The organism is Delftia sp. S65, from assembly GCF_016516495.1.
Lineage (GTDB): Bacteria > Pseudomonadota > Gammaproteobacteria > Burkholderiales > Burkholderiaceae_C > Comamonas > Comamonas acidovorans.
This window is the reverse complement of sequence record NZ_JACVUR010000018.1, coordinates 1-57671: the sequence shown is the minus strand read 5'-3', so window position 1 is coordinate 57671 and position 57671 is coordinate 1. Positions and strand designations below refer to the sequence as shown.

General features: G+C 66.5%; 45 protein-coding genes (1 of these 45 running past the window's edge). 14 read left to right on the top strand and 31 right to left on the bottom strand.

Annotated features, from left to right (window positions below; all coding sequences use genetic code 11):
• On the bottom strand, positions 1–1625 hold the 5' portion of the coding sequence (locus IAE24_RS16110; protein ID WP_199961644.1) for a TonB-dependent siderophore receptor. Its footprint begins 544 nt before the window's first position; 1625 of the gene's 2169 nt are visible here — the first part of the coding sequence; it begins with the start codon at positions 1623–1625; its stop codon lies off the left edge, out of view.
• A gap of 172 nt (positions 1626–1797) precedes the next feature.
• A complete protein-coding gene (locus tag IAE24_RS16105) occupies positions 1798–2685 on the bottom strand; it encodes a helix-turn-helix domain-containing protein (RefSeq protein ID WP_199961643.1) in 888 nt (295 codons plus the stop codon).
• A gap of 235 nt (positions 2686–2920) precedes the next feature.
• Here IAE24_RS16105 and IAE24_RS16100 point away from each other — a divergent pair, with 235 nt between their 5' ends.
• On the top strand, positions 2921–3913 hold the full coding sequence (locus tag IAE24_RS16100; RefSeq protein ID WP_199961642.1) for a Bug family tripartite tricarboxylate transporter substrate binding protein: 993 nt from the start codon (positions 2921–2923) through the stop codon (positions 3911–3913).
• Here the strand turns inward: IAE24_RS16100 and IAE24_RS16095 are convergent.
• The 9 genes from IAE24_RS16095 to IAE24_RS16055 form a co-directional block, all read right to left on the bottom strand.
• On the bottom strand, positions 3849–5078 hold the full coding sequence (locus tag IAE24_RS16095) for an NAD(P)/FAD-dependent oxidoreductase (RefSeq protein ID WP_199961641.1): 1230 nt from the start codon (positions 5076–5078) through the stop codon (positions 3849–3851). The two genes, IAE24_RS16100 and IAE24_RS16095, sit on opposite strands and share 65 nt — an antisense overlap.
• 9 nt (positions 5079–5087) lie before the next feature.
• Positions 5088–6989 (bottom strand): LodA/GoxA family CTQ-dependent oxidase, encoded by a 1902-nt coding sequence (locus tag IAE24_RS16090; protein ID WP_199961640.1) that lies wholly within the window; start codon positions 6987–6989, stop codon positions 5088–5090.
• 179 nt (positions 6990–7168) lie between these two features.
• Positions 7169–8656: a ribonuclease G gene (gene rng / locus IAE24_RS16085; protein ID WP_013802635.1), complete on the bottom strand. Its 1488-nt coding sequence runs from the start codon at positions 8654–8656 to the stop codon at positions 7169–7171.
• 161 nt (positions 8657–8817) lie between these two features.
• Entirely contained in the window at positions 8818–9432 is a 615-nt protein-coding gene (locus IAE24_RS16080; protein ID WP_034393057.1) for a Maf family protein, read from the bottom strand.
• A 127-nt stretch (positions 9433–9559) separates the two neighbouring features.
• The gene (rlmH, locus tag IAE24_RS16075; protein WP_012205361.1) at positions 9560–10027 is read right to left on the bottom strand and encodes a 23S rRNA (pseudouridine(1915)-N(3))-methyltransferase RlmH; all 468 of its coding nucleotides are present in this window, start codon (positions 10025–10027) and stop codon (positions 9560–9562) included.
• 21 nt (positions 10028–10048) lie between these two features.
• Entirely contained in the window at positions 10049–10849 is an 801-nt protein-coding gene (gene rsfS / locus IAE24_RS16070; RefSeq protein ID WP_180317189.1) for a ribosome silencing factor, read from the bottom strand.
• A gap of 249 nt (positions 10850–11098) precedes the next feature.
• Entirely contained in the window at positions 11099–12073 is a 975-nt protein-coding gene (hemF, locus tag IAE24_RS16065) for an oxygen-dependent coproporphyrinogen oxidase (RefSeq protein ID WP_051940708.1), read from the bottom strand.
• Positions 12074–12077: 4 nt separating this feature from the next.
• Entirely contained in the window at positions 12078–13361 is a 1284-nt protein-coding gene (purD, locus tag IAE24_RS16060; RefSeq protein WP_012205358.1) for a phosphoribosylamine--glycine ligase, read from the bottom strand.
• Positions 13358–14077 (bottom strand): YebC/PmpR family DNA-binding transcriptional regulator, encoded by a 720-nt coding sequence (locus tag IAE24_RS16055; protein ID WP_012205357.1) that lies wholly within the window; start codon positions 14075–14077, stop codon positions 13358–13360. Before IAE24_RS16055 ends, purD begins: the two co-directional genes overlap by 4 nt.
• A 78-nt stretch (positions 14078–14155) precedes the next feature.
• Between IAE24_RS16055 and IAE24_RS16050 the strand changes: the two genes are divergently transcribed.
• The 3 genes from IAE24_RS16050 to upp all read left to right on the top strand — a co-directional run bounded on the left by IAE24_RS16050 (position 14156) and on the right by upp (position 17493).
• Positions 14156–15682, top strand: a complete 1527-nt coding sequence (locus IAE24_RS16050; protein ID WP_099751535.1) for a helicase HerA-like domain-containing protein — start codon at positions 14156–14158, stop codon at positions 15680–15682.
• A gap of 147 nt (positions 15683–15829) precedes the next feature.
• A complete protein-coding gene (locus IAE24_RS16045) occupies positions 15830–16807 on the top strand; it encodes a threo-3-hydroxy-L-aspartate ammonia-lyase (protein ID WP_034398468.1) in 978 nt (325 codons plus the stop codon).
• 56 nt (positions 16808–16863) lie between these two features.
• A complete protein-coding gene (upp, locus tag IAE24_RS16040) occupies positions 16864–17493 on the top strand; it encodes a uracil phosphoribosyltransferase (RefSeq protein WP_012205354.1) in 630 nt (209 codons plus the stop codon).
• A 72-nt stretch (positions 17494–17565) separates the two neighbouring features.
• Here the strand turns inward: upp and IAE24_RS16035 are convergent, their stop codons facing one another.
• The 6 genes from IAE24_RS16035 to IAE24_RS16010 all read right to left on the bottom strand — a co-directional run bounded on the left by IAE24_RS16035 (position 17566) and on the right by IAE24_RS16010 (position 23713).
• Positions 17566–18267, bottom strand: a complete 702-nt coding sequence (locus IAE24_RS16035) for a YebC/PmpR family DNA-binding transcriptional regulator (protein ID WP_012205353.1) — start codon at positions 18265–18267, stop codon at positions 17566–17568.
• Between the two features lie 359 nt (positions 18268–18626).
• Positions 18627–19619, bottom strand: a complete 993-nt coding sequence (locus IAE24_RS16030) for a tripartite tricarboxylate transporter substrate binding protein (RefSeq protein WP_199960826.1) — start codon at positions 19617–19619, stop codon at positions 18627–18629.
• Between the two features lie 62 nt (positions 19620–19681).
• Entirely contained in the window at positions 19682–20536 is an 855-nt protein-coding gene (locus IAE24_RS16025; RefSeq protein ID WP_199960824.1) for an amidohydrolase family protein, read from the bottom strand.
• The gene (locus IAE24_RS16020; protein WP_012205349.1) at positions 20536–21699 is read right to left on the bottom strand and encodes a CoA transferase; all 1164 of its coding nucleotides are present in this window, start codon (positions 21697–21699) and stop codon (positions 20536–20538) included. Before IAE24_RS16020 ends, IAE24_RS16025 begins: the two co-directional genes overlap by 1 nt.
• A 58-nt stretch (positions 21700–21757) precedes the next feature.
• A complete protein-coding gene (locus tag IAE24_RS16015) occupies positions 21758–22762 on the bottom strand; it encodes a tripartite tricarboxylate transporter substrate binding protein (RefSeq protein WP_199960823.1) in 1005 nt (334 codons plus the stop codon).
• Positions 22763–22843: 81 nt separating this feature from the next.
• Positions 22844–23713 carry an HpcH/HpaI aldolase/citrate lyase family protein gene (locus tag IAE24_RS16010; RefSeq protein WP_034393039.1) on the bottom strand — a complete coding sequence of 290 codons (870 nt, stop codon included), beginning with the start codon at positions 23711–23713 and terminating at the stop codon, positions 22844–22846.
• 75 nt (positions 23714–23788) lie between these two features.
• Here IAE24_RS16010 and IAE24_RS16005 point away from each other — a divergent pair, with 75 nt between their 5' ends.
• Positions 23789–24706 (top strand): LysR family transcriptional regulator, encoded by a 918-nt coding sequence (locus tag IAE24_RS16005; RefSeq protein WP_013802646.1) that lies wholly within the window; start codon positions 23789–23791, stop codon positions 24704–24706.
• Positions 24707–24715: 9 nt separating this feature from the next.
• On the opposite strand, the gene IAE24_RS16000 is transcribed toward IAE24_RS16005, so the two are convergent.
• A complete protein-coding gene (locus tag IAE24_RS16000; RefSeq protein ID WP_199960822.1) occupies positions 24716–25624 on the bottom strand; it encodes a LysR family transcriptional regulator in 909 nt (302 codons plus the stop codon).
• Between the two features lie 107 nt (positions 25625–25731).
• On the opposite strand from IAE24_RS16000, the gene tam reads away from it, so the two are divergent.
• Positions 25732–26505: a trans-aconitate 2-methyltransferase gene (gene tam, locus IAE24_RS15995; protein ID WP_199960821.1), complete on the top strand. Its 774-nt coding sequence runs from the start codon at positions 25732–25734 to the stop codon at positions 26503–26505.
• A gap of 19 nt (positions 26506–26524) precedes the next feature.
• Here tam and IAE24_RS15990 read toward each other — a convergent pair whose 3' ends face one another.
• Positions 26525–26920, bottom strand: coding sequence for a VOC family protein (locus IAE24_RS15990; protein WP_199960820.1), 396 nt, complete (start codon positions 26918–26920; stop codon positions 26525–26527).
• Positions 26921–27068: 148 nt separating this feature from the next.
• Between IAE24_RS15990 and IAE24_RS15985 the strand changes: the two genes are divergently transcribed.
• Positions 27069–28298: a nucleoside recognition domain-containing protein gene (locus IAE24_RS15985; RefSeq protein ID WP_063326291.1), complete on the top strand. Its 1230-nt coding sequence runs from the start codon at positions 27069–27071 to the stop codon at positions 28296–28298.
• A gap of 148 nt (positions 28299–28446) precedes the next feature.
• On the opposite strand, the gene sbcB is transcribed toward IAE24_RS15985, so the two are convergent.
• From sbcB to dnaE, 5 genes are all read right to left on the bottom strand, one after another.
• Positions 28447–29886 (bottom strand): exodeoxyribonuclease I, encoded by a 1440-nt coding sequence (gene sbcB, locus IAE24_RS15980; protein ID WP_123691143.1) that lies wholly within the window; start codon positions 29884–29886, stop codon positions 28447–28449.
• Positions 29887–29923: 37 nt separating this feature from the next.
• On the bottom strand, positions 29924–31378 hold the full coding sequence (gene cls / locus IAE24_RS15975) for a cardiolipin synthase (protein WP_012205340.1): 1455 nt from the start codon (positions 31376–31378) through the stop codon (positions 29924–29926).
• A gap of 83 nt (positions 31379–31461) precedes the next feature.
• Positions 31462–33798, bottom strand: a complete 2337-nt coding sequence (gene clpA, locus IAE24_RS15970) for an ATP-dependent Clp protease ATP-binding subunit ClpA (protein WP_012205339.1) — start codon at positions 33796–33798, stop codon at positions 31462–31464.
• 63 nt (positions 33799–33861) lie between these two features.
• A complete protein-coding gene (clpS, locus tag IAE24_RS15965; protein WP_012205338.1) occupies positions 33862–34239 on the bottom strand; it encodes an ATP-dependent Clp protease adapter ClpS in 378 nt (125 codons plus the stop codon).
• Positions 34240–34372: 133 nt separating this feature from the next.
• On the bottom strand, positions 34373–37906 hold the full coding sequence (gene dnaE, locus IAE24_RS15960; protein ID WP_043820947.1) for a DNA polymerase III subunit alpha: 3534 nt from the start codon (positions 37904–37906) through the stop codon (positions 34373–34375).
• Positions 37907–38118: 212 nt separating this feature from the next.
• On the opposite strand from dnaE, the gene IAE24_RS15955 reads away from it, so the two are divergent.
• Positions 38119–38910: an outer membrane protein assembly factor BamD gene (locus tag IAE24_RS15955; RefSeq protein ID WP_012205336.1), complete on the top strand. Its 792-nt coding sequence runs from the start codon at positions 38119–38121 to the stop codon at positions 38908–38910.
• Here the strand turns inward: IAE24_RS15955 and IAE24_RS15950 are convergent.
• Positions 38873–41071 carry an ATP-dependent DNA helicase gene (locus IAE24_RS15950; RefSeq protein ID WP_199960819.1) on the bottom strand — a complete coding sequence of 733 codons (2199 nt, stop codon included), beginning with the start codon at positions 41069–41071 and terminating at the stop codon, positions 38873–38875. The two genes, IAE24_RS15955 and IAE24_RS15950, sit on opposite strands and share 38 nt — an antisense overlap.
• Before the next feature lie 136 nt (positions 41072–41207).
• Between IAE24_RS15950 and IAE24_RS15945 the strand changes: the two genes are divergently transcribed.
• Complete coding sequence (locus IAE24_RS15945; RefSeq protein ID WP_199960818.1) at positions 41208–41978, top strand: PP2C family protein-serine/threonine phosphatase; 771 nt, start codon at positions 41208–41210, stop codon at positions 41976–41978.
• Between the two features lie 10 nt (positions 41979–41988).
• Here IAE24_RS15945 and IAE24_RS15940 read toward each other — a convergent pair whose 3' ends face one another.
• From IAE24_RS15940 to IAE24_RS15915, 6 genes are all read right to left on the bottom strand, one after another.
• On the bottom strand, positions 41989–42717 hold the full coding sequence (locus IAE24_RS15940; RefSeq protein WP_199960817.1) for a hypothetical protein: 729 nt from the start codon (positions 42715–42717) through the stop codon (positions 41989–41991).
• 40 nt (positions 42718–42757) lie between these two features.
• The gene (gene zapE, locus IAE24_RS15935; RefSeq protein WP_012205332.1) at positions 42758–43861 is read right to left on the bottom strand and encodes a cell division protein ZapE; all 1104 of its coding nucleotides are present in this window, start codon (positions 43859–43861) and stop codon (positions 42758–42760) included.
• A 97-nt stretch (positions 43862–43958) separates the two neighbouring features.
• Positions 43959–45386 (bottom strand): dihydrolipoyl dehydrogenase, encoded by a 1428-nt coding sequence (lpdA, locus tag IAE24_RS15930; protein ID WP_013802658.1) that lies wholly within the window; start codon positions 45384–45386, stop codon positions 43959–43961.
• Positions 45383–45841: a hypothetical protein gene (locus IAE24_RS15925; RefSeq protein WP_065345706.1), complete on the bottom strand. Its 459-nt coding sequence runs from the start codon at positions 45839–45841 to the stop codon at positions 45383–45385. The genes lpdA and IAE24_RS15925 overlap by 4 nt, the downstream gene beginning before the upstream one ends.
• A gap of 14 nt (positions 45842–45855) precedes the next feature.
• Complete coding sequence (gene odhB / locus IAE24_RS15920) at positions 45856–47121, bottom strand: 2-oxoglutarate dehydrogenase complex dihydrolipoyllysine-residue succinyltransferase (protein WP_013802659.1); 1266 nt, start codon at positions 47119–47121, stop codon at positions 45856–45858.
• 54 nt (positions 47122–47175) lie between these two features.
• On the bottom strand, positions 47176–50055 hold the full coding sequence (locus IAE24_RS15915; protein WP_013802660.1) for a 2-oxoglutarate dehydrogenase E1 component: 2880 nt from the start codon (positions 50053–50055) through the stop codon (positions 47176–47178).
• Between the two features lie 231 nt (positions 50056–50286).
• Here IAE24_RS15915 and IAE24_RS15910 point away from each other — a divergent pair, with 231 nt between their 5' ends.
• From IAE24_RS15910 to fdhE, 5 genes are all read left to right on the top strand, one after another.
• A complete protein-coding gene (locus IAE24_RS15910) occupies positions 50287–51450 on the top strand; it encodes an AI-2E family transporter (protein WP_034393000.1) in 1164 nt (387 codons plus the stop codon).
• Positions 51451–51808: 358 nt separating this feature from the next.
• Positions 51809–54874, top strand: a complete 3066-nt coding sequence (gene fdnG / locus IAE24_RS15905) for a formate dehydrogenase-N subunit alpha (RefSeq protein WP_080518199.1) — start codon at positions 51809–51811, stop codon at positions 54872–54874.
• A 10-nt stretch (positions 54875–54884) separates the two neighbouring features.
• Positions 54885–55814 carry a formate dehydrogenase subunit beta gene (fdxH, locus tag IAE24_RS15900; RefSeq protein WP_012205325.1) on the top strand — a complete coding sequence of 310 codons (930 nt, stop codon included), beginning with the start codon at positions 54885–54887 and terminating at the stop codon, positions 55812–55814.
• On the top strand, positions 55811–56437 hold the full coding sequence (locus IAE24_RS15895; RefSeq protein ID WP_012205324.1) for a formate dehydrogenase subunit gamma: 627 nt from the start codon (positions 55811–55813) through the stop codon (positions 56435–56437). Before fdxH ends, IAE24_RS15895 begins: the two co-directional genes overlap by 4 nt.
• 212 nt (positions 56438–56649) lie before the next feature.
• Entirely contained in the window at positions 56650–57624 is a 975-nt protein-coding gene (gene fdhE / locus IAE24_RS15890) for a formate dehydrogenase accessory protein FdhE (protein ID WP_096916118.1), read from the top strand.
• The last annotated feature ends 47 nt before the right edge of the window (positions 57625–57671 follow it).

The following is a 57671-nucleotide window of genomic DNA, read 5'->3' as shown; positions in this document are numbered from 1 at the left end:
CCCAGGTTCAGGCGGCCGCCCAGCAGTGCGCCCTTGATGCCGGCCTCCAGGTTGTTGCCCTGTACCGGGTCCAGCAGTTCACCGGCATAGGTGTAGCTGCTCTGCGGCTGGAGGATGCGCGCATGGCTGGCATAGGCGTTCCACTGCGGGCCGAGTGCGTACACCAGGCCTGCATAGGGGGTGAACTGCGTGCCCATGCGCGTGCGCACGCGGCTGGCGGCTCCGCCTGCGCCGCCCGTCTCTTGCTCCCAGCGCGTGAAGCGCCCGCCCAGCACCAGCTTCAAGGGGTCGGCCAGCTGCAGCCGCGCCATGCCGTACAGGCCGCTTTGCCGCGTCTCGGTGGGGCCGCGCGTGGCGTAGCTGCCGACCAGGGGCAGCGGCACGCCGTGCGGATTCCAGTTCCAGACATCGACCGGGCTTTGCGGCAGATTGAGGATGGAGGCGGCCCATTGCGTGCTGCGCGTGCGCTGGTGGTTGAAGCCGGCCAGCAGCTCGTGCGTGCGGCCCCACAGCTGCACCGGGCCGCTGGCAAAGGCATCCACACTGGTCTGGCTGTCGTCGAAGCGGTAGGCCGCACCCGTGAGGCGCCCGCCCAGGCCCGTGGCGGGATTGACAGCGCCGTTGGCCCCGGCATAGAGCAGCTCGGAATCGCCGGAGAGGTGATTGAGGTTGAGCCTGGCCTGCCACCCGTTGCTCCAGACATGCTCGACGCCGGCAAAGCTGCGCGTGGTGTTCCAGTCGAAGCGGTCCCAGGCCGCGTCCAGATAGGTGCTGCGCGGCAGGCCCACATCGCGGCCGTCTGCATAGAAAGGCACGCCCGCCATGTTGGTGGTGGAGCGTATGCGCTGATGGTGCGCCCCGGCGTGCACCGTGGTGCCGGGCGCCAGGTCCAGCTCGGCAATGGCGTAGAGATTGCCGGTGCGCTCGCCAGCCACGTCGTAGAAGAAGTCACGCTCCTCCTGCGTGGCCACCACGCGGGCACGCAGGCTGCCCGAGGCATTGAGCGGGCCGCCGACATCGGCCTCGGCGCGACGCCGGCCCCAGCTGCCCAGGGTCAGCCCCGCGCTGCCGGCAAACTCACGCGTGGGCCGCTTGGGCACGAGGTTGACCGTGGCGGCAGGGTTGCCCGTGCCATGCAGCAGGCCTGCGGCGCCGCGCACGATCTCCACGCGCTCGTACATGGCCATGTCCATGCGCGGGCTGGCCGTGTTGCCCATGAGAATGGGCACGCCGTCCTGCTGGAACGAATCGATCTTGAAGCCGCGCTGGTAGTAGCCCGTGGTCAGCAGCTGGAAGGGCTGCACGGTGACACCGGGGGCGTTCTGCATCACGTCGTCCAGGCTGTAGAGGTTTTGTTCGCGCATGCGCTCCTGCCCGATCACCGTGACCGACTGGGCGATTTCCTGCAGGCTCTGGCCCAGCTTGTCCACGCCCGTGCCGGTGACTGCGCTGGCGCGGACCGTGATCCCTGGCAGTGCGGCTGTTTCAGGCGCGCTGCCTGCATCAACCGCCTGCGTCTCGGCATGCAGCCGGGCCGATCCGCCCGTAGCAAAGGCCAGGCACAGGGCCAGTGGCAAGGGGCGCAACACCAGGGGCCGCGCCGCTTTCATTGACGATGAATCCATCACTCCTCCCGAATTTCAAATGAGAACCAATCTCATCCAAATTCTGAAAGACGTGGGCAGCGTCCATGCGCGATTGCGTCACGGCCTGCCGCGATCCCGGCACGATCACGGCAAAATCACGGCACGACTGCAGCGCTGCAAAGCGGCTGCGGAGCCTGACCTGGGATGGAGACTATCCGCGCCGCAAGGCGCTGGGCAGCACGCCATGATGGCGCTGGAAGACCTTGCTGAAATGCGAGGGGCTGTAGCCGCTGAGCGCGGCCGCCTGGGCCACATCCATCCGCGCAGAGGCCAGCAGCTCGTAGGCGCGCGCCATGCGCTGGGCCTGCAGCCATTCGGCCACCGTGCAGCCAAAGCACTGGCGAAAGCCCTGGGTGAGCTTGTTCACGTTAAGCCCCACATCACGCGCCAGAGCGCGCAGGCCCGGTGGATCATCCAGGCGCTCGCGCAGCAGCTGCACCGCACGCTCCAGTTGCTGGCGTCCGCGCCCGGACAGGTCTTCTTCCCCGGGCCGGGGCATGCACAGGGCCAGCAGCTCCAGCCCCTTGCCCGCCAGATAGAGCTGGCGCGCCGCGCCCTGCAGCGGACAGTGCAGGATCTGCTGCGCCACCGCGCGCTGGGCGGCACTGGCCTGGGCATCGCGGATGAGCGAGCCGCAGGCGCCGGATGCACCGGAATCTCCAGGAGCGCCTGCCTCCATCGCATCGGCCAGCCCCTGCGGAGTCAGGCCCAGGCTGGACGCCAGGCCCGACATGGGCAGGCTGGCCGACACGTACTCCAGATCCGAGCCCTGCTCCATGCCATGCAGCACGTCATGGGGTGCATCGCGCAGGCGCAGGTGTACGGAGGGACCGCACAGCCGCACGGGCGCCGAGCGTTCCAGCTGGTAGCTGATGCTGCCGGACAGCACCAGCACGAGCTTGACCCCGGCCTGCTCGCTCTCGCTGAACCACTGCGTGCGGTCAAAGCGCAGCCGGCCTGCCGACAGGCTGAGCATGGGCGTGGGCATTTGAACGGCGCCGCCGGGGGAAGAAGCAGGAAGGGTGCGGTCCTTTTTCATGGGCGGGTCCGGGCAGCTTGCGCCGTGGTGGCAGGGATCATGAGGGGCGCATGTTAATGCAATCCATTCTCATTTGCCGAGCAAGGCCGAACAGGTCATTCGCCCGCCGCATGACGTCCTGCCAAAACATTGATTGACGTCAAGACAGCCACCACCCAGCATTGGCCCGCCTGAAAAATCCGCCGCCGGCCCCAGCCGCTGCGCCACCAAAAACACCGACAAGGAGACATCCCCCATGCCCCGCACCCTTTCACGCAAGCAATTCCTGCGCGCTGCCGCGCTGCTCGGCGCCGCGCTGCTGCCCCTGCCCCAGGCCTGGGCGGATGCCTATCCCACCCGGCCCGTCAAGCTGGTCGTGCCCTTCGCCCCTGGCGGCAATACCGATGTGCTGGCGCGCATGGTGGCGCAGGGCCTGTCCGAGTCGCTGGGCCAGCCCGTGATCGTGGAAAACATCTCCGGCGCCAACGGCTCCATCGGCGCCAGCCGCGTGGCTTCGGCGGCCAATGATGGCTATACGCTGCTGTTCGGCACGGCCGGCACCCAGGCCATCAACCAGAGCCTGTACAAGAACCTGAGCGAGAAGAGCCTGGGCGATTTCGAGTACGTGGCCCTGGTGACCACCATTCCCAATGTGCTGGTCGTCAACGAGACGCGCACGCCCGCCAGGACGGTGAAGGACCTGGTGGCACGCGCCGCCGCGCAAAAGACCGGCATGAGCTATGGCTCGCCGGGCAGCGGCTCCACGATCCACCTGTCGGGCGAGCTGTTCAAGAGCGCCACCCAGCTGGACATGGTGCATGTGCCCTACAAGGGCAGCGCGCCGGCCCTGACCGACCTGCTGGGCGGCCAGATCGATTTCATCTTCGAGAACGTGACGCCCGCCCTGCCCTTCGTGCAGTCCGGCAAGCTCAAGGCCCTGGCCGTGACCTCCGAGCAGCGCCTGCCCGCCCTGCCCGATGTGCCGACCATGAAGGAAAGCGGCTACCCCACCTTCGTGACCGGCACCTGGAACGGCGTGCTGGCACCCAAGGGCACGCCGGCCGCCATCGTCAAGCGCCTGGAGGAAGCCACGCTCAAGGTGGCGGGCCATGCCGACTTCAAGTCCAAGGTGACGGCGCTGGGCGGCGAAGTGCGCCTGCTGGACTCCAAGGCCTTCCGCGAATTCACGCGGGCCGAGTACCAGCGCTGGAATGCGATCGTGCAGACGGCGAAGCTGGAGCGGCAATAACGTCGGCTCCGGCCCCCGCCTCCGGCGCCCGCTGGCGGCGGGCCCAGAACGTCTCGTTCGCCCAGCGCGGCTCCAGCGCGTAGTAGTGCTGGTGATGGGTACGGTACGCAGCGCGTATCGTGCCGATCCACGAACTCCAGGACTGCAGCGCATCGGCATCGCCCGCCAGGCTGCGGCGCACGGCCTGGGCGGCCTCGCTGCCCGTGACCAGGCTGTTGAGCAGGCCCTGCGATGCCAGGGGATCGAAGGACAGGCCTGCATCGCCCACGGCCAGCCAGTCCGGCCCGCTGGCAGCATCAAGCCATTGTTCGTGGGCGGCGGCCACGCGCAGCGGCTCCAGCAGCCGGCTGCCCCTGCTGCGCGCGCCCACCAGGGCCGTGTGATGCGCCATTTCCAACAGATCGGCCGTGCTGCGCAGGCGCCGGGCTTGAGGCAGGTCGATATCGGTCTGCCAGGCAATCACGCAACTGCCATCGGGCAGGTCGGCGCTGTACCACCAGCCTTCGGCATCCGACTCGATCATGGTGGTGCCTGCATGCTCATGCGATGGCGGCTCCACCCAGGCGTGAAAGCAGACCAGGCGGCCACCACGGTGGACCTGGGCGCCAGCCTGCCGGGCCACGCGGGCCGCGCGGCCCGTGGCATCGACCACGATGCGGCAGGACAGCTCCAACGGGCCGTGCGCCGGGTCGCCCTGCGCCCTATCGATCAGGCAGCGCCAGCGCATGGGTGCGCCCGGTGGCTGGCGCTGCAGGCTGCGCAGCGTGGCGGGCACCAGGCAGGGCACGCCACGGCTGCGCGCAGCCTCCAGCAGCATGGCGTCGAAGCGCTTGCGGTCCAGGTGCCAGCCCGCGCCATGCGGGTCGAACAGTGCGTCCTGAAAGATGACCTCCGGCCCTCCCCACAATGACCGCCGCGACCATGCCGGCCGGTGGCCCTGTGCCGCGAACGCATCCCACACGCCCAGGTCGGACAGAATCACCCGGGCCGCAGCGGGCAGGGTTTCGCCAATGGCCCGCCCAGCCTGCACGGCGCGTCCTACCAGCGCCACGCGGCAGTGCCCTGCCAGTTGCGCGGCAACGGCCGAGCCCGCCGGTCCCGCGCCCACGACGAGCACATCCAGTTCATCCGGCAGCGGCGCGGCGGCCATGGCGTGCGACGGCATGGCCGGCACTCAGCGCGGCAGCACCGGGCCGCGCTGCGTCATGGCGCGCAACTGCTGCTCGTTGTCTGCATCGAAGGGCTCGATGCGGGGAGGCGCCTCCTGCCCGTCCGGTTGCACCGCAGTCTTGAGCATGTGCGACGGCGCCGGGGCGATGCGGTTTTCCACCTGCATCACCGGCGGGAAGTCCTTGTCGCCCCGCACGCCGGGCCGACTCTCGATGACGCCCATGTCACCGAAGTGGCTGATCATGCGGTTGATCTCGCTCTCATAGCCTTCCTCACCCAGTGTGCGGAACCACGACTCGCGGCGGTTGAAGGCGGCAACGCGCTGCTCGCGCGGCAGTTCGGTGTCGATGACCCTTTCATAGGCCTCCTGCGTCAGCACCTGGTTGGGCACGCGGGCCGGCCAGAACGTGGGCAGGTAGGGGTCGTAGCGTGGGCCATAGCCGGCGTAATAGCCGCTGCGGCAGCTGGCGGTGTCGGTCTGCCATGGGACCGCCATCCAGCGCGTGAGGTCGCCGGCCACCTGCGCATACAGCGGCCCGCTCTCGGACAGGGCCACCGCAGGCGTGAGCCGGGAGCCGTAGAGTTGCAGCTCGGGCGGGTTCACTGCCGCCTCGCGGATGCGGAACGGCGCCCGGTACATGCTGGCGTGCCGCATGGGCCAGGTGATCTCGCAGCCCGGATGGAAGGCGTCGGCCAGGCAATCGTCCATGGCGGCATGGTCGAGCATGGCCGGCTGCTCCTGCAGCGGCACGTCGGCGAGCTGGGCAGGGTACTGCTGGCCGGGCTTCCAGTCGGACAGGAAATGGCCGCCGGCCCACAGGTCCAGCATTCTCAGCTGCGTGGGGGTCAGTGCCGCATGCTGGCGCGGCGTGTCGGCGGGCGGCACGGCCATGGCGTCGCCATACAGCCAGGGCCAGGGCTGGGGGGATGCGCCATCACGGTCAAAACGGCGGAAGGCATTGGCCACCTGCTGGCGCAGCTCGGCCCAGGTCGTGCCCGGGCTGTTGAGCCTGGCGATCCACGCCTCGTCATCCGCACTGGCCGCCCCGCCCCAGCCGAACTGGGATGCAAAGCCCTTGTTCGCCCACTGCAGGCTGCTCTGGCGCTGGAGTATGGGCAGGATGTGCCGGCTAAAGGAGACGTGCAGCGGGAAGGCGGCCATGCCCGAGTGGATGTACACATCCTCCATCAGGTCCTTCATGGTGCGCACCGACTTCATCTGCGGGCCGTAGTTGGGCGGCGCAACCGTGACCCATGCCGCATCCACCGGCACGGAAACGCCGGCCACGACGACCTTGGCGCGCACCGGGCCGTCGGCCACATCGTCATGCCAGCCCTCGTTGTTCGCAAACGTGGTGGCCTTGGAGCCATCCACGGAGGCAGAGACGCCACGGCCTCCCAGCACGAGAAGCTGGCCCGTCTTTTCAATGCGCAATTCGCCCAGATAAACCGGCTTGCCGCAGAAACTGCCGCTGTCGAATGCCACCGGGGCCGAGCCTTTGGCAATTCGGCGGGCTCCCGGTCGAATGGCCAGGCTTTTCCGGTCCTTCACCGTGGCATTGCGCAAAATCGTGGGATCGGCCGTTGCAGCTTCAGGCACGTCCAGCGCCAATTGGAATTGATACCAGGCGGCCTTGGTATTGGCCAGTTCGACTTCCCATTCGATCTGGTCCTGGTCGGACGTGAGTTCACGCACCACCTCGCCCGCGGCGTTGTAGCCGTAGATGCGAAAGCGCGCAGCCTGCCGCTTGAGCGCGCCCTGCGCATCACGCAGGCTGCCCGGCGCCATGGGCGGCACATGCATCAGCTCGGGGCCGACATAGCACTCATCCGGACTATTGCCAATACGCGCCACACCAATTCCCGGGTGTATGGCTGCACGCACAATGGTGGAGTCGATTCCCATTCGTCGCCCTTTCAGTTGCTGAGGCACTGATTGCAACAAACAGTATCAAAAAAGCCGAGAAAAAGTTAATTATCGGGAATCAACAATCCATAGCAACGCAAGAATGAGTTCAATTGAACCCATTCATTCTCCAATAGATGAACTGCTATTGATAATGAATTAGCAGAATAAATATCGATTCACAGCAGCACGATGTCGTATTGCTCCTGTGCCATGGCCGTCTCGGCCTGCAGCGAGATGGGCTTCTTGATGAAGTCGGACAGGCCGGCCAGGTGCTGGCTTTCCTCGTCCAGGAACATCTCGACCACCTTGGGCGAGGCCACGATGCGGAACTCGCGCGGGTTGAACTGGCGCGCCTCGCGCAGGATTTCGCGCAGCACCTCGTAGCAGACGCTGCGCACGGTCTTCACATGGCCCTTGCCCTGGCAGACCGGGCAGGATTCGCACAGCATGTGGGCCAGCGATTCGCGCGTGCGCTTGCGCGTCATCTCCACCAGGCCCAACTGCGAGAAACCGCCCGCCATGGTCTTGACGCGGTCGCGCCCGAGCTGGCGCTTGAATTCGGACAGCACCTCGGCCTGGTGGTCGTCGCGCACCATGTCGATGAAGTCCACGATGATGATGCCGCCCAGGTTGCGCAGGCGCAGCTGGCGCGCGATCTGCTGGGCCGCTTCCAGGTTGGTCTTGAAGATGGTGTCGTCGAAGTTGCGCGCCCCCACGTAGCCGCCGGTGTTGACGTCCACCGTGGTCAGCGCCTCGGTCTGGTCCACGATCAGGTAGCCGCCGGACTTGAGGTCCACGCGGCGGCCCAGCGCACGGGCGATTTCCTCGTCGATGGCGAACAGGTCGAAGATGGGCCGCTCGCCGCGGTAGTGCTGCAGCTTGGGCACGGCCGCCGGCATGTATTCCTGGCCGAAGGTCATGAGCAGGGCGAACTGCTCCTTGGAGTCGATGCGGATGCTCTGCGTGCCCTCGCCCACCAGATCGCGCAACACGCGCTGCAGCAGGTTCAGGTCCTGATGCAGCAGCGACATGGGCGGCAGGCGCACCGAGGCGTCCTTGATGCGGCTCCAGGTCTTGCGCAGGTAGCGGATGTCGTCGGCCAGCTCGGCGTCGCTGGAGTCCTCGCCATTGGTGCGCAGGATGAAGCCGCCGCCCCCGCCGGTTTCCTTGGTGCCCACCAGGCCCTGCAGGCGCGCGCGCAGCGCGTCGCGCTCGCCCTGCGGGATTTTCTGCGAGATGCCGATATGGTCATCCTGGGGCAGCAGCACCAGCAATCGCCCCGCGATGCTGATCTGCGTGGACAGGCGCGCACCCTTGGTGCCGATCGGGTCCTTGATGACCTGCACCATGATGGTCTGGCCTTCGAAAACCTGCTTTTCGATGGGCACGACAGGCATGTCCTTGCGCGCGAACATGGGGGCCTCGCCCCCTTCCTGCCGCTGCCAGACGTCGGCCACGTGCAGGAAGGCTGCTCGCTCCAGGCCGATGTCGATGAAGGCCGACTGCATGCCCGGCAGCACACGCGAGACCTTGCCCAGATAGACGTTGCCGACCAGGCCGCGCTCCAGCGGGCGCTCCATGTGCAGCTCCTGGACGGCGCCGTTCTCGATGATGGCCACGCGCGTTTCCTGTGGCGACCAATTGATCAGAATGTCTTGCTGCATGCTGTGCCTGTGGTGTGCTTTGTCGTTTGTATTTCTCGGCCATGGCGGCCCGGCAATCATTGCGCCGGTGGCCGCTTGCCACTATCTTGCCGCGCCATCCGCTGTCATCGGCGGTCTGCGCATGCCTGCACGCCCCTGCGGGCCCAGGTCGGGGAGCCGGCCTACAGTGCCCAGCCCAGCTCGCGCAGCAGCGCCGCCGTCTCGAACAGAGGCAGGCCCATGATGCCCGAGTAGCTGCCGTGCAGCCACTGCACATGGGCCGCCGCGCGGCCCTGTATGCCATAGGCGCCGGCCTTGCCCATGGGCTCGCCCGAGGCCACATACGCGTCGATCTGCTGCGCGCTCATGGCCGAAAAGCAGACCTGGGAAACCGACAGCGCAGCCAGGCGCCGCGCGCCGTGCTGTATGGCGACGGCGGTCAGCACCTCGTGCTCGCGGCCCGCAAGCGCGGTCAGCATGCGGCGGGCATCGTCGGCATCGGCAGGCTTGCCAAGAATGCGGCCATCCAGCGCCACCGTGGTGTCCGAGCACAGCACGGGCGCCACAGCCAGGGCGCGGCGCGCATGGCGGGCCACGGCGGCATCGAGCTTGAGCGCGGTGACGCGCTGCACATAGTCGCGCGCTGCCTCATCAGCCAGTTCGGCCTCTATGGCCTCGGCATCTTCGGCAATGTCGCCCTCGGCGTTGGGCAGCAAAAGCTCATGGGCCACACCCAGCTGCTCCAGCAGCTGGCGGCGGCGGGGGCTCTGGGAGGCAAGGTAGATGAATGGCGGCATGATAAGAATGAGAAATGCCTTCAGCCCTTTGTTGCAAAGCGCTGAAGGCTATCAAAATCATAGTATCACGAGATCCTCGGATCCGCGTGACAGGGCCGCTGGCAGAGCCTGGGAGCCGGGACAGGCCCTATTCCCGGTGGTAGGGATGGCCGGCGTTGACCGACCAGGCACGGTACAGCTGCTCGATGAGCAGCACCCGCACCATGGCATGCGGCAGGGTCAGGTCCGACAGGCGGATGCGCTCGTGCGCAGCCTGCCTGAAGGCGGGGTCCAGTCCGTCCGGTCCGCCGATGATCAGGGCCACGTCGTCGCCCTCCAGCTGCCAGCCCTGCAGGCGCTGGGCCAGTGCCTTGGTCGTCAGATTGGTGCCGCGCTCATCGAGCACGACGATGCGCGTGCCACGCGGAATGGCGGCCTCGATGCGCTTGCGCTCGGCCGCGTACAGGGTCTCGACCGTCTTGGAGCCGCGCGGCTCGGTCTTGACGGCCTTGAGCTCCACCTTGAGCTCCGGGGGAAAGCGCTTGGCATAGTCGTCGTAGGCCGTCTGCGCCCAGTCGGGCACATGCTGGCCCACGGCCACGATCAACAGCTTCATGCAGCGTCAGTCCCGAACCGTTCAGGCCTTGGCGCGGGGAGCGCGCTTGGCGGCCGGCTTGGCAGCGGCACCTGCCTTGGGCTTGGCGGGAGCACGGTTGACCACCACGGTCTTGATGGCCTTGGGCGCTGCCGTCTTGCGGGCCGGCGCCTTGGCGGCGGCCGACTTCACGGCGGCGGACTTGGGAGCGGCCGACTTTGCAGCAGCCGGCTTGGCGGCCGCCGTACGGGATGCTGCCGGCTTGGCAGCTGCGGAACGGGGTGCAGCGGCCTTGGCAGGAGCTGCCTTCTTGGCAGCGGGCTTCTTGCCTGCAGCAGGTGCGGCGGCAGAAGCGGCCTTCTTGGCAGCAGGCTTGGCGGCCGTTGCAGCAGCCTTCTTGGAAGCGGCCTTCTTGGCCTTTTCCTCGGCCTTGTCGGTGGCGGCCGAGCGCGTGGGCTTGGGAGCACCCAGCTTCAGGCGCACAGGCGTCTCGCCCCAGATCTCTTCCAGGCGGTAGTACTGGCGGATGGCTGGCTGCATCACATGGACCACGGCCTGGCCGCAGTCCACGATGATCCACTCGCCGTTTTCTTCGCCTTCCTGGCGTGGCACGGGAAAACCGGCCTGCTTGACGGCGTCGCGCACGCTGGAGGCCAGCGCCTTGGTCTGGCGGTTGGAGGTGCCAGCAGCCACGATCACGCGCTCGAACAGCGGCGAGAGCTTTTCGGTATTGAAGACCTGGATGTCTTGGGCCTTGACGTTTTCGAGGCCGTCAACAATGGCGCGTTGCAGCTTGGTCACGTCGCGCTTGGCTGCGGAATCCGATTTGGTGGAAGTGGTCATCAGGCGGTGATCAGTGGAATAGAAATGGGATCAATATAGCGCGAGCGCCGTGCGGCCCGTAGAGGGCTTGGCTGTAGCGGCGCTCCAAAATGCATGGAGTTCGCCCACAGATCGCCGGAAGATTTCGCGCCGAAGAAAGTGGAGAACGCAGCCAACGCTGCGCCTCAAGCTATTGAAATTATAGTTTTGCCGCCTATTCCCTTGCACGCGCGGATTTCGCCACGCGGCCGGAGATGGCGGCAATGGGACTCAAAGCCAGTCGCGGCGCACCAGGAATTGCTCCAGCAGCGCGCGCTCGGGCGTGCCGGGCGCGTCCTCGCGCTGGTAGCTCCAGCTCGCATGCGGGGGCATGGACAGCAAGATGGATTCCGTGCGCCCGCCGGACTGCAGGCCGAAGTGCGTTCCCCGGTCCCAGACCAGGTTGAACTCCACGTAGCGGCCGCGGCGGTAGCGCTGGAAATCGACCTGCTGCTGGCCGTAGTCCATGGCCTGGCGGCGCTCGACGATGGGCAGGTAGGACTCCAGAAAGGAATCTCCCACCGAACGCAGCATGTCGAAGCTGCGCGCCTGGCCCAGCTCAGAGAAGTCGTCGAAGAAGATGCCGCCGATGCCGCGCTGCTCGTTGCGGTGCTTCAGGCAGAAGTACTCGTCGCACCAGGTCTTGAAGCGCGGGTAGAGCGTGTCGCCAAAAGGCGCCAGCGCATCGCGGCAGACGCGGTGAAAGTGCTGTGCATCTTCCTCGAAGCCGTAGACCGGTGTCAGGTCCATGCCGCCGCCGAACCAGCAGGTGGGCTCGTTGCCCGGATGCCCTGCCGCACCTGAGCCGGCCGCACCTGAGCCGGCCGCAATCATTCGCACATTCATGTGTACCGTAGGCACAAAAGGATTGCGCGGATGGAAGACCAGGGACACGCCCATGGCCTCGAACGGCGCACCCGCCAGTTCAGGCCGGTGCTGCGTGGCCGAGGGCGGCAGTTGCGGCCCGCGCACATGAGAGAAGCCGCAGCCCGCGCGCTCGAACACGCGGCCACCCTCCATGATGCGGGTGATGCCATCGCCCTGCAGGCGCTCGCCGGGCCCCTTGCTCCAGGCGTCGGACAGAAAGCGTGCACCGCCCTCGCCTTCCACCTGCTCCAGCGCCTGCGTGATGCGGGCCTGCAGGCCCGTCAGGTACTCGCGCACCTGGGCCACGGGCAGCGCCTGCCCGGTCGATTGCTCTGCCATGGACTCAGTTCTTCACAGCACGGAAGCCGATGTCGCGGCGGTACTGGGCACCATCGAAATGGATGCCGCGCGCCACGTCATAGACTTTTTGCTGGGCCTGCTTGACGCTGTCGGCCAGCACGGTGACGCACAGCACGCGGCCACCGCTGGTGACGGGCACGCCGTCCTTGAGCTGGGTGCCGGCATGGAAGACCATGGCGTCGGCGGCGTCCTGCGGCAGCCCGCTGATGGCATCGCCCTTGCGCGGGTCCTCGGGGTAGCCGGCCGCAGCCATGACCACGCCCAGCGCCGTGCGGCGGTCCCATTGCAGCTCGACCTGGTCGAGCTTGGCATCGGTGGCCGCCAGCATGACGTCCACCAGATCGCTCTTGAGGCGCATCATGATGGGCTGGGTCTCGGGGTCGCCCATGCGGCAGTTGAACTCCAGCGTCTTGGGATGGCCGGACGCGTCGATCATCAGGCCCGCATAGAGGAAGCCGGTGTAGGGAATGCCGTCCTTTTCCATGCCGCGGATGGTCGGCAGGATGATCTCGCGCATGGCGCGGGCATGCACGTCGGCCGTGACCACGGGCGCGGGCGAGTAGGCGCCCATGCCGCCCGTGTTCGGGCCCTGGTCGCCGTCCTTCAGGCGCTTGTGGTCCTGGCTGGTTGCCAGGGCCAGGACGTTCTTGCCGTCGCACAGCACGATGAAGCTGGCTTCCTCGCCGGCGAGGAATTCCTCGATCACCACGCGGGCGCCGCCGTCGTTGTGGGCCACGCCGTACTTGTTGTCCACGAGCATGAAGTCCACGGCGTCGTGGGCTTCCTGCAGCGTTGTCGCAACGACCACGCCCTTGCCCGCGGCCAGGCCGTCGGCCTTGACCACGATGGGCGCACCCAGGCGGTCCACGTAGGCATGGGCCGCCACCGGGTCGGTGAAGGTTTCATAGAGCGCCGTGGGGATGCCGTGGCGCGCCATGAAGTCCTTGGAGAAGGCCTTGGAGCTTTCCAGCTGGGCGGCCGCCTTGGAGGGGCCGAAGATGCGCAGGCCGTGGGCGCGGAACTCATCGACCACGCCGGCAGCCAGCGGAGCCTCGGGGCCGACCACGGTCAGCGCGACCTTCTCGGCCTGCGCCCACTCGCGCAGCGCCTGCGGGTCGGTGATGTTGAGGTTTTCCACCTTGCCGCCGGCCAGGCCCGTGCCACCGTTGCCGGGGGCCACATAGACCTTGGTCGATTTCGGCGATTCAGCCAGTTTCCACGCCAGGGCGTGCTCGCGGCCTCCGCCACCAATCACAAGAATTTTCATAGTTCAGCGTTGTGGTAGACGTCCTGTACGTCATCCAGGTCTTCGATCATGTCCAGCAGCTTTTGCATGCGGGCTGCGTCATCGCCTTGCAGGGCGATGGTGTTTTCCGGGCGCATGGTGACTTCAGCCACCTCCGGCGTCAGGCCCTTGGCCTGCAGCGCGTCGCGCACGGTTTCGAACTCTGCGGGTGCGGTCAGCACCTCGATGGCTCCCTCGTCATCGGTGATCACGTCCTCGGCGCCGGCCTCCAGAGCCACTTCCATGATCTGGTCCTCGTCGCTTCCGGGAGCGAAGATCAGTTGTCCGACATGCTTGAACTGGAAGGACACGGAACCCTCCGTGCCCATGTTGCCACCGTACTTGCTGAAGGCGTGACGCACATCCGCCACAGTGCGCACGCGATTGTCGGTCATGGTGTCCACGATGATGGCCGCGCCGCCAATGCCGTAGCCTTCGTAGCGGATTTCCTCGTAGGTCACGCCTTCGAGGTTGCCCGTGGCCTTGTCGATGTTGCGCTTGATGTTGTCGGCCGGCATGTTGGCCGCCTTGGCCTTTTCCACCGCCAGGCGCAGGCGCGGGTTGGCGCTGAGATCGCCCCCTCCCGTGCGTGCCGCCACCATGATTTCACGGATGATGCGAGTCCAGACCTTGCCGCGCTTTTCGTCCTGGCGGCCTTTGCGGTGCTGGATATTGGCCCATTTACTGTGTCCTGCCACAGGCTGTCCTTTGATATTGATTTAACCTTGCGGCTGGGATTTTACTTTTGACCGCATGCTCCCCCGAGGAAACCCGAAATGGCCGCTCCACTTCTGATCGCCCGCCACTCTGCCACAGAATGCCTGCTGCTGCCCGCACTGGCCAATCGACATGGCCTGATCACGGGCGCCACCGGCACCGGCAAGACCGTGACGCTGCAGAAAATGGCCGAGGGATTCTCCGAGATCGGCGTGCCGGTGTTCATGGCCGACATCAAGGGAGACCTGTCCGGCATCAGCCAGGCTGGCAGCACGGGCGCCAAGATGGCGGCCTCCCTGCAGGAGCGCGGCATCGAGATTCCCCAGCCCCTGGCCTGCCCCACCACGCTGTGGGACGTGTTCGGCGAGCTGGGCCACCCGGTGCGCGCCACGGTCTCGGACATGGGTCCGCTGCTGATCGGCCGCATGCTGGCCCTGAACGACACGCAGATGGGCGTGCTCAACCTGGTCTTCAAGATTGCCGACGACAACGGCCTGCTGCTGCTGGACCTCAAGGACCTGCGCGCCATGCTCCAGCATGTGGGCGACAACGCCAAGCAGTTCACCACCGAGTACGGCAACATCAGCGCGGCCAGCGTGGGCGCCATACAGCGCGGGCTGGTCGCCATCGAGTCCCAGGGCGGTGACAAATTCTTTGGCGAGCCCATGCTCGACATCAACGACCTGATGCAGACCGATGCCGGCGGCAAAGGCGTGGTCAACATCCTGGCCGCCGAGAAGCTGATGAATTCGCCGCGCCTGTACTCCACCTTCCTGCTGTGGATGCTGTCCGAGCTGTTCGAGCGCCTGCCCGAGATCGGCGACCCCGACAAGCCCAAGCTGGTCTTCTTCTTCGACGAGGCCCACCTGCTGTTCAACGACGCGCCCAAGGTGCTGCTCGAACGCATCGAACTGGTGGTGCGCCTGGTGCGCTCCAAGGGCGTGGGCGTGTATTTCGTCACGCAAAACCCGATGGACGTGCCCGACACCGTGCTGGCCCAGTTGGGCAACCGCGTGCAGCATGCGCTGCGCGCCTTCACGCCGCGCGACCAGAAGGCCGTCAAGGCCACGGCCACCACCATGCGGCCCAAGCCCGGCCTGGATATCGAGGCCGCCATTACCGAACTGGCCGTGGGCGAGGCCCTGGTGAGCTTCCTCGACGACAAGGGACGCCCCGGCATCACCGAGCGTGCCTACGTGATCCCGCCCGGCAGCCAGATCGGCCCCATCAACGAGGAGCAGCGCAAGACCCTGCTGGCACAGTCGCTGGTGGCCGGCGTCTATGAAAAGGCGGTGGACCGCGAGTCGGCCTACGAGGTGCTGCGCGGCCGCACGGCAGCGGCCGGCGACGGCGCAGCGCCAACCGGCACGGGCCCGGCCGGTGCTGCGCCCGCGGCAAGCGAAGGTGGCGCCATGATGGACGGGCTCAAGGACCTGCTGTTCGGCACCACGGGCCCGCGCGGCGGCAAGCACGACGGCCTGGTGCAGACCATGGCCAAGTCCACCATGCGCACCATGGGCAATTCGCTGGGCAAGGAGATCCTGCGCGGCGTGCTCGGCGGCATCCTGGGCAACAAGAAGCGCTGAAGCGCTGGCGCACCGGCACTGCGCCGCATCAAACACCATAGCACCCAGCCGTTGCCATGCAACGGCTGGCGCATTTCAGGGCTCTGAAAGCCCGCGCATGCGGCTATGATCGAAAGCGCCTCCATCCACTTTGCGGAACCGCACGCCATGACGACGAACAGCCCTCCCTCGCTGCCCACCTATGACGATGTCGCCGCCGCCGCTCGCCGGCTGGAAGGCGTGGCCCACCGCACACCCATACTGCGCAGCCGCACCGCCGACGAGTTGCTGGGCGCCCAGCTGTTCTTCAAGTGCGAGAACCTGCAGCGCACGGGCGCCTTCAAGATACGCGGCGCCTACAACGCGCTGTCGCAGTTCACGCCCGAGCAGCGCAAGCGCGGCGCACTGGCCTTCTCCTCGGGCAACCATGCCCAGGCCGTGGCCCTGGCCGCGCAGATGCTGGACATGCCCGCGCTCATCGTCATGCCCGAGGATGCCCCCGCCTCCAAGATGGCAGCCACGCGCTCCTACGGCGCCCAGGTGGTGACCTATGACCGCTTCACCGAGGACCGCGAGGCCATCTCCCGCCGCCTGGCCGACGAGCGCGGCATGACGCTGATCCCGCCGTTCAACCACCGCGACGTGATCGCCGGCCAGGGCACGGCAGCCAAGGAACTGTTCGAAGAGGTGCCCGACCTGGACTACCTGTTCGTCTGCCTGGGCGGCGGCGGCCTGCTGTCGGGCAGCCTGCTGGCGGCCGGGCAACTGGCGCCGCGCTGCAAGGTCTACGGCGTCGAGCCCCAGGCCGGCGACGATGCCCGCCAGTCGCTGCGCGCAGGCCAGATCGTGCAGATCCCCACGCCCCACACCATTGCCGACGGCGCCCAGACCCAGTCCATCGGCGATATCACATTCGCCATCATCCGCGAGCATGTGGAAGATATCCTGGCCGTGGCGGACGAGCATCTGGTGCAGGCCATGCGCTTTTACGCGGAACGCAAGAAAATCGTGGTCGAACCCACGGGAGCGCTCTCGCTGGCGGGCGCCCTGCATGGCGGGGTTGCGCTGTCGGGCGCGCGCGTGGGCATTCTGATCAGCGGCGGCAATGTGGACCTGGCGCGCTACGCACGCTTTCTGCACGACTGAACCGCCCCCTGGCGCCGGCCGCAAATGCCGGCGCCCCTTTTTTCCAGAAGAAAACCATGAGTACTCTGCACCTGATCGACCACCCGCTGGTCCAACACAAGCTCACGCTGATGCGCCGCAAGGAAGCCAGCACCAACAGCTTTCGCCGCATGCTGGGCGAGCTGTCCACGCTGATGGCCTACGAGATCACGCGCGACATGCCGCTGCAGGACATCGAGATCGAAACCCCGCTGGAGACCATGACCGGCAAGGTCATCGACGGCAAGAAGCTGGTGCTGGTGTCCATCCTGCGCGCCGGCAACGGTTTCCTCGACGGCATGCTCAACGTCGTGCCCGGCGCGCGCATCGGCCACATCGGCCTGTACCGCGACCCCGAGACGCTGCAGCCCGTCGAGTACTACTTCAAGATGCCCTCCGAGATGGAAGAGCGCGACGTGCTGGTCGTCGATCCCATGCTGGCCACGGGCAATTCGGCCGCCGCCGCCGTGGCGCGCCTGAAGCAGCTGAACCCGAAGTCCATCAAGTTCATGTGCCTGCTGGCCGCGCCCGAAGGCGTGGCCACCATGCAAAAGGCCCATCCCGACGTGGACATCTACACGGCCGCCGTGGACCGCCAGCTGGACGCGCACGGCTACATCCTGCCGGGCCTGGGCGACGCGGGCGACCGCATCTTCGGCACCAAGTAGGCTTGGTGCACGCACCCACAAAAAAGCCGCACATCGTGCGGCTTTTTTGCTGGGGAGCGGGGGGCAGCGGGATCAATCCACCAGGCCCGCGTAGACGTGCTGCACGTCATCATCGTTCTCGATGCCGGCCAGGAAGTCCTGCACTTCCTCCTGCTGCTCGGCCGACAGGCTGGCCATGCTGACCGGCGTCTTGGCCTTGTAGCCCAGCTTGGCCGACAGCACCTTGAAGCCCTGGGCCGGCAGCGCCTTGCTCACGGTATCCAGGTCCGTCGGGTCGGTGATGAACAGCGTCGTGCCCTCTTCCTCGCCGGGCTCGAAGTCCTGTGCGCCGGCCTCGATGGCGGCCAGCTCGGCATCGGCACCGCCTTCGGGCTCGCCCTCGATCATGCCTACATGGTCGAAGTCCCAGGCCACGGCCGTCATCTGGCCCTTGCGGAAACACACGCGCATGTTGGGCGCCGTGCGGTTCACGTTGTCGGTCAGGCACTCGATCATCACGGGCACGCGGTTGGGGCCGTAGCCTTCATAGACCACGCGTTCGTAGTTGACGGCATCGGCACCCACGCCCGAGCCCTTCTTGATCGCACGCTCGAGCGTGTCCTTGGGCATGGAGGCCTTGCGGGCGGCTTCCACGGCCATGCGCAGGCGCGAGTTGCCTGCCGGATCGGCGCCGGCGCGCGCCGCGACGATGATTTCCTTGGCCAGCTTGCCAAACAGCTTTCCCTTGGCATCGGCGACCAGCGCCTTGCCCTTTGCTTTCCATTGCGCGCCCATGGCTGCTTTTCCCTTGCGGATTCTCTGGTGGGTAGGAGGCGCCGCCGACCGCCCCACGCAGGGACCCGGCCCGGCGCCGAAAGAGCGCTGTTTATACACCCGCGCAAGTGGCTGCGCGGGCTTTTTGCGCAGTGGTTGACAGGGCGCCGCTGGCTCTGGCCGCGTCGTGCATGATGTTTGCCAGATCAAAGTCGGCCGACTGCGATACAGCGCAGTCGGCCGGGCCGCATGCGCATCGTGCACAGTGACTAGCGCCTCGCGCCGGCACTGGCCGGCTGGCTTTACCTGCTGACGGACGCCCAGGACGGGCAGTTGCTGCGCGTCACCGCCACGCCCTGAGTCCCGTCACGCGCAGCGGCTCACTGCACGGTGATGCCGTTGGCCTTGACCACGGCATCCCAGCGCTTGCGCTCGGCCGCCACGAAGCCCGTGAAGGCGGCGGAGGAACTGCCCACGGGCGTCAGGCCCAGCTTTTCAAGGCTGGCGCGCGTGGCTGGCAAGGCCAGGGCCTTTTGCACCAGGTCCTGCAGCTTCTGCACGGTGTCGGGCGCCGTGCCCGCAGGCAGGAAAAAGCCGTTCCACTCCGTGACCTCGAAGCCCTTGATGCCGCTTTCCGCCACCGTGGGCACGTCGGGCAGGTCGGGCATGCGCTTGGCCGAGGACACGGCCAGCGCCTTGAGCTTGCCGCCCTTGACGTAATTGATGCTGGAGGCCGCGTTGGCAAAGTACACATCGACCTGGCCGCCCATGACATCGACGATGGCGGGCGCCCCGCCCTTGTAGGGAACGTGGACGGCATCGAACTTGGCGTCTGCCTTGAGCAGTTCCGTCGCCATCTGGGCCAGGCTGCCCGGACCGTAGGAGGCATAGGTGAGCCTGCCGGGCTTTTGCCGCGCGGCATTCATGAAGTCGGCCAGGCTGTTGTAGGGCGAGGACGGTGCGGCCACGAGGATGTTGGGCACACTGATGGCCTGGGACACGGCAATGAAATCCTTGGCCGGGTCATAGGGCAGCTTGCGCAACGCGGGATTGATGGCGAAGGACGATGCGTCATACAGCACCGTATAGCCATCGGCCTTGGCGCGCGCCACGAGGGCGGCACCGATGGCGCCGCTGGCGCCGGCCTTGTTGTCCACCACCACGGTCTGGCCCGAGACCTCGCCCAGCGCCTTGGCGATGATGCGCGCCGCATTGTCCGCACCGCCGCCGGCCGAGAACGGCACGACGACCGTGACGGCCTGCGCGGCCGGATAGTCGGCCGCATGCAGCGTGCCCTGGAACAGGCCCAGCCCCGCCCCAATACCCAAGGCCAGCATCGTCATGGCGGGCCGCAGTGTCTTGATCTTCTTCACGTTTCTGTCTCCTGTTGCTCAATGGTGAAAACCTGGCTGCGAGGCTTGCGTGCCCCGCGCCCTCAATCGAATCCGTACAGCTCGGCGGCGTTGTGCACCAGCACGCGCTCGCGCTGCGCCGCATCGGGAATCCAGCGCGACAGCAGCGCCAGCAGCGCCAGCAGCATGGGGGTCTGCGGCGGATGGGCAGCTTCGGTGACATGGGGCCAGTCGCTGCCCCAGACCAGGCGCTGCGGGGCCTCGGCCACCCAGGCCTGCGCCAGCGCGTCGCAGTCGGCATAGCCTGCGGCCAGGCCCGCCCGGCTGTTCAGATACGGCCCCGAGAGCTTGACCCAGGCCCTGCCCTGCTGCACCAGCCCGCGGACCACGCTGAAGGCGGGCTCGTGCACGCCAGCGCCGTCAGCACTGTCAGCGAGCCGCGCCATGTGGTCGAACACCAGGGTGCATGGCAGCCGCTGCAGCAGCGCCGCATGGGCCTCGATCTGGCTGGCCAGCCAGTGCAGCTGCACATGCCAGCCCAGCGCGGCTATGCGCTCGGCCAACGGCTCCAGCATGTCCAGCCGCACGGCTGCATCGTGCTCGGTGTGCAGCGAAAAGCGGATGCCGCGAATGCCGCCGTCATGCAGCGCCTGCAACTGTGCGTCCGTGATATCGGGGTGCACCACGGCAATGCCGCGCGTGCTTGCTGCGCCCAGCGACTGGATGGCGTTCAGCGTGGCCCGGTTGTCCGTGCCATGCGCACGCGGCTGGACGATGACGGCCCGCTCCAGCCCCATGCCGCCGCGCAGCTGCGCATAGTCGGCAGCCGTGGCATGGGCACCAAAACGCGTATCAAAGCGCGTATCAGAACGCGTACCAAAGCGCGGATCGAAGACATGCAGATGGGCGTCGCAGGCGCCTGCAGGCAGTGCGTGCATCAGCGGCTCTCTTGCGCAGCGGCCTTCAGCGCCTCGGTATGCTGGCCCAGCGTGGGCGCGGCAAAGGCCGGTGGGCCGGGCGTGCGGTCGAATTCGACGGCGCCGGCAAAGCCCCGGTAGCTGCCCAGGGTCGGGTGCTCGAAGCGGGTGACCATGCCCTCGGCCTGCACCTGCGGGTCGTCGAACATGTCTTCCACCGTGCGGGCCGCCGCGCAGGGCACTTCCTCGCCGAACAAGGCCTCCCATTCCAGCGCGCTGCGCCCCGCCAGCGCCTGGCGCAGCAGGGGCACCAGCACGTCGCGGTGCTGGGCGCGCTTGCGCACGGAGTCGTAGCGCTCGTCGCTGGCCACCTCGGGCAGATCCAGCTTGCGGCACAGCGCCGCCCAGAAATGCGCGGTGTTGGCCGAAATGTAGAGATATCCTTCGCGCGTCGGGTGGATGCCCGTGATGCCGCCCGAGCGCATGTCGCGCCCCACCTCGCGCGGCTCGCCCTCGGCCCAGACCATGCGTGCGGACTGCATGGTCAGCGCCGCGCGCAGCAGGGACACGCCCACATGCTGGCCCAGCCCGCTTTTCTCGCGCTCGTACAGCGCCGACGACACACCACCCGCCACCAGGGCCGAGGCGTAGTAGTCCACCACGGAGCCGTAGAGAATCTCGGGCGGCCCGCCTGCCTTGCCCTGCATGGCGCACATGCCGGTCATGGTCTGCAGCACCTGGTCGTAGCCCGCCTTGGCCTTGAGCGGCCCGCGGCTGCCATAGCCGGTGACGCTGCAATAGATGAGGCGTGGGTTGATGGCGGCCAGTTGCGCAAAACCGATGCCCAGCCGCTCGGGCACGCCGGGGCGGAAGTTGTGGACCAGCACATCGGCCTCGCGCACCAGGCGCAGCAGCACGGCATGGTCGGCCTCATCCTTCAGGTCCAGTACCATGCCCCACTTGCTGCGGTTCACGCCCAGGAAGGCGCGGCTTTCCGCTTCCAGCGTGGAGGGGTACTTGCGCAGGTTGTCGCCCACGGGCGGCTCGACCTTGATCACCTCGGCGCCCTGGTCCGCCAGCAGCGAGCAGCCATAAGGCCCCGCGATATAGGCGCTCAGATCCAGCACGCGCACACCGCTGAGCGGGCCTTTCGGTCCCTGGCGTTCACCGGGCACAAAACTCATTCGTTTCTCCTGATAGGGAAGCGGGAAGGCCTGGGGCGCCTCCCGCCAGCGGCCGGGTTCAATCGGCCTGGATATTGCGGTCCTTGGCGAGCTGCTTCCAGCGCGCCACGTCGCTGCGGATCACCTGTGCGAACTGCTGCGGCGTCACGGGGTTGGCAATGGCGCCTTCGCGCAGGAAGCTGGCCTGGATGGTCGGCTTGGCCAGCACCTGGTTCACGGCCTGGTTGAGGCGGTCCACGATGTCGGCGGGCGTGCCCGCAGGCGCCAGCAGCCCCCACCACAGATCGAATTCGTAGCCCGGGATGGCCGTTGCCATGGGCGTCAGGTCCGGCGCAACGGGGCTGGGCTTGAGGCTGGTGATGCCGATGGCGCGCAGCTTGCCGTTGCGCACCATGGGCAGGATGGAGGGGCCGCTGGAGACCAGCATCTGCACCTGGTTGCCGATCACGTCGGTCACGGCCGGACCCTGGCCCTTGTAGGGCACATGCATGATGTCCATGCCCGGCACCATGGAGCGCATCATCTCGGTCGCGAAGTGGTTGATGCTGCCGGTGCCCGAGGTGGCGTAGTTGAACTGGCCCGGGCTGGCCTTGATGGCGCGCACCAGATCCTGCGGCGTCCTGGCCGGGAATTCGTTGTTCACGGCCACCACCAGCGGGCCCTTGGCAAACATGGCCACGGGCGCCAGGTCCTTGACGGGGTCGAAGGGCATCTTGGCCTGTACCGCAGCATTCGTGGTCATGCTGGACGAGACCGCCACCAGCGTGTAGCCGTCCGCCGTCGCCTTGGCCACCGAGGCCGTGCCGGTGTTGCCGCTGGCGCCGGGCCGGTTGTCCACGATCACGGTCTGCTTGAGCAGATCGCCCATTTCCTTGGCCACCTGGCGTGCGAACACGTCGTTGGAGCCACCCGGCGGATAGGGAACCACCATGGTGATGGCCTTGGACGGGAAGGCGCCCTGCGCCATCAATCCCGGCGAAGCCAGCCCGGCCAGCGTGGCCACCGTTGTGGTGGCGGCCAGCGCCACCAGCCTGCGCCGCGCGCGGCAATGGGAAATGCTCATGTCTTTGTCTCCTGTACTGTTTCTTGTCATGGGGATGCCCGGCATGCGGGATGCCGGGGCACCGGATTGCCGGCCGCCCGTTCAGGCCGCCAGCAGCCCCTGTGCATGCGCCGCAGCCACGATGGCCTGGGCGCGCAGCACAAAGGGCTTGTCCACCATCTTTCCGTCCACCACATAGGCGCCCAGGGCGTTGGCATCTGCCTGGCGGGCCGCCTCCACCACCTTCAGGGCGTGCCCGATTTCCTGCTCGGTCGGCTGGTAGACCGCATTGGCCAGAGCGATCTGGCTGGGGTGTATGCAGGTCTTGCCCAGAAAGCCCAGGCCGCGCGACAGGCGTGCCTCGGCGCTGAAGCCCTCGCTGTCGCGGATGTCGGCAAAAGCGCCGTCGTAGGCGTAGACGCCGGCCTCGGCGGCGGCCATGCGCACGGCAAACAGCGCCTGGGCGATGGCGGCGGGCTCACGCCGGTTCACGCCAAAGGGCTCGAACAGATCGCCCAGACCCATCTGCAGGCCGGCCACGCTGGCATGGGCGCTAGCCAGTTCGGCAGCGCAGCGCAGGGCGCGGGGTGTTTCGATGTTGAGCAGCAGGCCAGGCGCCTGGGCCACGCCGTTGGCATCTGCCGCCTCGGCAATGCGCTGTGCGGCCTCGCGCACCTGCTGCACGGTCTCGGGCTTGGGCAGGTTGATGAGGTGCACGCCGTCGCGCACCATCTCGGCGATGTCGGCGCCGAAATGCGGCGTATCCATGGCGTTGACGCGCACGATCAGCGTCTTGCCATGGCCCCGGCTTTCAGGGCTGAGCAGGAAGCTGCGCAGCAGGCCGCGCGCCTCGTCCTTGCGGGCCTCGGCCACCGCGTCCTCCAGGTCGAAGGACAGTGCGTCGGCTTCGCCGGCCAGGGCCTTGGCGAACAGCTCGGGACGCGATGCGGGAACAAACAGTTTGCTTCTCATGCACCGCATTGTGGGCGGCAGAAAGCCAAGAGAAACACAGGTAATATTTGTTCAAACCACACAAATTCTTTGTTTATGGAAACCAGCTACCTGCACAGCTTCCTGCTCGTGGTCGAGACCGGCTCCATGGCCGAGGCCGCGCGGCGCCTGAACATCACGGCCGCCGCCGTGGCCCAGCAGATCCGCATCCTGGAGCGCGAGTTCGACGCCCCCCTGCTGGCCCGCGCAGGCCGCACCGTGCTGCCCACGCCAGCCGGCCACCGGCTGTCGCAATCGGCCCCGCTGCTGCTGCGCGAGCTGGCCAACGCCAAGACCCATGTCAACCATGAGGGCGCCGACGGCGAGCTGGTGATAGGCACCATCAACACGGCCCTGCACAGCCTGCTGCCCGACATCCTGGCGGGCTTTGTGAAGAAGTGCCCGCAGACCAAGGTGTTCCTGCGCTCGGCCACCACGCGCGAGCTGTACCAGGCCGTACAGCAAGGCGAGCTGGATGCCGCTGTCTGCCTGCACCCCTCCTTCGCCCTGGCCAAGACCTTCGACTGGACACTGCTGCGCGAGGAGCCGCTGGTGCTTCTGGTGCCGCACCAGCTGGCGCACCTGGACCCGCACACGCTGCTGCGCACCCAGCCGCTGATCCGCTATGACCGCAGCCTGGGCGGCGGGCAAATGGTGGAGCGCTACCTGCGCGCCGCGCAGATCGCGCCGCAGGAGCGCTTTGAACTGAGCTCGCTGGTGGCCATTGCCATGATGGTGGAGCGCGGCCTGGGCGTTTCGCTGGTGCCAGACACGGCACTGAACCTGCCCGATGGCCAGGGCGTGGTGCGCCTGGCCCTGCCCGAGGAATCGCAGTCGCGGCGCTTTGGCGTGATGTGGCTGCGCTCGTCGGCACGGCTGCCGCTGATCCACAGGCTGGTGGACTGCGCACGCACCGTGGTCAAGCAGCGCGGCGGCCCGCGCGCTGCCGCACGCGCAGCAACCAGGACACCGTAGCCCGCGCCGTCAGGACTCCGCCACGGCCGCCGTGGCAACCAGGTACTGGAACCTGCGCAGCACGGCCGACGCATCGCCCACGCGCGTGGCCAGATGCAGGGGAGCGGCCAGCCCGGGGCAATGGGACAGCCCACGGTAGACAATGCCGTCGCTGCGCAGGCGCTGCATGGAGGCCGGCACGATGGACAGCCCCAGCCCTGCCGAGACCAGGCTCAGCGTGGCCGTCATGCGCGGCGCCTCCTGCACCACGCGCGGACTGAAACCCGCCTCCAGGCAGGCCTTGAGAATGGCGTCGTACAGGCCCTGCCCTACCCTGCGCCGGTACAGCACGAAATCCTCCGAGGCGAGCTGCGGCAAAGGCACGGGCCGGCGCAATGGGCGTGCCAGCGCATGCCCTGCAGGCAGGGCCAGCAGCATGGGCTCCTCCAGAATCGGCACGGCCTGCAGCCCCTGGCTGCCATGCAGGGGCGAGCGCACAAAGGCCGCGTCCAGCCGCTCGTGCAGCAATGCATCCATGAGTTCACCCGTGCCCGCCTCCTCCAGCGCCACGGCCACGCCGGGCACCTGCTGGCGGAACATGCGCAGCACGCCCGGGACAAAGGGATGCAGCGCGGCAGAGCTGGTGAAGCCCACGGCCAGCCGGCCCGTTTCGCCCCGGGCGGCGCGGCGCACCACCTCGGGCAGCACGTCACAGCGCTCCAGCAGCGCCTTGGACTCTTCCAGCAGCGCCAGCCCCGCCGCCGTGGGCCGCACGCCGCGCGGCAGGCGCTGCACCAGCTCCACGCCCAATTCGTGTTCCAGGCCCTGCAGCAATCGCGTCAGCGGCGGCTGCTGCATGCCCAGGCGCTCGGCCGCACGCGTGATGTGGCCTTCCTCGGCGATGGCGACAAAGGCGCGCAGTTGGCGAAGCTCGGGCACATCAATACTTTCAAGGTATGGGAAGACTTCAATTGTGGCATTTGCAATCATGGATGGACGGATTTACGCTCGCGCCCCACAAACACACCTACATGAAAGGCAACACGATGACCTGGTCCGCAAAGCAGTACACAACGTTCGAGCAGGAGCGCACGCGCCCCGTGCGCGACCTGGTGGCCGCCATTCCCGATCTGCCTGGCCGCGCCGTGCGGCTGGCCGTGGACCTGGGCTGCGGCCCCGGCAACTCCACCGAGGTCCTGGCCCAGCGCTTCCCCGGGGCCACCGTGACGGGACTGGACAATTCCGAGGACATGCTGAATGCCGCACGCAAGCGGCTGCCGGGCACGGCCTTCTCACTGGCCGACATCGCCACCTGGCAGCCCGACCAGCCGCAGGACGTGATCCTGGCCAATGCCTCGCTGCAGTGGCTGCCCGACCACCAGCAGCTTTACCCGCGCCTCGTCAGCCACCTGGCACCCGGTGGCAGCCTGGCCGTGCAGACACCGGACAACCTGGAAGAACCTGCCCACCGGCTGGCGCGCGAAGTGGCCGCCAGCGGCCCATGGGCCGCTACGATTGGCGATGTGCGCCACCCCGCACGGCACAGCGCGGACTTCTACTACGCCCTGCTTCGCCCGCACTGCAGCAACGTCGATGTCTGGCGCACCACCTACTTCCATCCGCTGGCGGGCGGCCATGCTGCGGTGGTTGAGTGGTTCAAGGGTTCGGCGCTGCGTCCGTTCGTTGCGCCGCTGGACGAGGAGCAAAAGGCCGGCTTCTACGCAGCGTATCTGCAGGCCATCTCCCAGGCCTACCCCGCGCTGGACGATGGCACGGTGCTGCTGCCCTTCCCCAGGCTGTTCATCGTGGCCAGCCGCTGAAGCGGTGTGCCTTCAGCCCTCAGCGCCCAGGATGCGGCTCGATGAGATCCCACAGATTGCCGTAGATGTCTTCGAACACGGCCACGGTGCCGTGGGGCTTGCGCTGGGGGTCCTGCACAAAGCGCACGCCCCGCGAGCGGTAGGCCTCGAAGTCGCGCAGGCAGTCGTCGGTCTGCAGGAACAGGAACACGCGCCCGCCGGTCTGGTTACCCACGCGCGCGGCCTGTTCCTCATTCGTGGCGCGGGCCAGCAGCAGGCGCACACCGCCGCCACCCGGGGCCACGGCGACCCAGCGCTTGCCCTCGGACAGGGCGATGTCCTCGATCAGCACGAAGCCCAGCGCGCCCACATAAAAGCGCAGCGCCTCGTCATAGTCGCGCACGGCGACGCTCACCTGTCCTATCACCTGGGGCATGGAATCCTTTGCAGCAATGGTGCGGTCCTCGGACCGCGGGGCAGCGAGGATAACGGAGCCCTGTCAATGCCCTGCCGCCCTGGCCCGTAAGCCCTGCGGCTGGCCCCACAATGGCGGCTTGCAATTGCCTCGTGAGGGACGGGAATCCATGCTGAATGCCTTGTGGCTGGGCTTTTTTCTGGTGGCGGCCGTGGCTGCGCTGGCCCAATGGCTGGTCGGCGGCCAGGCCGGGATTTTCTCGGCCATGGTGCAGGCGCTGTTTGCCATGGCCAGGCTGTCGGTCGAGGTCATGGTGCTGCTGTTCGGCACGCTGACGCTGTGGCTGGGCTTTCTGCGCATCGCAGAGAAGGCCGGCGTGGTGGAGTGGCTGGCGCGCGTGCTGGGCCCGTTGTTCGCCAGGCTCATGCCCGAGGTGCCGCGCGGCCATCCGGCCCTGGGCCTGATCACGCTGAACTTCGCGGCCAACGGGCTGGGACTGGACAACGCGGCCACGCCCATGGGCCTGAAGGCCATGCGCTCGCTGCAGGAGCTCAATCCGCGGCCCGACACCGCCACCAATGCGCAGATCCTGTTCCTGGTGCTCAATGCGTCGTCGCTGACCTTGCTGCCCGTGACCATCTTCATGTACCGCATGCAGCAGGGTGCGCCCGATCCCACCCTGGTCTTTCTGCCGATCTTGCTGGCCACCTCGGCCTCGACCCTGGTCGGCCTGCTGGCCGTGGCCGCCGTGCAGCGGCTGCCGCTGTGGAGCCCCGTGGTGCTGGGCTACCTGCTGCCGCTGGGCCTGGCGCTGGCGGGCTTCATGGCCTTTCTGGCCACGCTGTCGGCGGCTGCACTGGCCCAGCTGTCATCGCTGCTGGGCAACCTGACGCTGTTTGCCCTGATCGTGCTGTTCGTCACCCTGGGCGCCTGGCGCAAGGTCGCGGTCTACGACAGCTTCATCGAAGGCGCCAAGGAAGGCTTTGACGTGGCCAAGGGCCTGCTGCCCTACCTGGTGGCCATGCTCTGCGCCGTGGGCGTGTTCCGCGCATCGGGTGCGCTGGAGTATGCGCTGTCGGGCATACGCTGGGTGGTCGATGCCCTGGGCATGGACGCCCGCTTCGTGGACGCCCTGCCCACGGCCCTGGTCAAACCCTTCTCGGGCAGCGCGGCGCGCGCCATGCTGATCGAGACCATGCAGACGCAGGGCGTGGACAGCTTCGCCGCCCTGGTGGCCGCCACCATCCAGGGCAGCACCGAAACCACCTTCTACGTCCTGGCCGTCTACTTCGGCGCCGTGGGCATACAGCGCGCCCGCCATGCCGTGCCCTGCGCCCTCATCGCCGAACTGGCCGGCGTGGTGGCGGCCATCGTGGTCTGCTACAAATTTTTCGGATGAAGGCACAAATGGGCGCTGCGCCTGAAGCCGACGCGGCCCAAGGCGAGGAAGACCGAGCAAGGGCCTACGCCGGCCGCCCCGGCTAGCCTCGCCCCGCCGCGAGGGTGTCGCACCTCTCGGGAGAAGCCGCGCAGCGGCTCAGAGGGGACTAAAGTTCCGGCATGATCGCCTCGGCATAGTCATACAGCGCCCCCAGGATCTCCTCGCCGCGCTCGTCGGCAGTTTCCGATAGCTGATCGACCATGGCAAACATCTGCTCGGCCGTGCGTGCGCCGCCCTTGCCTTCGATCAGGCAGGCCGCGCAGTGCTGCAGCCAGCGCTGGCGCTCGGCAGGGTTCAGGCTGGCGGGGAAGTTGCGGGCGCGGTAGCGGAACAGCAGTTCGGTCAGGCGGGCATCGTCGAAGCCCGTGCGGTCCAGCGCCAGCTCCTGCGCGGACAGGCTGCGCAGGTGGTTCAGGCGTCGCCGGTCTTCATTGCCCACAAAGCCGCCGTACAGGTCCTGGTCGGCATCCAGCCCTTCCTGCGCAGGGCGCTGGTGAACGGCACGCCACAGCGCGCTCATGTCGGGCAGGTCACGTGCAATGGCCGCATGGCCCATGCACTGCTCCACATCGATGCCCCATTGCGCGGCCATGGCCGGGCTCAGCGTCTTGAGGCTGCCGACCACCATGGGCGACTTGTTGACGTGGATGCTCTTGATGGGCAGGCGCTGCACGCCCTCGGGCAGGTCGGCCGCGCGCGAGAACAGGCGCAGGCGCAGCGTGTCCACGTCGATGGAGGCCAGCTCGGACGGGTCCTGCGCCAGATCCCAGCAGATGATCTCGTTCTTGTTGGTGGGGTGCGTGGCCAGCGGCCACATGACGGCGATGCAGCCGCGCTCGGGCCGGATCATGCCGCTGACGTGCAGGAAGGGCCGTGCATGCGCCGGCTCGGCCGGCAGGCCCATTTCCTGCAGCACGCGGTCCTTCTTGTGCAGCGAGAAGGCGAAGTCGAACAATCTGGGCTGGACCTTGCGGATCAGCCGCGCCAGCCCGATGGTGGCGCGCACGTCGGACAGCGCGTCGTGCGCCTTCTCGTGCAGGAGGCCGTTGGCGCGGGCCAGGTCCTCGAGCTTGAAGCTTGGAGATCCATCCTCCTTTTTCGGCCAGACAATGCCTTCGGGGCGCAGCGCATAGACCATGCGCACCACGTCGAGCAGGTCCCAGCGCCCGCAGCCGTTTTGCCATTCGCGCGCATAGGGGTCGATGAGGTTGCGCCAGAACATGAAGCGCGTGATCTCGTCGTCAAAACGGATGGTGTTGTAGCCCACGCCCACGGTGCCTGCCTGGGCCAGTTCTGCCTCGATGCGGGCGGCGAACTGGGCCTCGGGCATGCCCTGCTCCAGGCATTGCTGGGGGGTGATGCCGGTGATCAGGCAGGACTGCGGATCGGGCAGGTAGTCGCCTGCCGGCTGGCAGTACCACATGACGGGTTCGCCGATTTCATTGAGTTCCGCATCGGTGCGGATGCCCGCGAATTGCGCGGGCCGGTCATAGCGCGGCTGGGCGCCGAAGGTCTCGTAGTCGTGCCAGAAGAAGGTATGGGCCATCGGGCGAGTATGCCTGCGAAAAACGGGCTACCAGCCCTCACAACAGGGGCGAACACAGCCGCGCGCCCGAGTCGAACAGGCGCAGCGCAAAGCCCAGGTCACGCTTGAAATGCACGCGCTGGGCCTGCTCCAGATCGGCCTCGAACTGCTTGGCCAGATCGCCGTTGAGCGCAGGCCCGTAGGCGATGGCGCAGACCTCGTAGTTCAGGAAGAAGCTGCGGTAGTCGAAGTTGGCCGTGCCGATGATGGCGATGTTGTCATCCACCACCAGGGTCTTGGAGTGCAGCATGCGTGCCTTGTACTCGTAGACGCGCACGCCGCAGCGGATCAGCTCGTCGTAGTAGGAGCGCGCGGCCGCCGTGACCAGGGCCGAGTCCGAACGGCGCGGCACCAGCAGCTGCACATCGACACCACGCAGCGAGGCATTGGTGAGCGCTGCCAGCGCGGCCTCCGTCGGCACGAAGTACGGTGTGGTCAGCCACACACGCTCCTCGGCCGCGTTGATGGCCGCCAGATGGGCGCGGTAGATGGCCTGCAGGCCGTTGTCGGGGCCCGAGGTGATGATCTGCACGGGCAGCGGGCCCTCGGGCGCGTCCGGCAGCAGCAGGTCGATGTCGGCGGGCTCGTTCTTGGGGTCCTTTTCCAGCGCATAGGCCCAGTCTTCGAGGAACACGGTCTGCAGCCAGTTGACGATGGCGCCCTCCAGGCGCAGGTGCACGTCGTGGTAGGCATCGGGCATGACACGCGCGTTCTCTTCATCGGTCACGTTGACGCCGCCCGTGAAGCCCACCTTGCCGTCGCACACCAGGATCTTGCGGTGGGTACGGAAGTTGATGACCGGGCGCAGCCGCCGGCCGATCTTGGTGCCATGGAACAGCGCGACCTCGGCGCCCGCATCCTCCAGCGGCTGCAGAAAGCGCCGTCCCAGCTTCTTGGAACCCAGGGCATCCACCAGCAGGCGCACCTGTATGCCTGCGCGGGCCCGCTGTATCAGCAGGTCGCGCAGGGCCGTGCCGGTCTGGTCCGGCTCGAAGATGTAGTACTCCAGGTGGATGTGGTGGCGCGCCGCATTCACCGCCTCGATGATGGCGTCGAAGGTGGCAGCACCGCCCACCAGCAGCCGCAGGTCGGCGGCCGTGCTCACGGGAAAGTCGCTGGTGGCCGCCACCAGCCGCGCAACCTGGTGCAGGCGCTCCGAGCTGCCCGGCATGCGCTCGCGCAGGCGCTGCACGCCTGTTCGCACACGCGATGTCTTTCGCGCACGCAGCCGCTTGATGCGCTGGCGCTTGAGCCGCTGCGGGCCGAAGAAGTAGTAAATGGCCAACCCGCCCACGGGAATCGCCGCCATGGACAGAAGCCAGCTCAGCGTGGCCACGGGCGCGCTGCGCTGCAGAAGGATCCACACCGCGACGATCACCACATAGACCGACCAGGTCACCGACAGCAGCAGCAGCGCATTCTCATGGGTCAGGTACTGACGAAGCCACTCCACAAAGACTCCTTCGGGCGGATCAAAGAAAAAGCCGGCAGCCCGGGGGGCTGTCGGCTTGCGCGATGGGCATCAGGCGATGCACATCAGTCGGCGGTGGCCTCTTTGGGCTCGGCCGGCTCGGAAGCCGGGTCCTGCTTGGGCTGGGGCGTGATGTCGAGCTTGACTTCGCCCTTGTCGGCATCGTCGGCGTCGGCCACCCAGTCCACTTCCAGGCGGCCACCGTCGACCAGCTGCCCGAACAGCAGCTCGTCGGCCAGCGAACGCCGGATGGTGTCCTGGATCAGGCGCTGCATGGGGCGGGCGCCCATGAGCGGATCGAAGCCCTTCTTGGCCAGGTGCTTGCGCAGCGCATCGGTGAAGGTGACCTCCACGCGCTTTTCGGCCAGTTGCTGCTCCAATTGCAGCAGGAACTTGTCGACCACGCGCAGGATGACCTGCTCGTCCAGCGGCTTGAAGCTGACGATGGCGTCCAGACGGTTGCGGAACTCCGGAGTGAACAGGCGCTTGATGTCGCCCATTTCGTCGCCGGCCTGGCGCGGGTTGGTGAAGCCGATCGAGGCCTTGTTGATGGTCTCGGCGCCCGCATTCGTGGTCATGATGAGGATCACGTTGCGGAAATCGGCCTTGCGCCCGTTGTTGTCCGTCAGCGTGCCGTGGTCCATGACCTGCAGCAGCACGTTGAAGATGTCCGGATGCGCCTTCTCGATTTCGTCGAGCAGCAGCACCGAATGCGGCTTCTTGGTCACGGCCTCGGTCAGCAGACCGCCCTGGTCAAAGCCCACATAGCCCGGAGGCGCGCCGATCAGGCGGCTGACGGCGTGACGCTCCATGTACTCCGACATGTCGAAGCGGATCAGGTCCACGCCCAGGATGTAGGCCAGCTGCTTGGCCGCTTCCGTCTTGCCCACGCCCGTGGGGCCCGAGAACAGGAAGGAGCCGATCGGCTTGTCCGGCTTGCCCAGGCCCGAGCGCGCCATCTTGACCGAGGAGGCCAGCGCTTCCAGCGCCTTGTCCTGGCCGAAGACCACGCTCTTGAGGTCGCGCTCCAGCGTCTGCAGCTTGCTGCGGTCGTCGTTGGACACGTTGGCAGGCGGAATGCGCGCGATCTTGGCCACGATGGCCTCGATCTCGGCCTTGTCGATGGTCTGCTTGCGCTGCTCCACCGGGATGATGCGCTGCGCGGCACCGGCCTCATCGATCACGTCGATGGCCTTGTCGGGCAGGTGGCGGTCATTGATGTACTTGGCCGACAGCTCGGCCGCAGCCTGCAGGGCGGCGGCGGCGTACTGCACGCTGTGGTGTTCCTCGAAGCGCGACTTCAGGCCCTTGAGGATGTCCACGGTCTCGGCCACGGTGGGCTCGACCACGTCGACCTTCTGGAAACGCCGCGACAGCGCCGCATCCTTTTCGAAGATGCCGCGGTACTCGGTGAAGGTGGTCGCGCCGATGCACTTGAGCTGGCCGCTGGACAGCGCCGGCTTGAGCAGGTTGGACGCGTCCAGCGTGCCGCCCGAAGCGGCGCCCGCGCCGATCAGCGTGTGGATTTCGTCGATGAACAGGATGGCGTTTGGCCGGTCCTTGAGCGACTTGAGCACGCCCTTGAGGCGCTGCTCGAAATCACCACGGTACTTGGTGCCCGCCAGCAGCGCGCCCATGTCCAGCGAATAGACCACGGCTTCGGTCAGCACCTCGGGCACCTTGCCCTCGGTGATGCGCCAGGCCAGGCCTTCGGCGATCGCCGTCTTGCCCACGCCGGCCTCGCCGACCAGCAGAGGGTTGTTCTTGCGGCGGCGGCACAGGATCTGGATGGTGCGTTCGACCTCGTAGTCGCGCCCGATCAGCGGATCGATCTTGCCGTCCTTGGCCGCCTGGTTGAGGTTCAGCGTGAACTGCTCCAGGGGCGAAGCCTTTTCGTTGCGCTCGCCGCCGGCGCCCTCTTCGGACTCGGCAGGGTTTTCGGCCTTGGCGGGCTCGGGCGGTTCGCCCTTCTTGATGCCGTGGGCAATGAAATTGACCACGTCCAGACGCGTCACGCCCTGCTGGTGCAGGTAGTAGACGGCGTGCGAATCCTTCTCGCCGAAGATGGCCACGAGCACGTTGGCGCCCGTGACTTCCTTCTTGCCGTTGCCGGTGGATTGCACATGCATGATGGCGCGCTGAATCACACGCTGGAAACCCAGCGTGGGCTGTGTGTCCACCTCATCGGAGCCTGCCACCTGGGGCGTGTTGTCCTTGATGAAGTTGGACAGGGCCGAGCGCAGGTCATCGATGTTGGCTGAGCAGGCGCGCAGCACTTCCGCTGCACTGGGGTTGTCCAGCAGGGCCAGCAGCAGGTGTTCCACGGTGATGAACTCGTGGCGCTGCTGGCGCGCTTCGACAAAGGCCATGTGCAAGCTGACTTCCAGTTCCTGGGCGATCATTGATGACTCCTTTTCGCTTGCTGGGGATTATTGACTGCAACCATAAATCAGGGCGGCCCGGGTTTATTCAACAGGCTCGAACATCGCCTGCAACGGATGGCCTGCCTTCTGGGCCGCCTGCAGCACCTGTTCGACCTTGGTGGCCGCCACGTCGCGCGAGTACACGCCGCAGACGCCGCGGCCATCCAGATGGATCTTGAGCATGATCTGGGTGGCCGTTTCGCGGTCCTTACCGAAGAGTTCCTGCAGGACGATGATGACGAATTCCATGGGCGTGAAGTCATCGTTGAGCATCACGACCTGGTACATCTGCGGCGGCTGGACGCGCTGGCGTCGCCGCTCCAGCACCACGGCGCCGTCATCGTCGGACACGGGCCGCACTGTAGGGATGGCAGGAGGGATCGAAGGGGGTTGGGTTGCCATGAAAATCATTCTAGCCATCGGAGCCACTGTTTTCCGGAAGGGATATGCGAGGCATGCCTGAAGAATTCAAGCGCGGTGCCCGCCCGGGCCGGCAAGCACGCACCAAAGCAGTGCCTGCTCGCCGCCATCGGGCGCTGCGCCACCTTGCGGGTTATTCGTAGACCACCTTGACCTGGGCACTGCCGGCCTGGGCGTACCAGGCCGCCAGGGCCGCATCGCTGGGATAGAAGCGGCTGGCATCGCCCAGCGCCAGCTCGCAGCTGGCCGAGCCGCGCTCGTCCTCGCAGACAAGCCCCAGGCGCACTTTCATGCCGCGTTGCAGCTCGCCGTGCTCGCCCTGCTCCACCACGGCGGGGAACTGGCGCAGCAGGCCAAGCACGTCAGGCATCTTCTCGCCCACGCTGACCTGCAGGTAGCGCGCAAAACGGCAGCGCGCGTCTGCCAGATTCCACAGCTGCTGGGCCTTCATGCGCAGGCCGCCGCTGAAATGGTCGAGCTGCAGGCGCCCGGTGATGACGACGAATTCATCGTCCTTGAGCAGTTCGCGGTAGGTGTTGAGCGTGTTCTCGTCGACCGAGGCCTCGATCACGCCCGAGCCGTCATCGATCTTGAACAGGCCCAGCCGCCCACGCTGGCCGTTGATGGCGCGGAAGTCGCTGATGATCCCGGCCAGCGTCTGGGGCTCGCGGCTGTCGCGCAGCTCGGCCAGGGGCGTGCGCACGAAGCGGCGCACCTCTTTCTCGACCTCGTCGAACAGGTGGCCCGAGAGGTAGAAGCCCACCGCCGTCTTTTCCTGGGTCAGCCGCTCCTTCACGCCCCAGGGCAGTGCCTCGACCAGCGGCGGCTCCTGGGTGCTGGAGCCCACGGCGTCATCGCCCATCATGTCGAACAGGCCGCCCTGGTTGGCATTGGCCAGCGTCTTGTTGCCGAACTCGAAGGCATGGTCGATGGAGGCCACCAGCGACGCCCGGTTGAGCTCGATGGCGTCGAAGGCGCCGCCCTTGATCAGGGCTTCCAGCGTGCGCTTGTTCAGGCGCGTGCGGTCCACGCGCACGCAGAAGTCGGCCAGGCTCTTGAAAGGTCCCTTGTCGGCGCCGCGCGGCCCCACGCCGCGGCCTTCACGCGCCGCAACGATGGCCTCGATGGCCTGCTGGCCCGTGCCCTTGATGGCGCCCAGGCCGTAGCGGATGACCTTGTCGGTGACGGGCTCGAAACGGTACATGCCGCGGTTGACGTCCGGCGGCTCGAAGCTGATGCCCATCTTGAGCGCGTCCTCGTACAACACCTTGAGCTTGTCGGTGTTGTCCATTTCCACGGTCATGTTCCCGCAGTAGAACTCGGCCGTGTAGTGCACCTTGAGCCAGGCCGTGTGGTAGGCCAGCAGCGAGTAGGCGGCGGCGTGCGACTTGTTGAAGCCGTAGCCCGCGAACTTCTCCATCAGGTCGAAGACCTCGTCGGCCTTTTCCTCGCTGATGCCCTGCTTGGCCGCGCCCTCGCGGAAGATCCCGCGGTGCATGACCATTTCCTCGACCTTCTTCTTGCCCATGGCTCGGCGCAAGAGGTCGGCGCCGCCCAGCGAGTAGCCGCCCAGCACCTGGGCGGTCTGCATCACCTGCTCCTGGTAGACCATGATGCCGTAGGTCTCGGCCAGCACCTGCTCGACCAGCGGGTGCGGGTACTCCACCACTTCCTTGCCGTGCTTGCGCGCAACGAAGCTGGGGATCAGGTCCATGGGGCCCGGACGGTACAGCGCGTTCAGTGCGATCAGGTCTTCCAGGCGGCTGGGCTTGGCGTCGCGCAGCATGCCCTGCATGCCGCGCGATTCAAACTGGAACACGGCTTCGGTCTTGCCCTCGGAGAACAGGTGGTAGGTGCGCGCATCGTCCAGCGGGATGTTCTCGAAGGCGAAGTTCTCCTGGCCCTTGTGGCGCTTGATGATGAACTCGCGCGCGATCTCCAGGATGGTCAGCGTGGCCAGGCCCAGAAAGTCGAACTTCACCAGGCCCACGGCCTCCACATCGTCCTTGTCGTACATGGCCACGGCCGAGTCGCTGCCCGGCTGCTGGTACAGCGGGCAGAAGTCGGCCAGCTTGCCCGGAGCGATCACCACGCCGCCCGCGTGCATGCCGATGTTGCGAGTCATGCCTTCGAGCTTCTGGGCCATTTCGATCAGGGTCTTGACGTCTTCTTCTTTTTCGATGCGCTCGGCCAGCATGGGCTCGGCCTCGATGGCGTAGGTGTACTTGTCGCCCTCCTTCTTCGGGTTGGGCGGGTATTTGAGCGTGACGTGCAGGCCCGGCTTGTTGGGAATGAGCTTGGAGATGCCGTCGCAGAAGGTGTAGCTCATGTCCAGCACGCGGCCCACATCGCGGATGGCCGCGCGCGCGGCCATGGTGCCGAAGGTGGCGATCTGGCTGACGGCGTCGCGGCCGTAGAGCTGCTTCACATAGTCGATGACGCGGTCGCGGTTGGCCTGGCAGAAGTCCACGTCGAAGTCGGGCATGGACACGCGCTCGGGGTTCAGGAAGCGCTCGAACAGCAGGTTGTATTCCAGCGGATCCAGGTCGGTGATCTTGAGCACGTAGGCCACCAGCGAGCCCGCGCCCGATCCGCGGCCCGGCCCCACGGGGCAGCCGTTGAGCTTGGCCCACTTGATGAAGTCGCCCACGATGAGGAAGTAGCCCGGAAAGCCCATCTTGAGGATGGTGCCGATCTCGAATTCCAGCCGTTCCACGTAGCGCGGGCGCTGCGCCTCGCGCTTGGCGGGATCGGGATACAGATGGGTCAGGCGGTCTTCCAGGCCGTTGAAGGATTCGCTACGGAAGAACTCGTCCATGGTCATGCCGTCAGGCACGGGGAAATTGGGCAGCTGCGGCTTGCCCAGCACCAGGGTCAGGCTGCAGCGGCGCGCGATTTCCACGGTGTTGGCAATCGCGCTGGGAATGTCGGCGAACAGCGCCTGCATCTGCGCTGCGGTCTTGAAATGCTGGTCGCGCGTGAAGCGGCGCACGCGCTTGGGGTTGGCCAGGATCTCACCCTCGGCGATGCACACGCGCGCTTCGTGGGACTCGTAGTCGTCGGGGCCGAAGAACTGGATGGGGTGCGTGGCCACCACAGGCAGGTTCAGCCGCTCGGCCAGTTGCACGGCAGCCAGCACGTGCGCCTCATCGTCCTGGCGGCCGGCGCGCTGCAGTTCGATGAAGAAGCGGTGCGGGAACATGCCTGCCAGCCGCTGGGCCACGGCGGCTGCGCCGGCCTCGTCGCCGCGCATCAGCGCCTGGCCCACGGGGCCGGCCTGGGCACCGGCCAGCACGATCAGCCCCTCGCCCAGCTCCTGCAGCCAGGCCCAGGTGTGCACGGCCTGGCCCTTGACCACGTTGCGGGTCCAGCCACGGGCCAGCAGTTCGGACAGGTTGTGGTAGCCCAGCGGGCTTTGCACCAGCACGATGATGCGCGAGACGGCGGCGCCGTTCTCGCCTTCGATCTGAATTTCCGCGCCCAGCACGGGCTTGACGCCCTTGGCCCGCCCTTCGCGGTAGAACTTGACGCCGCCAAACAGGTTGTTGAAGTCTGTGACGGCCAGTGCGACCTGCCCATCCTCGGCGGCGGCCTTGACGATGGCATTGATGCGGTTGGTTCCGTCCACGACGGAGAATTCGGTGTGCAGGCGCAAATGGACAAACATATGGGCGCCATTGTAGAAAGCTCCGCAAGGCCGGGACCCGTTCACGGCCATGCCTTTGCCGCCGCCCCCGCCTGCGGGGCGGGCATCGCAGGCCGTTACAATGCTTCGGCCCGGTTGCGGGAAAATCAGGCTTTGTGCGGCCCCTCAGCGCGGCCCGCGTCCCTGCCCGCCAACCCTCTCACTGCCCTTCGATTGCCCGAGAAACGTCCACCATGCAGCGTATTCCCCTGTCCATCGTTCCCGCCATGCTGGTTGCAGGCGTTCTGACAGCCTGCTCCAGTACGCAGCAAGACCCTACTGCCAAGTGGACCCCGGACCGCATCTATACCGAGGCCCGCGACGAAGCCGCCTCCGGCGCGTTCGACAAGGCCGTTCCGCTGTTCGAGAAGCTCGAAGGCCGTGCCGCCGGCACGCCCTTGGCCCAGCAGGCCCAGCTCGACAAGGCTTATGCCCAGTACAAGAGCGGCGACAAGATCCAGGCCACCGCCACGCTGGACCGCTTCCTGAAGCTGCATCCGGCCAGCCCCGCCACCGACTACGCCCTCTACCTGAAGGGCCTGGTCAACTTCAATGACAACCTGGGCATGTTCTCCTGGCTGTCGCGCCAGGATCTGTCCGAGCGTGACCAAAAGGCCGCCAAGGACTCGTTCGAGTCCTTCCGCGAGCTGGTGACGCGCTTTCCCGAGTCGCGCTACGCCGAGGATTCGCGGCTGCGCATGCAGTACATCGTCAATTCGCTGGCGCAGTACGAAGTGCATGTCGCCCGCTACTACTACGGACGCGGCGCCTACGTGGCCGCCATCGCGCGCGCGCAGACGGCCGTCAAGGACTACCAGGGCGTGCCCGCCGTGCGCGAGGCCATGCAGATCCTGGTGAATTCATACGACGCCCTGGGCATGACGCAGTTGCGCGACGACGCGCAACGCGTGCTGACCGCCTCCTACGGCCAGGAGTCCGACCAGGACCTCACGGCAAAGCAGAAGTCGTGGTGGAAGCTGTGGTGATCTGCGGCGCAGGCTGCGCCAGCGCCTGCAGGGCCTGAACAAAGGCCGCCTCGTCCACGAGGGTCCGCATGGGCGGCAGCGCGGCACGCAGCCGCCGCCCGTAACCCATGGTGGCCAACCGGGAATCACAGACCACGAGCACGCCGCGATCCGTCTCACGCCGGATCAGGCGGCCAGCGCCCTGCTTGAGCGCCATGGCGGCCTCGGGCAGCATGTAGTCGGCAAAGGCCTGACGCCCCACGGATTCCAGACTGCGCGAACGCGCCTCGACCAGCGGATCGTCGGGCGGCGGAAACGGCAGCTTGTCGATGACCACCAGCTGCAGCGCATCGCCCGGCAGGTCCACCCCCTCCCAGAAAGTGGCAGAGGCCACGAGAATGCAGCCCCGCCCCGGGCTTGCGCCCGCGCCTTGCGCGCCGTCCCTGCCCTCCTTGCCTTCTCCGGCCGCGATAAAGCGCTCGATCAAGGCCAGCTTGGGCGCCTGCCCCTGGACCAGCACATCCAGTTCACCAAACAGCCCCAGCGACTGCTGCAGCGCATCGCCTATGGCGTGCAGCGCCCGCAGCGTGGTCGTCAGCACCAGCGTACGCCCGCCCAGGCGCTGGGCGGCATCCAGCGCCAGGCGCGCCACCTCGGTGCTGTGCGTGGCACTGCCGGCCTGGGCGAAGGGCCGGGGCACGTAGAGCGCTGCCTGCCTCGCATAGTCAAAGGGACTGTCCACGCGCAGCACCTGGGCCTCGCGCAGGCCGCAGGGCTCGGTGAACCAGCTCAGGCGCTCGTCGTCACCCAGCGTGGCCGAGGTGAAGATCCACGCGGTGCCAGATGGCTGCCGAGGCAGGCCTGCAGCTTCGTGAACGGGCGCGGGCGCGCCTTCTTCCTGTTCTTGTGGCTCTGGCTCTGGCTCGGGCTGTGCATCCTCTCGCTCCTGGTCTTCCAATCCCTCCTGCTCCTGCGTCAACCCCAGCAGCCGCGTGCGCATGATGTGCGCAATGGTCAGCGGAGACTCCAGCATGCGCATCTGCTGGCTGCCCAGCTCCAGCCAGCGCACCGTGTCCTGCACGGCGGCTGCGGCAAAGGTGGCCAGGCGCCGCAGCAGCGCGTTGCCGCGCTCGAACAGCCTGCGCAGTTCGGGGTCGCTGACCTGCAGTTGCACCAGCGGCTCCAGCAGTGCCCGCAGGCTGCGCCCCAGTGTGACCAGGGCGGTGCGCCAGCGCTGCGCGTCCAGTCCCTGCGGCGTCACGCCCTGCCAGGGCAGGCGCCCGCCCACCGGGGGCTTGCCTGCCGCCAGGCGCAGCTCGCGCAAGGCCTGCTCCACACGTGCCGAAAGCTGCATCCAGTCGGCCATGCCGCGCGCCAGTTCCTGGCCGGCGCGCAGCACATCGCGGGCATAGCCCGTCAGTTGCTGGCCCGACAGGCTCTGGCCCGCGAACTGCACGCCGGTGTCGTTGAGCTGGTGGGCCTCGTCCACAACGACCACGCCCACGCTGGGCAGCAACTGGGCCACGCCCGACTCGCGCACATCCAGGTCGGCAAACATCAGGTGGTGGTTGATGACCACCACGTCGGCCTCCAGCGCAGCGCGGCGGGCCAGGTTGACATGGCAGTCCTGCCAATGCGGGCAGTCGGAACCCAGGCAGTTGTCGCGTGTGGAAGTGACCAGGGGCAGCGCGGGCGAGCGCTCGTCCAGCGCGGGCAACTCGCCCAGGTCGCCCGTACGCGTGGTGCGTGCCCATCGCTCGACCAGGGCCACGCTGCGCAGCACCTGCGGGTCCTGCGGCGCCGTGCGGCCCTGGCGCACACGCTCCAGCCGCTCCATGCACAGGTAGGCGCTGCGGCCCTTGAGGCGCGCCATGCGCAGCGGCATGCCCAACGCGGCAACGAGGCGCGGCAGATCGCGGGCATACAGCTGATCCTGCAGCGCGCGCGTGGCCGTGGACACCAGCACGCGCTGGCCGCTGAGCAGGGCCGGCACCAGGTAGGCATAGGTCTTGCCCACGCCCGTGCCGGCCTCGACCACCAGGGTCTGGCGCTGCTCGATGGCCTGGGCCACGGCCAGGGCCATGCGGGTCTGCCCCTCACGCGGCAGGAACAGCGCCTCGGCGCGCGACAGCAGGCCTTGCGGCGCGAAGGCCGCCTGCACGGCGGCGGTCAGGGAATGCAAAGGGCGGGTCCGTTTGTTGAAAAAGAGAGCGCCGCCGGGGTGCGGCGGGCCAGCGCCGGGGACGGTGCTCCGATAATATGCGCCATGACATTGGTGTGCCCATCCACCGCCCCAAGAGCCCACCAAACCAGAGACCATGCAGCCAGCGTACCGACTCCAAGCCGCCACAGGCATCCATCGCGGTGACAGGCAATACCAGCAAGACCAGGTGATGCTCATGGCCCACCCCTATGTACACGGCTGCCTGCTGGGCGTGCTGGCCGACGGCATGGGCGGGCGCAGTGGCGGGCGCAAGGCCTCCGACCAGGTCATGCTCACGGCGCGCCAGCTGTTCGAGCGCTTCGAACCAGGCAAGGAGGACTGCACGGCGCTGCTGGAGAGCATCGTCCACGAGTCGCACATGGTGATCCGGCTGACGGCCATCTCGGCCGAGCAGGAGCCGCACAGCACCATTGCCGCCTTCGTGCTGCTGCCCCAGGGCCGCTGCCACTGGGTGCATTCGGGCGATTCGCGCATCTACCACTACCAGGGCGCGACCATGGTCCACCGCACCAAGGACCACTCCTACGTCCAGTCCCTGGTGGACAGGGGAGAACTCACCGAATTCGAGGCCCATGTGCACCCCAAGTCCAACATCCTGCTGGGCTGCCTGGGCACCGAGGCCGAGCCGCCCATGAGCCACCACGTGATCGAGCATGTGCATCCGGGCACCACGCTCATGGCCTGCAGCGACGGCGTCTGGCACTACTACACGGCGGAGGAACTGGGCACCGTGCTCAACGCGCTCACGCCGCGCGAGGCCACGGAATTCCTGATCGACAAGGCACGCGTGCGCGCCCAGGGCGGGGGTGACAACCTGTCGCTGGTGGTGCTCAAGCTCGAGACACTGGAGCCGGTGACGGCCTGACCACCCGGACTCAGGGCGCCGCAGGCGCGGGAGGCGCAGGCAGTGGCGCTGCCTGCGGGCCGCGATCACGGGCGGCATCGGCGGCGCGGGCCTTGCGCTCGGCAGCCTCTTTTTGCTTGGCCTCGAACTGGGCGCGGGCGGCAGCTCGCCGCTCCTGCTCCTGTGCAGACTGGCGCTGCTCGATCTGCGCCTGGCGATCACGCTGGTGGCTGGCCTGCTGGGCTGCGCGCTGCTGTGCGTCCTGGGCACGCTGGGCCCTGATGGCCTGGGTGTCGCGCTGGGCGGCCGGTGGCCGCTCCTTGGCTTGCATGGACGAGGCGGCCTTCTGCGCCTTCTTGGCCTCGATATCCTCAAGGCGCTGGGCGGCGCGCTCTTTGCGCTCCTCGTCGTTGATCTGCAGCTCGCGTTCGCGCAGCGGCTTGTCCTGCTCGCGGGCCTCCTCGCGCGCCTGCCTGAGGCAGTCTTCCACGGCAAAGCGCTGGTAGCACTCGGACTCCAGGGCCGTGCGCCGCCTGTCGATGACGGCACGCTGGGCCGCGATCTCGGCGCGTGCGGCCTTGCGCTCGGCCTGGACCTGCTTTGCAGCCTGGGCGCGCTCCTGCCGCGCATCGGCATCGCTATCCGCGCCAGCCTCCGCAGCCATGGCCGGGCCGGCCAGCACAAGGCAGGCCAGCGCAGCGCCCAAGGGCGCGGGCAGTTTCTTCAAAAGGGCGAAAGCAGAGGTAGGCAGTTTCAGCATGTACAGGTCCGGCAAACGACGCCAGCGGCCGGGACCGGCCTCAGGTCAGGCTGGTATCCACCACACGGCGCTCCAGCGCCAGGAATTCCTTGGACTGCATCTCGTTCAGGCGCGAGACGGTACGGGGGAACTCATGGGCCAGCGGGCCCTCAGTGTAAAGCTGCTCGGGCGGCACGGCGGCCGAGATGACCAGCTTGACCCTGCGGTCGTACAACACGTCCACCAGCCAGGTGAATCGCCGCGCGGGCGATGCCATGTTGACCGGCATATAGGGCACGTCGGACAGCAGCACGGTGTGGAACTGGCTCGCGATCTCCAGGTAGTCGTTCTGCGAGCGCGGGCCGCCGCACAGCTCGCGGAAGTCGAACCAGACCACGCCACCGGCGCGGCGGCGCGCACGGATCTCGCGCGCCTCGATGTGCAGCACGGGGTCTTCGTCCTTGACTTCGGCCAGCTTGTCGAAGGTTTCGGTCATGGCCGCATCGGCCTCGGCACCCAGGGGCGTGTGATAGAGCCGGGCGTTTTCCAGCGTGCGGCGGCGGTAGTCCGTGCCGTTGTCCACGTTGACGACTTCCATGCGCTCGTTGAGCAGATCGATGGCCGGCAGGATGCGGTCGCGGTGCAGGCCGCCCGGATACAGCTCGTCGGGCTTGAAGTTGGAGGTGGTGACAAAGCCCACGCCGTTGGCGAACAGCGAGACCAGCAGCCGGTGCAGGATCATCGCGTCCGTGATGTCGGCCACGTGGAATTCGTCGAAGCAGATCAGCTTGTACTTCTTGGAGATGCGGGCACCCAGCACGTCCAGCGGGTTCTGCGTTCCCTGCAGCACGGCGAGCTCGCGGTGGACCTCGCGCATGAATTCGTGGAAATGCAGGCGCACCTTGCGCCTGAGCGGCACGGCGTTGAAGAAGCAGTCCATGAGAAAGCTCTTGCCGCGCCCCACCCCGCCGTACATGTAGACGCCGCGGGGAATCTCGGGATGGTTGATGAGCTTCTTGAAGGCGTTGGAGCGGCGCTGGCGGTAGACCGCCCAGTCGTCGGCACAGCGCTGCAGCGCCTCGACAGCGCGCAACTGCGCAGGATCACTGTGAAAGCCCTTGGCTACCAGTTCGGCCTCGTAGGCCTCTCGCACTGAAACGCTCATGCAGCATCAACCATTCGCTATGTATTCAGAAGCTGAAAACGCTTGCAGGGCAAGCGCTTTCAGGTCTTTGGCTTGGGCTAGATGGCTAGCCTGGCACTCAGAAATTCAGAGTGCGCTTGTCGACGGCCAGTGCCGCTTCCTTGGTGGCCTCGGACAGCGAGGGGTGGGCATGGCAGATGCGGGCGATGTCTTCGCTCGATGCCTTGAACTCCATGGCGACCACGGCTTCGGAGATCAGCTCCGAGACCATGGGGCCGACCATATGCACGCCCAGGATTTCGTCGGTCTCGGCATCGGCCAGGAACTTGACCATGCCCGTGGTATCACCCAGGGCGCGCGCGCGGCCGTTGGCCAGGAAGGGGAAGGTGCCAGCCTTGTACTTGACGCCCTGCTCCTTCAGTTGCTGCTCTGTGCGGCCCACCCATGCGATTTCGGGGCTGGTGTAGATCACCCAGGGAATGGTGCCGAAGTTCACATGGCCATGCTGGCCGGCAATGCGCTCGGCCACGGCCACGGCCTCTTCCTCGGCCTTGTGCGCCAGCATCGGGCCGCGCACCACGTCGCCCACGGCCCAGACGCCGGGCAGGCTGGTCTTGCAGTCGTCATCGACCACGACGCAGCCGCGCTCGTCCAGAGCCAGGCCCACGGCCTCGGCATTGAGGCCGGCCGTGTTGGCGGTGCGGCCGATGGAGATGATCAGCTTGTCGGCCTCCAGCGCCTGGGCTTCACCCTTGGCGTTGGTGTAGGCGATGGACACGCCCTTCTTGCCGCTCTTGATTTCGCCGATCTTCACGCCCAGCTCGATCTTCAGGCCCTGCTTGTCAAACGCCTTCTTGGCTTCCTTGGCGATCTGCTCGTCCACGGCGGACAGGAACTTGTCCATGCCTTCGAGCACGACCACTTCCGTGCCCAGGCGGCGCCAGACCGAGCCCATTTCCAGGCCGATCACGCCAGCGCCGATCAGGGCCAGCTTCTTGGGGGCCTTGCCCAGGCGCAGAGCGCCGTCGTTGGACAGGATGTTCTCTTCATCGAAGGGCACGCCGGGCAGCGCGCGGGCGCTGGAGCCCGTGGCGACCACGATCTGCTTGCCCGTCAGCACTTCCTCTTCCTTGCCGGCAACCTTGATCTCGTAGCCGCCCTCGACCGCCTTGACGAACGAGCCACGGCCGTGGAAGAAGGTGACCTTGTTCTTCTTGAACAGGTACAGGATGCCGTCGTTGTTCTGCTTCACGACCGCATCCTTGCGGGCGATCATCTTGGCCACGTCCATCTCGACCTTGCCGGTGGAGATGCCATGGTCGGCAAAGTGCAGATTGGCGTGCTCGAAGTGCTCGGACGACTGCAGCAGGGCCTTGGAGGGAATGCAGCCCACGTTGGTGCAGGTGCCGCCCGGAGCGGCGCCGCCCGCGGCGTTCTTCCACTCGTCGATACAGGCCACGTTGAAGCCCAGTTGTGCGGCACGGATGGCGGCGATGTAGCCGCCAGGGCCCGCGCCGATGACGATGACGTCGAATTGCTTGCTCATTTGTCTTCTACCTTTATCAAATCGGCGATCAGCCCCTGAGTCAAAAGGACGTACCCCGTGCTGGAGGAAATCGGAACACCAGCGTTCAGATTTTTGAAAACCGGGGTGTTCAAGGAAACCCTGCACACGGCAAGAAACGGTGCGTTGATGCAGGCATTGCCTTCATCGACCGTCAGTTTCCACTCTCCATGGGGCGAAAGAGGCAGACCGGCGAGGTCCAATACGCTCCAATTGCCAGAATCATCCTGCCTGATCCTGACGCTGGGTTTGCCAGCTTGATTTTCACAGGCCTGCTGCAGCGCAGACGCCATCTCGGCAGACGCACGAATGGACTGGCAGTCCATCCGGTAGTCGCCGATCAGTCGAGCCTGCGCTGGCTGCACCGTTGGACGGAACGTCCCGCACGATGCAAGCAGCAGTGCCGATGCCACAGTTGCCATGGCAGTCTGCAGCATGTCTTCTCTTCGATTTACAGGTCGAACAGCAGGCGCGAAGGATCTTCCAGCGCGTCCTTCATGGCCACCAGGCCCAGCACGGCTTCGCGGCCGTCGATGATGCGGTGGTCATAGGACATGGCCAGATAGTTCATCGGGCGCACCACGACCTGGCCGTTCTCGACCATGGCGCGGTCCTTGGTGGCGTGCACGCCCAGGATGGCCGACTGGGGCGGGTTGATGATGGGGGTGGACATCATCGAGCCGAAGGTGCCGCCGTTGGAGATGGAGAAGGTGCCGCCGGTCATGTCTTCAATGCCCAGCTTGCCGTCTGCCGCCTTCTTGCCGAATTCGGCAATCTTCTTTTCGATGTCGGCGAAGCTCATCTGGTCTGCATTGCGCAGGATGGGCACCACCAGGCCACGGGGCGAACCCACGGCGATACCGATGTCGAAGTAGCCGTGATAGACGATGTCGTTGCCGTCCACGGAAGCATTGAGCACGGGGTACTTCTTCAGGGCGTGCACTGCCGCCTTGACGAAGAAGGACATGAAGCCCAGCTTGGTGCCGTGTTCCTTGGTGAAGGCGTCCTGGAACTTCTTGCGCAGATCCATCACCGGGGCCATGTTCACTTCGTTGAACGTGGTCAGGATGGCGTTGGTGGACTGCGACTGCAGCAGGCGCTCGGCCACGCGGGCACGCAGGCGGCTCATGGGCACGCGCTGCTCGGGACGGCCGCTGAGGTCTTCCTTGGCAGCGGGAGCCGACACCTGGGGCAGCGCCTTGGTGGGCACGCCGGTGGGGATGACGGCAGCCGTGGACTGCACGCCGCCCTTGACGGCGGCCAGGGCGTCGCCCTTGGTCACGCGGCCATCCTTGCCGGAGCCAGCCACGTTGGCGGCCGACAGGTTGTTCTCGGCCAGCAGCTTGGCAGCGGCGGGCATGGCGACATCGCCCTTGCTGCCGCCAGTGGCAGCAGCAGCGGCGGGAGCAGCAGCAGGCGCTGCGGCAGCGGGAGCGGCGGCTGCGGCAGGAGCGGCAGCGGCCACGCCGGCCACGCCTTCGGTGTCGATCTTGGCGATCAGCTGCTCGGCCACCACGGTGGCGCCGTCACCTTGCACGATCTCGGCCAGCACGCCAGCGGCGGGTGCGGGCACTTCGAGCACGACCTTGTCGGTTTCGATTTCGATGAGGATCTCATCGATTGCAACCGCTTCGCCGGCCTTCTTCTTCCAGGTCAGCATGGTGGCCTCAGCGATGGACTCGGACAGCTGGGGAACTTTGACTTCAACGATAGCCATTTGTGATTCTTTCCAAAAGTGTTCTGTACTGATACGTAGCGGGTGGGGGCTGCCTTACTTGTTCAGGACAAAACCCTTGAGCTTGGAGAACGCGCCTTCCACCAGGGCCTTTTGCTGCTCCTGGTGCAGGTGTGCGTAACCCACGGCGGGCGATGCCGAGGCAGCGCGGCCGGAGTAGCCCAGCTTCTGGCCATCGAGCATGTTCTCGTGGATGTAGTGCTGCACGAAGAACCAGGCGCCCTGGTTCTGCGGCTCGTCCTGGCACCAGACGATCTCGGTGGCGTTGCCGAACTTCTTGAGTTCAGCGGCGAAGGCCTTGTGCGGGAAGGGGTACAGCTGTTCGACGCGGATGATGGCGACGTCCTTGCTTTCCTTCTCGGCGCGCTTCTTGACCAGGTCGTAGTAGACCTTGCCCGAGCATGCGATCACGCGCTTGACCTTGGCCGCGTTCTTCACGACGGCTTCGTCCTGCTCGGGGATCACGGTCTGGAAACCACCGCTGGTGAACTCGGACAGCGGCGAGGTCGCATCCTTGTTACGCAGCAGCGACTTGGGCGTCATGATGACCAGCGGCTTGCGCAGCGGGCGCACCATCTGGCGACGCAGCACGTGGAAGATCTGGCTGGCCGTGGTGGGCTGCACGATCTGCATGTTGGCGTCGGCGGCCAGCTGCATGAAGCGCTCCAGGCGTGCCGAGCTGTGCTCGGGGCCCTGGCCTTCATAGCCGTGCGGCAGCATCAGCGTCAGGCCGTTGATGCGGCCCCACTTGACTTCACCGGAGGCGATGAACTGGTCGATCACCACCTGGGCGCCGTTGGCGAAGTCGCCGAACTGGGCTTCCCAGATCACCAGGGTGTTGGGATCGTTCGACGCGTAGCCGTACTCGAAGCCGAGCACGGCCTCTTCGGACAGGATGGAGTCGATGACGGTGAACGGAGCCTGGCTGTCGGCCACGTTCTGCAGCGGGATGTAGGTGCCTTCGCTCCACTTTTCACGCTTTTGGTCATGGATGACCGAGTGGCGGTGGGTGAAGGTGCCGCGGCCGCAGTCCTCGCCCGACAGGCGCACGGGGTAGCCCGATGCGACCAGCGATGCGAAGGCCATGTGCTCGCCCATGCCCCAGTCCACGTTGACATCGCCGCGGCCCATGGCTGCGCGGTCGTCATAGACCTTCTTGACCAGCGCGTGCGGGGTCACGGTCTCGGGGATCGTGGTGATGCGTTCGGCCAGGCGCTTCCATTCGGTCAGCGGGATGGCAGTGTCGCCGGCGTCGGTCCAGGTCTTGCCCAGGAACGGGCTCCAGTCCACGGCGTACTTGCTCTTGAAGTTCGTCAGCACCGGGTCCACGGTGTGGCGGCCTTCGTCCATGGCGGCGCGGTAGGCCTTGGCCATGTCGTCGCCCAGCGATTCGCCCAGGCCTTGCGTGGCCAGCTTGTCGGCGTACAGCTTGCGGGTGCCGGGGTGGGCGCCGATCTTCTTGTACATCAGCGGCTGGGTCAGGGCAGGCGTGTCCTGCTCGTTGTGGCCCAGCTTGCGGAAGCAGACGATGTCCACGACCACGTCCTTGGAGAATTCCATGCGGAATTCCAGCGCCAGCTGCACGGCTAGTGCCACGGCTTCCGGATCATCGCCGTTCACGTGCAGCACGGGCGACTCGATCATCTTGACGATGTCGGTGCAGTACAGCGTGGAGCGTGTATCGCGCGGATCGGACGTGGTGAAGCCGATCTGGTTGTTGATGATGATGTGCACCGTACCGCCCGTGGTGTAGCCACGGGTCTGGGCCAGCGCCAGGGTTTCCTGGTTCACGCCCTGGCCGGCAAAGGCGGCATCGCCGTGCACCAGCACGGGCAGCACTTGCTTGCCGTGCGGGTCGTCGCGGCGGTCCATGCGCGAGCGCACCGAGCCTTCGACCACGGGGTTGACGATTTCCAGGTGCGAGGGATTGAAGGCCAGCGACAGGTGGACAGGGCCGCCAGCGGTGGACACATCGGAGCTGAAGCCCTGGTGGTACTTCACGTCGCCCGAGGGCAGATCTTCGGGAGCGGTGTGATCGAACTCGGCAAACAGATCCTTGGGCATCTTGCCCAGGGTGTTGACCAGCACGTTCAGGCGGCCGCGGTGGGCCATGCCGATCACGACTTCCTGCACGCCCTTCTGGCCGGCAGCGTTGATCAGCTCGTCCATGGCGACGATGAAGCTTTCGCCGCCTTCCAGCGAGAAGCGCTTTTGGCCGACGTACTTGGTGTGCAGGTAGCGTTCCAGGCCTTCGGCAGCCGTCAGGCGGTCGAGGATGCGCTTTTTCTGGCTGGCGTCAAAGCTGGGCTTGGTACGGCTGGTTTCCAGCTTTTGCTGCCACCAGCGCTTTTGCGTCTGGTCGGTGGCATACATGTACTCGGTGCCCAGGGTGCCGCAGTAGGTCTCGCGCAGCGCGTTCATCAGCTCGCGCAGCGACATGCTTTCCTTGCCGAAGAAGGTGTTGCTCGTGTTGAACACCGTTTCCTGGTCGGCATCGGTGAAGCCGTAGAACGACGGCTCCAGCTCGGGAATTTCGGGGCGCTCGGTGCGCTTGAGGGGATCGAGATCGGCCCAGCGTGCGCCGACATTGCGGTAGGCGGCGATCAGCTGCTGGACGGCGGTGCGCTTGCGGCCCAGCTCGGAGTCGGCGCCGGAGGCCACGACCACCTTGGTGCCGCCTTGCTTGGCGCGCTCGGCGAAAGCGTTGATGACGGGCTGGTGCGGGACGTCCTTGGAGTCCGTGCCGTCGACTGCGGGCACATGTTGCAGTGCATCAAAGTACTCGCGCCAGGAATCCGGCACGCTACCGGGGTTGGCCAGGTAGTTCTCGTACATTTCTTCGACGTAGGGGGCATTGCCGCCGAAGAGGTAAGTATTGCCTTGATAGGCTTGGTAGACCGACGTCTGATCGCTCATATTGCGCTGACCTCCGCCTCCCTGAAGGAGGCATTAGCTGGTTTGTAGAACCTTCCGCGACACGGCTGTACCGATTGGCGGATGCGACTGTGGCTGGGGAAGGGCCTGGTTGCGACCGCCATTGTGCCACCGTTCAAACATCGCAGCAGGGCAGTTACCAAGCGATTACCTGGACCCTCCGGGAGTTCCCGCAGTCGCGTACATTGGCGCATCTTCCGAACGGACCGACAGATGAACCTGCTGCCCTTACACAAACGCACTTTCATGCTGCTGCTGATCGCGGCGACCATAGGCTTCGGTGCCGTGCTCTGGGAATTCATGGGGGCCATCTTCTGGGGCGTCGCCCTGGCCATCCTGTTCTCGCCGCTGCACCGGCGCCTGCTGGCGCGCATGCCCCGGCGCACCAATCTCGCCGCCCTGTCCACCCTGCTGCTGTGCCTGGTCGTGGCCATCCTGCCGCTGGCGCTGATCGGCGCCTCGCTGGTGCGCGAGGCCTCGTTGATCTATGAGCGCGTCAACAGCGGCAACCTGGATGCAGGCACCTATCTGCAACAGATCATGGACGCCCTGCCCTCCTGGGTCACACCCTGGCTGGAGAGGTTGCACCTGGGCTCGCTGGCCGAGCTGCAGGACAAGCTGTCCAGCATCGCCATGCAGGCATCCAAGCTGGCCGCCACCAAGGCGCTGGGCATAGGGCAGAACACGTTCGGCTTCCTGGTGGGCTTTTGCGTGATGCTGTACCTGCTGTTCTTCCTGCTGCGCGACGGCCGTGACCTGACCCAGCGCATCCGCATGGCGATTCCGCTGCAAGCCGACCACAAGGCCGAGCTGTCGAGCAAGTTCACCACCGTGATCCGTGCCACCGTCAAGGGGAACCTGGCCGTGGCGGCCGCCCAGGGCGCGCTGGGCGGGCTGATCTTCTGGATCCTGGGCATCCAGGGGCCCGTGCTGTGGGGCGTGGTGATGGCGTTCCTGTCGCTGCTGCCGGCCGTGGGCGCCGGCCTGATCTGGGCACCGGTGGCCATCTACTTCCTGGCCACCGGTGCCATGGGCAAGGGTCTGATCCTGATCGCCTACGGCGTGCTGGTGATCGGACTGGTGGACAACGTGCTGCGCCCCTTGCTGGTGGGCAAGGACACGAAGATGCCCGACTACATCGTGCTGATCTCGACGCTGGGCGGCATGGCTCTCTTCGGACTGACGGGTTTTGTGATAGGCCCCGTGATTGCGGCCCTGTTCATGGCGATCTGGGACATGTTCTCGCGCATGCAAGTGCAGGATGAGGAAAAGCGCCGCCAACTTGCCCAGGCAGGTTTGGCGCATGCTGAATATCAGACATCGGATGATATGGACCTCAAGCAAGCACCGCAGGATCCGCGCCCGCCGGCACGCTGAGCCTGCTCCGGCCCCTCCCTCTGGACAGGGGCCGGAAATCCATTTTCAGGCATTCAATGGGTGCAAATGGATCGCATTCGCGCAATAGCCTGGATCCATCGACCTCATTCATCCACTCAATGAATGGCGGATTGATATAAAACAAAATGTCCGAAGCCCTGAATCCAGATAATCATTTCAACTGATGATCCCGCCGGGCGGCGCCCCGGCAAGCCCCGCGCAGCAAGGCCTGGCGTGGAGCTTGCGCGCGAATGCCGCACAGGACGACTCAGGATTAAGGGTTATTTCCCGGATTGATTCCGGGGTGCACTCGTAGAATTTGCTTACAAGCGTCAATTTCTATTAGAAGGTACCCCACATGGTCCAATTCTCCAGACGCCAGTTCATGAAAGTGACTGGTTCGACTCTGGCCGGATCCAGCCTGGCGTTGATGGGCTTCTCGCCCACTGCCGCCCTGGCTGAAGTGCGCCAGTTCAAGCTGGCCGCCACCACGGTCACCCGCCAGACCTGTACCTACTGCTCGGTAGGCTGCGGCATCCTGATGTATTCGCTGAGCGACGGCGCCAAGAACGCCAAGCTGTCGGTGATCCACGTCGAGGGCGATCCGGACCACCCCGTCAACCGCGGCACGCTGTGCCCCAAGGGCGCCTCGCTGCTGGACTTCGTCCACAGCCCGCACCGCCTGAAGTACCCCGAGTACCGCGCCCCCGGCTCCAACGAGTGGAAGCGCATGTCCTGGGACGAGGCGCTGACGCGCATCACCAAGCTGCTCAAGGACGATCGCGACGCGAACTTCGTCGAGCAAAACGACAAGGGCCAGACGGTGAACCGCTGGCTGACCACCGGCATGCTGGCCGCCTCGGCCTCCAGCAACGAAGCCGGTTACGTCACACACAAGGTTGCCCGTTCCTGGGGCCTGCTCGCACTCGATAACCAAGCACGTGTCTGACACGGCCCGACGGTGGCAGGTCTTGCCCCGACGTTTGGCCGTGGAGCGATGACGAACCATTGGGTCGACATCAAGAACGCGGACGTTATCCTGATCATGGGCGGCAATGCCGCTGAAGCACATCCCTGCGGTTTCAAGTGGGTGACCGAAGCGAAGGAGCACAACGGTGCGCACTTCATGGTGGTCGATCCGCGCTTCAACCGCTCCGCCTCCGTGGCCGATTTCTACGCCCCCATCCGGTCGGGCTCGGACATCGTGTTCCTGGGTGGTGTGATCAACTATCTGCTGACGAACGACAAGATCCATCACGAATACGTGAGGAACTACACCGACTTCTCGTACATCGTGAAGGAGGAGTTTGCGTTCGACGAAGGTATCTTCTCGGGCTACGACCCGCAGACACGCAAATACGACAAGTCCAGCTGGGACTATGAGCTCGACGCCGACGGCTACGTGAAGGTGGACGCCAGCCTGCAGCATCCGCGCTGCGTGTACCAATGGCTCAAGCGCCACTACGCCAGCTACACGCCCGAGAAGGTGGAGAGCGCCTGCGGCACGCCCAAGGAAAAATTCCTGCACGTGTGCGAGAAGCTGGCATCGACCGCCGTGCCGGGTCGCGTCGCGACCATCCTGTACGCACTGGGCTGGACACAGCACACCACGGGCGCGCAGATCCTGCGCACGGGCGCCATGGTCCAGCTGCTGCTGGGCAATATCGGCGTGGCCGGCGGCGGCATGAACGCGCTGCGCGGGCACTCCAACATCCAGGGCCTGACGGACCTGGGCATCCTGTCGGCCTCGCTGCCCGGCTACCTGACGCTGCCCAACGAAGGCGAGCAGGACTACCAGAAGTACATCGACGCGCGCACGCCCAAGGCCATGCGCCCGGGCCAGATGAACTACTGGTCGAACACGCCCAAGTTCCACGTGAGCCTGATGAAGGCCTGGTGGGGACCGGCGGCCACGGCCGAGAACAACTGGGCCTTCAACTACCTGCCCAAGCTGGACAGGCAGTACGACATGCTGCAGGTGTTCGACCTGATGGCACAGGGCAAGATCAACGGCTACATCGCCCAAGGCTTCAACCCGCTGGCGGCCCTTGCGAACAGCAACAATGTGCGCGAAGGCCTCAAGAAGCTGAAGTTCCTGGTGATCATGGACCCGCTGGTCACCGAGACATCGGAGTTCTGGCAGAACCACGGCGAGTTCAACGACGTGGATCCGGCATCGATCCAGACCGAGGTGTTCCGCCTGCCCACGACCTGCTTTGCCGAGGAAGACGGCGCCGTCGTCAGCTCCTCGCGCGTGCTGCAGTGGCACTGGAAGGCGGCCGAGCCCCCGGGCGAGGCCAAGACCGACATTGCCATCATGTCGGCCCTGCACCTGCGCCTGAAGCAGGCCTATGAGAAGGACGGCGGCAAGTTCCCCGAGCCGATCACCAAGCTGTGGTGGCCTTATGCCCATGCCGATCATCCGACCTCGGAAGAGATCGCCAAGGAGTACAACGGCCGCGCGCTGGTGGACCTGTTCGACCCCAAGGACCCGACCAAGCTCATCCGCAAGGCCGGCGAGCAGCTGGCCGGCTTCGGCGAGATGCGTGACGACGGTACGACGATGGGCGGCTGCTGGATCTGGGCAGGCTGCTGGACCTCGTCCGGCAACCAGATGGCCCGGCGCGACAACAGCGACCCCACGGGCATAGGCAACACGCTGAACTGGGCCTGGGCCTGGCCGGCCAACCGCCGCGTGCTCTACAACCGCGCCTCCTGCGACCGCAACGGCCAGCCGTTCGATCCCAAGCGCACGCTGATCCGCTGGAACGGCAAGGCCTGGGGCGGTGCCGACGTGCCCGACATGGGCCCGACCATGCCGCCGGAGACCACCGATCCGTTCATCATGAACCCCGAGGGCGTGGCGCGCTTCTTCGCCCGCAAGGGCATGAACGAGGGACCGTTCCCCACCCACTACGAGGCCTTTGACAACCCGCTGGGATACAACCCCATGTATCCCGACAACAAGCTGGCGGTCATCAACCCGGCCACGCGCATCTTCGATTCCGTCAAGGATTCGGCGGGCTCGCCCAGCGAGTTCCCGCACGTGGGCACGACGTACCGCCTGACCGAGCACTTCCACTACTGGACCAAGCACGTTCAGCTGAACAACATCGTTCAGCCCGAGCAGTTCGTGGAAATCGGCGAGGCGCTGGCCAAGGAACTGGGCATCGAGACCGGCCAGCATGTGAAGGTCAGCTCCAAGCGCGGCTTCGTCAAGGCAGCCGCCGTGGTGACCAAGCGCATCAAGCCCATGAAGATCGATGGCAAGACCATCCACCACGTGGGCGTGCCCATTCACTGGGGCTTCTCGTCGACGGGCCGCAAGGGCTACATGGCCAACAACCTGACGGCATCGGTGGGAGATGGCAACAGCCTTACCCCGGAATCCAAGACCTTCCTCGTGAAGGTGGAAAAGGTTTAAGGAGCAGCTGATGTCATCAACCATGTCTCTCGATATCAAGCGTCGCTCGGCCACGACGACGCCTGCTCCCAGTGCGCGCGAAACGCACAGCGGCGAGGTGGCCAAGCTCATCGATGTCTCCAAGTGCATCGGGTGCAAGGCCTGCCAGACCGCCTGCATGGAGTGGAACGACCTGCGCGACGAAATCGGCACCTGCGCGGCCGGCGTCTATGACAACCCGACCGATCTGACCGATCAGTCGTGGACCGTCATGCGCTTTACCGAGTACGAGAACGAAGCGACCGGCAACCTGGAGTGGCTGATCCGCAAGGACGGCTGCATGCACTGCGAGGACCCGGGCTGCCTGAAGGCCTGCCCTTCGCCGGGCGCCATCGTGCAGTACAGCAACGGCATCGTGGACTTCCAGCAGGACCAGTGCGTGGGCTGCGGCTACTGCGTCACGGGCTGCCCGTTCAACATCCCGCGCATCTCCAAGAAAGACCACAAGGCCTACAAGTGCACGCTGTGCTCGGACCGCGTGGCCGTCGGCCGCGAGCCTGCCTGTGTCAAGACCTGCCCCACCGGCGCCATCATGTTTGGCACCAAGGAGGCGATGAAGGACCAGGCCGAGCACCGCATCGGCGACCTCAAGCGGCGCGGCTATGCCGAGGCCGGCCTCTATGACCCGCAAGGCGTGGGCGGCACCCATGTGATGTACGTGCTGCATCACGCGGACAAGCCTTCGCTGTACAAGGGCCTGCCCGACGACCCGAAGATCAGCCCCATGGTGTCCCTGTGGAAGGGCGTTGCCAAGCCGCTGGCAATGGCCGCGCTGGGCGCAGCTGCCGTCGGCAGCCTGTTCCACTACATCACCAAGGGCCCGAACGACGTGTCCAAGGAACTGGAAGACGAAATGGACCGCAAGGACCAGGAAGCCGCTGAAAAGGAGGCCCGCCGATGAAACGCAATCCACGTGACCTGGTGCGCTACAACGCATCGGAGCGTGCCAACCACTGGGTGGTCGGCATCTGCTTCATCCTGCTGGCGCTGTCGGGCCTGGCGTTCTTCCACCCGGCCTTCTTCCCGCTCACGCAGCTGTTCGGCGGCGGGCCGTGGACGCGCATCCTGCACCCCTACATCGGGGTGGTGATGGCGCTGTTCTTCATCATCATGGCGCTGCGCTTCTGGCGCCTGAACGTGGTCGAGCCGCGCGACATCGAGTGGCTCAAGAACGTCAACAAGATGATCGACGGCGACGACCACGACATGCCCGAGCAGGGCAAGTACAACGGCGGCCAGAAGCTGCTGTTCTGGGGCCTGGTCATCGGCATGCTGGCGATCACCGTGACCGGCGCGCTCATGTGGCGCGCCTGGTGGACGCTGCCCGTCAACGTGGTGCGCGCCGCCTCGGTGGTGCATGCCATTGCGGGCGTGTGGATGATCGGCCTGATCATCATGCACGTGTACGCGGCCATCTGGACCCGGGGCACCATCCGCGCCATGCTGTACGGCACGGTGACGCGGGCCTGGGCCAAGCAGCACCACCGGGGGTGGTATCGCAAGATGACCGGGGATAACGACTGAGCCCCCTGAGCGGCTGCGCCGCTTCCCCCTCTCGCTTCGCGGGGGGGGCGGCACCCTCGGTGCGGGGCGGCCCTTCCTCGGTGCCCCTGCTCTGGGGCACGCCGGTTTCATAGGCCAAGGACAATGCGCAACCCCGTGTTAGCCTTTCGCCTGAAGCCACCAGCCGCCCGGCGTCCCTGGACGCTGGGCGATTGTCTTTTTGGAACATTCCAATGCAACGCATTCTTCAACCTGGCGATATCGAGTCGCTGGACCACACCAGTTTTCCGCGCGTGCTGCTGCCGCAGTTGCCGGGGCTGTTCGTCGAGCGGGCGGCGCGGCTGCGGCAGCTGGCCGAGGGCAATCCGATTGCCGATTACCTGCGGTTCGTGGCGCAGATCGTGGACGCGCAGGCCAAGGCGGCCGGGCAGTTGACGCTGGCCGAGCCTGATGCGGCGCTGATCGCGCGGGCGCAGGAGCATTCGATGCCGCTGCTGCCTGCCGCCGACCATATCGATGCCGCCTGGCACGGCGTGCTGGACCGCATGCTCGATGCCCTGTCGGGCGCCGATGGCCTGCCTGCGCCGCTGCAGCCGCTGCTGCAGGAGCTGCGCGCGCTGGACACGGCCGGGCGTGACGAGATCGCGCAGCGGCTGCTGCAAAAGGAAGTGGCGGCCCGCCACGTGGGCATGGCGCCTTTTGTGATGGCTGCGCTGCAGGTGGTGTTTGCCACGCGCGCCAGCGGCCTGAGCGCACGCGACGTGCCCTATACCGATCCCGCCTCGATCTGCCCCGTCTGCGCCAGCGAGCCCGTGGCCAGCGTGCTGCGCATTGGAGGCAAGGCCGCAGGCCACCGCTACCTGCACTGCGGCACCTGCTGCACGGAGTGGCACATGGTGCGCGTCAAGTGCTCGCACTGCGAGTCAACCAAGGGCGTCGAGTACCAGGGCATCGATGGCGCAGGCGATACCGTGCTGGCCGAGACCTGCGAGGAATGCGGCAGCTACCGCAAGGTGGTCAACCAGGAAAAGGACCCGATGGCCGAGCCCCTGGCCGACGACCTGGCCTCGCTGATGCTGGACCTGCTGATGGGCGAGGAGACGCGCTTTCAGCGCGCCAGCGCCAATCCCCTGCTCTACGTGGCCTTTGCCGAGGAGCAGGATGAGGCCGGCGACGCGCTGATCGACCCCGCCACGCCTGCCGCCTGACCCTTTCGCACGCCATGACCGATACCGCCGCCCCCTCTGCCGCCCCC

Excerpts from the sequence above, each read along its gene's own strand:
- IAE24_RS16105 (WP_199961643.1), bottom strand. The coding sequence starts at position 2,685 with ATGAAAAAGGACCGCACCCTTCCTGCTTCTTCCCCCGGCGGCGCCGTT.
- IAE24_RS16100 (WP_199961642.1), top strand. The coding sequence starts at position 2,921 with ATGCCCCGCACCCTTTCACGCAAGCAATTCCTGCGCGCTGCCGCGCTG.
- IAE24_RS16095 (WP_199961641.1), bottom strand. The coding sequence starts at position 5,078 with ATGCCGTCGCACGCCATGGCCGCCGCGCCGCTGCCGGATGAACTGGAT.
- IAE24_RS16090 (WP_199961640.1), bottom strand. The coding sequence starts at position 6,989 with ATGGGAATCGACTCCACCATTGTGCGTGCAGCCATACACCCGGGAATT.
- rng (WP_013802635.1), bottom strand. The coding sequence starts at position 8,656 with ATGCAGCAAGACATTCTGATCAATTGGTCGCCACAGGAAACGCGCGTG.
- IAE24_RS16080 (WP_034393057.1), bottom strand. The coding sequence starts at position 9,432 with ATGCCGCCATTCATCTACCTTGCCTCCCAGAGCCCCCGCCGCCGCCAG.
- rlmH (WP_012205361.1), bottom strand. The coding sequence starts at position 10,027 with ATGAAGCTGTTGATCGTGGCCGTGGGCCAGCATGTGCCCGACTGGGCG.
- rsfS (WP_180317189.1), bottom strand. The coding sequence starts at position 10,849 with ATGACCACTTCCACCAAATCGGATTCCGCAGCCAAGCGCGACGTGACC.
- hemF (WP_051940708.1), bottom strand. The coding sequence starts at position 12,073 with ATGGCAGAGCAATCGACCGGGCAGGCGCTGCCCGTGGCCCAGGTGCGC.
- purD (WP_012205358.1), bottom strand. The coding sequence starts at position 13,361 with ATGAAAATTCTTGTGATTGGTGGCGGAGGCCGCGAGCACGCCCTGGCG.
- IAE24_RS16050 (WP_099751535.1), top strand. The coding sequence starts at position 14,156 with ATGGCCGCTCCACTTCTGATCGCCCGCCACTCTGCCACAGAATGCCTG.
- IAE24_RS16045 (WP_034398468.1), top strand. The coding sequence starts at position 15,830 with ATGACGACGAACAGCCCTCCCTCGCTGCCCACCTATGACGATGTCGCC.
- upp (WP_012205354.1), top strand. The coding sequence starts at position 16,864 with ATGAGTACTCTGCACCTGATCGACCACCCGCTGGTCCAACACAAGCTC.
- IAE24_RS16035 (WP_012205353.1), bottom strand. The coding sequence starts at position 18,267 with ATGGGCGCGCAATGGAAAGCAAAGGGCAAGGCGCTGGTCGCCGATGCC.
- IAE24_RS16025 (WP_199960824.1), bottom strand. The coding sequence starts at position 20,536 with ATGCACGCACTGCCTGCAGGCGCCTGCGACGCCCATCTGCATGTCTTC.
- IAE24_RS16020 (WP_012205349.1), bottom strand. The coding sequence starts at position 21,699 with ATGAGTTTTGTGCCCGGTGAACGCCAGGGACCGAAAGGCCCGCTCAGC.
- IAE24_RS16015 (WP_199960823.1), bottom strand. The coding sequence starts at position 22,762 with ATGAGCATTTCCCATTGCCGCGCGCGGCGCAGGCTGGTGGCGCTGGCC.
- IAE24_RS16010 (WP_034393039.1), bottom strand. The coding sequence starts at position 23,713 with ATGAGAAGCAAACTGTTTGTTCCCGCATCGCGTCCCGAGCTGTTCGCC.
- IAE24_RS16005 (WP_013802646.1), top strand. The coding sequence starts at position 23,789 with ATGGAAACCAGCTACCTGCACAGCTTCCTGCTCGTGGTCGAGACCGGC.
- tam (WP_199960821.1), top strand. The coding sequence starts at position 25,732 with ATGACCTGGTCCGCAAAGCAGTACACAACGTTCGAGCAGGAGCGCACG.
- IAE24_RS15990 (WP_199960820.1), bottom strand. The coding sequence starts at position 26,920 with ATGCCCCAGGTGATAGGACAGGTGAGCGTCGCCGTGCGCGACTATGAC.
- IAE24_RS15985 (WP_063326291.1), top strand. The coding sequence starts at position 27,069 with ATGCTGAATGCCTTGTGGCTGGGCTTTTTTCTGGTGGCGGCCGTGGCT.
- sbcB (WP_123691143.1), bottom strand. The coding sequence starts at position 29,886 with ATGGCCCATACCTTCTTCTGGCACGACTACGAGACCTTCGGCGCCCAG.
- clpA (WP_012205339.1), bottom strand. The coding sequence starts at position 33,798 with ATGATCGCCCAGGAACTGGAAGTCAGCTTGCACATGGCCTTTGTCGAA.
- clpS (WP_012205338.1), bottom strand. The coding sequence starts at position 34,239 with ATGGCTAGAATGATTTTCATGGCAACCCAACCCCCTTCGATCCCTCCT.
- dnaE (WP_043820947.1), bottom strand. The coding sequence starts at position 37,906 with ATGTTTGTCCATTTGCGCCTGCACACCGAATTCTCCGTCGTGGACGGA.
- IAE24_RS15955 (WP_012205336.1), top strand. The coding sequence starts at position 38,119 with ATGCAGCGTATTCCCCTGTCCATCGTTCCCGCCATGCTGGTTGCAGGC.
- IAE24_RS15945 (WP_199960818.1), top strand. The coding sequence starts at position 41,208 with ATGCAGCCAGCGTACCGACTCCAAGCCGCCACAGGCATCCATCGCGGT.
- IAE24_RS15940 (WP_199960817.1), bottom strand. The coding sequence starts at position 42,717 with ATGCTGAAACTGCCTACCTCTGCTTTCGCCCTTTTGAAGAAACTGCCC.
- zapE (WP_012205332.1), bottom strand. The coding sequence starts at position 43,861 with ATGAGCGTTTCAGTGCGAGAGGCCTACGAGGCCGAACTGGTAGCCAAG.
- lpdA (WP_013802658.1), bottom strand. The coding sequence starts at position 45,386 with ATGAGCAAGCAATTCGACGTCATCGTCATCGGCGCGGGCCCTGGCGGC.
- IAE24_RS15925 (WP_065345706.1), bottom strand. The coding sequence starts at position 45,841 with ATGCTGCAGACTGCCATGGCAACTGTGGCATCGGCACTGCTGCTTGCA.
- odhB (WP_013802659.1), bottom strand. The coding sequence starts at position 47,121 with ATGGCTATCGTTGAAGTCAAAGTTCCCCAGCTGTCCGAGTCCATCGCT.
- IAE24_RS15915 (WP_013802660.1), bottom strand. The coding sequence starts at position 50,055 with ATGAGCGATCAGACGTCGGTCTACCAAGCCTATCAAGGCAATACTTAC.
- IAE24_RS15910 (WP_034393000.1), top strand. The coding sequence starts at position 50,287 with ATGAACCTGCTGCCCTTACACAAACGCACTTTCATGCTGCTGCTGATC.
- fdxH (WP_012205325.1), top strand. The coding sequence starts at position 54,885 with ATGTCATCAACCATGTCTCTCGATATCAAGCGTCGCTCGGCCACGACG.
- IAE24_RS15895 (WP_012205324.1), top strand. The coding sequence starts at position 55,811 with ATGAAACGCAATCCACGTGACCTGGTGCGCTACAACGCATCGGAGCGT.
- fdhE (WP_096916118.1), top strand. The coding sequence starts at position 56,650 with ATGCAACGCATTCTTCAACCTGGCGATATCGAGTCGCTGGACCACACC.